At 70.3% G+C, this 57671-nt stretch carries 49 protein-coding genes and 1 tRNA gene (2 of these 50 only partly in view); 26 read left to right on the top strand and 24 right to left on the bottom strand.

Features of this window, described 5'->3' with window-relative positions:
• The 3 genes from ACH34W_RS38450 to ACH34W_RS38440 form a co-directional block, all read right to left on the bottom strand.
• Window positions 1-870: the 5' portion of a ribose-phosphate diphosphokinase gene (locus ACH34W_RS38450; protein ID WP_395966098.1), read on the bottom strand. The gene continues 111 nt to the left of window position 1, outside the view; only the first 870 of its 981 coding nucleotides appear in the window; the start codon lies at window positions 868-870; its stop codon lies beyond the left edge, outside the window.
• A gap of 181 nt (window positions 871-1051) precedes the next feature.
• On the bottom strand, window positions 1052-2566 hold the full coding sequence (gene glmU / locus ACH34W_RS38445; protein WP_395966097.1) for a bifunctional UDP-N-acetylglucosamine diphosphorylase/glucosamine-1-phosphate N-acetyltransferase GlmU: 1515 nt from the start codon (window positions 2564-2566) through the stop codon (window positions 1052-1054).
• Between the two features lie 187 nt (window positions 2567-2753).
• A tRNA-Gln gene (locus ACH34W_RS38440) sits at window positions 2754-2828 on the bottom strand.
• A gap of 507 nt (window positions 2829-3335) precedes the next feature.
• On the opposite strand from ACH34W_RS38440, the gene ACH34W_RS38435 reads away from it, so the two are divergent.
• From ACH34W_RS38435 to ACH34W_RS38425, 3 genes are all read left to right on the top strand, one after another.
• The gene (locus ACH34W_RS38435) at window positions 3336-4292 is read left to right on the top strand and encodes an acyl-CoA desaturase (protein WP_395966096.1); all 957 of its coding nucleotides are present in this window, start codon (window positions 3336-3338) and stop codon (window positions 4290-4292) included.
• 17 nt (window positions 4293-4309) lie between these two features.
• Window positions 4310-5137, top strand: a complete 828-nt coding sequence (locus ACH34W_RS38430; RefSeq protein WP_395966095.1) for a TetR/AcrR family transcriptional regulator — start codon at window positions 4310-4312, stop codon at window positions 5135-5137.
• 115 nt (window positions 5138-5252) lie between these two features.
• Window positions 5253-5489 (top strand): hypothetical protein, encoded by a 237-nt coding sequence (locus tag ACH34W_RS38425; RefSeq protein ID WP_395966094.1) that lies wholly within the window; start codon window positions 5253-5255, stop codon window positions 5487-5489.
• A gap of 201 nt (window positions 5490-5690) precedes the next feature.
• Here the strand turns inward: ACH34W_RS38425 and ACH34W_RS38420 are convergent, their stop codons facing one another.
• A complete protein-coding gene (locus ACH34W_RS38420; protein ID WP_395966093.1) occupies window positions 5691-6476 on the bottom strand; it encodes a trans-aconitate 2-methyltransferase in 786 nt (261 codons plus the stop codon).
• Between the two features lie 76 nt (window positions 6477-6552).
• Here ACH34W_RS38420 and ACH34W_RS38415 point away from each other — a divergent pair, with 76 nt between their 5' ends.
• Window positions 6553-7053 (top strand): MarR family winged helix-turn-helix transcriptional regulator, encoded by a 501-nt coding sequence (locus tag ACH34W_RS38415; RefSeq protein ID WP_395966092.1) that lies wholly within the window; start codon window positions 6553-6555, stop codon window positions 7051-7053.
• Between the two features lies 1 nt (window position 7054).
• On the opposite strand, the gene ACH34W_RS38410 is transcribed toward ACH34W_RS38415, so the two are convergent.
• The 7 genes from ACH34W_RS38410 to ACH34W_RS38380 form a co-directional block, all read right to left on the bottom strand.
• Window positions 7055-8848 (bottom strand): ABC-F family ATP-binding cassette domain-containing protein, encoded by a 1794-nt coding sequence (locus tag ACH34W_RS38410; protein WP_395966091.1) that lies wholly within the window; start codon window positions 8846-8848, stop codon window positions 7055-7057.
• 168 nt (window positions 8849-9016) lie between these two features.
• A complete protein-coding gene (locus ACH34W_RS38405) occupies window positions 9017-9286 on the bottom strand; it encodes a hypothetical protein (RefSeq protein ID WP_395966090.1) in 270 nt (89 codons plus the stop codon).
• A gap of 97 nt (window positions 9287-9383) precedes the next feature.
• The gene (locus ACH34W_RS38400) at window positions 9384-9887 is read right to left on the bottom strand and encodes a hypothetical protein (protein WP_395966089.1); all 504 of its coding nucleotides are present in this window, start codon (window positions 9885-9887) and stop codon (window positions 9384-9386) included.
• A gap of 79 nt (window positions 9888-9966) precedes the next feature.
• A complete protein-coding gene (locus ACH34W_RS38395; protein ID WP_395966111.1) occupies window positions 9967-10887 on the bottom strand; it encodes a 4-(cytidine 5'-diphospho)-2-C-methyl-D-erythritol kinase in 921 nt (306 codons plus the stop codon).
• Window positions 10888-10967: 80 nt separating this feature from the next.
• Entirely contained in the window at window positions 10968-12035 is a 1068-nt protein-coding gene (locus ACH34W_RS38390; RefSeq protein WP_395966110.1) for a glycoside hydrolase family 26 protein, read from the bottom strand.
• Entirely contained in the window at window positions 11995-13146 is a 1152-nt protein-coding gene (locus ACH34W_RS38385) for a ribosomal RNA small subunit methyltransferase A (RefSeq protein WP_395966088.1), read from the bottom strand. The genes ACH34W_RS38390 and ACH34W_RS38385 overlap by 41 nt, the downstream gene beginning before the upstream one ends.
• Window positions 13147-13188: 42 nt before the next feature.
• A complete protein-coding gene (locus ACH34W_RS38380) occupies window positions 13189-13992 on the bottom strand; it encodes a transglycosylase family protein (protein WP_395966087.1) in 804 nt (267 codons plus the stop codon).
• A 233-nt stretch (window positions 13993-14225) separates the two neighbouring features.
• Here ACH34W_RS38380 and ACH34W_RS38375 point away from each other — a divergent pair, with 233 nt between their 5' ends.
• Window positions 14226-15020: a VOC family protein gene (locus ACH34W_RS38375; protein WP_395966086.1), complete on the top strand. Its 795-nt coding sequence runs from the start codon at window positions 14226-14228 to the stop codon at window positions 15018-15020.
• A gap of 44 nt (window positions 15021-15064) precedes the next feature.
• On the opposite strand, the gene ACH34W_RS38370 is transcribed toward ACH34W_RS38375, so the two are convergent.
• Window positions 15065-16033: an SMP-30/gluconolactonase/LRE family protein gene (locus tag ACH34W_RS38370; protein WP_395966085.1), complete on the bottom strand. Its 969-nt coding sequence runs from the start codon at window positions 16031-16033 to the stop codon at window positions 15065-15067.
• 113 nt (window positions 16034-16146) lie between these two features.
• On the opposite strand from ACH34W_RS38370, the gene ACH34W_RS38365 reads away from it, so the two are divergent.
• Window positions 16147-16599 (top strand): MarR family winged helix-turn-helix transcriptional regulator, encoded by a 453-nt coding sequence (locus tag ACH34W_RS38365; RefSeq protein ID WP_395966084.1) that lies wholly within the window; start codon window positions 16147-16149, stop codon window positions 16597-16599.
• A 94-nt stretch (window positions 16600-16693) separates the two neighbouring features.
• Here ACH34W_RS38365 and ACH34W_RS38360 read toward each other — a convergent pair whose 3' ends face one another.
• A complete protein-coding gene (locus tag ACH34W_RS38360) occupies window positions 16694-17518 on the bottom strand; it encodes a TatD family hydrolase (protein ID WP_395966083.1) in 825 nt (274 codons plus the stop codon).
• Window positions 17515-19308: a methionine--tRNA ligase gene (metG, locus tag ACH34W_RS38355; RefSeq protein ID WP_395966082.1), complete on the bottom strand. Its 1794-nt coding sequence runs from the start codon at window positions 19306-19308 to the stop codon at window positions 17515-17517. Before metG ends, ACH34W_RS38360 begins: the two co-directional genes overlap by 4 nt.
• Window positions 19309-19423: 115 nt before the next feature.
• Between metG and ACH34W_RS38350 the strand changes: the two genes are divergently transcribed.
• On the top strand, window positions 19424-21016 hold the full coding sequence (locus tag ACH34W_RS38350; protein ID WP_395966081.1) for an ArnT family glycosyltransferase: 1593 nt from the start codon (window positions 19424-19426) through the stop codon (window positions 21014-21016).
• Window positions 21017-21050: 34 nt separating this feature from the next.
• On the opposite strand, the gene ACH34W_RS38345 is transcribed toward ACH34W_RS38350, so the two are convergent.
• The 3 genes from ACH34W_RS38345 to ACH34W_RS38335 form a co-directional block, all read right to left on the bottom strand.
• A complete protein-coding gene (locus tag ACH34W_RS38345) occupies window positions 21051-22883 on the bottom strand; it encodes a hypothetical protein (protein WP_395966080.1) in 1833 nt (610 codons plus the stop codon).
• A 69-nt stretch (window positions 22884-22952) separates the two neighbouring features.
• A complete protein-coding gene (locus ACH34W_RS38340) occupies window positions 22953-24266 on the bottom strand; it encodes a glycosyltransferase family 87 protein (protein WP_395966079.1) in 1314 nt (437 codons plus the stop codon).
• A gap of 8 nt (window positions 24267-24274) precedes the next feature.
• Entirely contained in the window at window positions 24275-25579 is a 1305-nt protein-coding gene (locus ACH34W_RS38335) for a glycosyltransferase family 2 protein (protein WP_395966078.1), read from the bottom strand.
• Between the two features lie 246 nt (window positions 25580-25825).
• Between ACH34W_RS38335 and ACH34W_RS38330 the strand changes: the two genes are divergently transcribed.
• From ACH34W_RS38330 to ACH34W_RS38320, 3 genes are read left to right on the top strand one after another with little or no spacing between them, the layout of a single operon-like run.
• A complete protein-coding gene (locus ACH34W_RS38330) occupies window positions 25826-27364 on the top strand; it encodes a phospholipid carrier-dependent glycosyltransferase (protein WP_395966077.1) in 1539 nt (512 codons plus the stop codon).
• Window positions 27365-27373: 9 nt separating this feature from the next.
• Complete coding sequence (locus tag ACH34W_RS38325) at window positions 27374-29035, top strand: hypothetical protein (protein WP_395966076.1); 1662 nt, start codon at window positions 27374-27376, stop codon at window positions 29033-29035.
• Window positions 29036-29049: 14 nt separating this feature from the next.
• Window positions 29050-30546 carry a phospholipid carrier-dependent glycosyltransferase gene (locus tag ACH34W_RS38320; protein WP_395966075.1) on the top strand — a complete coding sequence of 499 codons (1497 nt, stop codon included), beginning with the start codon at window positions 29050-29052 and terminating at the stop codon, window positions 30544-30546.
• Here ACH34W_RS38320 and ACH34W_RS38315 read toward each other — a convergent pair.
• Window positions 30505-30834 (bottom strand): hypothetical protein, encoded by a 330-nt coding sequence (locus tag ACH34W_RS38315; protein ID WP_395966074.1) that lies wholly within the window; start codon window positions 30832-30834, stop codon window positions 30505-30507. The two genes, ACH34W_RS38320 and ACH34W_RS38315, sit on opposite strands and share 42 nt — an antisense overlap.
• A 59-nt stretch (window positions 30835-30893) precedes the next feature.
• Window positions 30894-31784 carry a 16S rRNA (cytidine(1402)-2'-O)-methyltransferase gene (gene rsmI / locus ACH34W_RS38310; protein ID WP_395966073.1) on the bottom strand — a complete coding sequence of 297 codons (891 nt, stop codon included), beginning with the start codon at window positions 31782-31784 and terminating at the stop codon, window positions 30894-30896.
• A gap of 455 nt (window positions 31785-32239) precedes the next feature.
• Here rsmI and ACH34W_RS38305 point away from each other — a divergent pair, with 455 nt between their 5' ends.
• The gene (locus tag ACH34W_RS38305; protein ID WP_395966072.1) at window positions 32240-33889 is read left to right on the top strand and encodes a dolichyl-phosphate-mannose--protein mannosyltransferase; all 1650 of its coding nucleotides are present in this window, start codon (window positions 32240-32242) and stop codon (window positions 33887-33889) included.
• A 6-nt stretch (window positions 33890-33895) separates the two neighbouring features.
• Here ACH34W_RS38305 and ACH34W_RS38300 read toward each other — a convergent pair whose 3' ends face one another.
• On the bottom strand, window positions 33896-35104 hold the full coding sequence (locus ACH34W_RS38300; protein ID WP_395966071.1) for an MFS transporter: 1209 nt from the start codon (window positions 35102-35104) through the stop codon (window positions 33896-33898).
• 78 nt (window positions 35105-35182) lie between these two features.
• On the opposite strand from ACH34W_RS38300, the gene ACH34W_RS38295 reads away from it, so the two are divergent.
• Together ACH34W_RS38295 and ACH34W_RS38290 are read left to right on the top strand one after the other, a co-directional pair.
• Window positions 35183-36202 (top strand): LacI family DNA-binding transcriptional regulator, encoded by a 1020-nt coding sequence (locus tag ACH34W_RS38295; RefSeq protein WP_395966070.1) that lies wholly within the window; start codon window positions 35183-35185, stop codon window positions 36200-36202.
• Between the two features lie 25 nt (window positions 36203-36227).
• Window positions 36228-37271 (top strand): magnesium transporter CorA family protein, encoded by a 1044-nt coding sequence (locus tag ACH34W_RS38290; protein WP_395966069.1) that lies wholly within the window; start codon window positions 36228-36230, stop codon window positions 37269-37271.
• 43 nt (window positions 37272-37314) lie between these two features.
• Here ACH34W_RS38290 and ACH34W_RS38285 read toward each other — a convergent pair whose 3' ends face one another.
• The gene (locus ACH34W_RS38285; RefSeq protein WP_395966068.1) at window positions 37315-38964 is read right to left on the bottom strand and encodes a penicillin-binding transpeptidase domain-containing protein; all 1650 of its coding nucleotides are present in this window, start codon (window positions 38962-38964) and stop codon (window positions 37315-37317) included.
• 111 nt (window positions 38965-39075) lie between these two features.
• Between ACH34W_RS38285 and ACH34W_RS38280 the strand changes: the two genes are divergently transcribed.
• The 10 genes from ACH34W_RS38280 (at window position 39076) to ACH34W_RS38235 (ending at window position 52377) form a co-directional block, all read left to right on the top strand.
• Entirely contained in the window at window positions 39076-40032 is a 957-nt protein-coding gene (locus ACH34W_RS38280) for a LysR family transcriptional regulator (protein ID WP_395966067.1), read from the top strand.
• Window positions 40029-40946, top strand: a complete 918-nt coding sequence (locus ACH34W_RS38275) for a serine hydrolase (protein WP_395966066.1) — start codon at window positions 40029-40031, stop codon at window positions 40944-40946. The genes ACH34W_RS38280 and ACH34W_RS38275 overlap by 4 nt, the downstream gene beginning before the upstream one ends.
• A gap of 80 nt (window positions 40947-41026) precedes the next feature.
• Window positions 41027-42613, top strand: coding sequence for a serine/threonine-protein kinase (locus ACH34W_RS38270; RefSeq protein WP_395966065.1), 1587 nt, complete (start codon window positions 41027-41029; stop codon window positions 42611-42613).
• Window positions 42610-44187 (top strand): serine/threonine-protein kinase, encoded by a 1578-nt coding sequence (locus ACH34W_RS38265; RefSeq protein WP_395966064.1) that lies wholly within the window; start codon window positions 42610-42612, stop codon window positions 44185-44187. The genes ACH34W_RS38270 and ACH34W_RS38265 overlap by 4 nt, the downstream gene beginning before the upstream one ends.
• A 22-nt stretch (window positions 44188-44209) precedes the next feature.
• Complete coding sequence (locus tag ACH34W_RS38260; protein WP_395966063.1) at window positions 44210-45142, top strand: hypothetical protein; 933 nt, start codon at window positions 44210-44212, stop codon at window positions 45140-45142.
• Between the two features lie 111 nt (window positions 45143-45253).
• Window positions 45254-47917: an AAA family ATPase gene (locus tag ACH34W_RS38255; protein ID WP_395966062.1), complete on the top strand. Its 2664-nt coding sequence runs from the start codon at window positions 45254-45256 to the stop codon at window positions 47915-47917.
• Between the two features lie 24 nt (window positions 47918-47941).
• Entirely contained in the window at window positions 47942-49624 is a 1683-nt protein-coding gene (locus ACH34W_RS38250) for a toprim domain-containing protein (RefSeq protein WP_395966061.1), read from the top strand.
• A 398-nt stretch (window positions 49625-50022) separates the two neighbouring features.
• The gene (locus tag ACH34W_RS38245; protein ID WP_395966060.1) at window positions 50023-50853 is read left to right on the top strand and encodes a phosphatase PAP2 family protein; all 831 of its coding nucleotides are present in this window, start codon (window positions 50023-50025) and stop codon (window positions 50851-50853) included.
• Entirely contained in the window at window positions 50759-51064 is a 306-nt protein-coding gene (locus ACH34W_RS38240) for a PGPGW domain-containing protein (RefSeq protein ID WP_395966059.1), read from the top strand. Before ACH34W_RS38245 ends, ACH34W_RS38240 begins: the two co-directional genes overlap by 95 nt.
• Window positions 51065-51120: 56 nt before the next feature.
• Complete coding sequence (locus tag ACH34W_RS38235; protein ID WP_395966058.1) at window positions 51121-52377, top strand: ADP-ribosylglycohydrolase family protein; 1257 nt, start codon at window positions 51121-51123, stop codon at window positions 52375-52377.
• 6 nt (window positions 52378-52383) lie between these two features.
• On the opposite strand, the gene ACH34W_RS38230 is transcribed toward ACH34W_RS38235, so the two are convergent.
• Window positions 52384-52986, bottom strand: coding sequence for a TetR/AcrR family transcriptional regulator (locus tag ACH34W_RS38230; RefSeq protein WP_395966057.1), 603 nt, complete (start codon window positions 52984-52986; stop codon window positions 52384-52386).
• A gap of 165 nt (window positions 52987-53151) precedes the next feature.
• Between ACH34W_RS38230 and ACH34W_RS38225 the strand changes: the two genes are divergently transcribed.
• The 3 genes from ACH34W_RS38225 (at window position 53152) to ACH34W_RS38215 (ending at window position 56514) form a co-directional block, all read left to right on the top strand.
• Entirely contained in the window at window positions 53152-54171 is a 1020-nt protein-coding gene (locus ACH34W_RS38225; RefSeq protein WP_395966056.1) for a saccharopine dehydrogenase NADP-binding domain-containing protein, read from the top strand.
• Window positions 54171-55022 (top strand): NAD(P)H-binding protein, encoded by an 852-nt coding sequence (locus ACH34W_RS38220; RefSeq protein WP_395966055.1) that lies wholly within the window; start codon window positions 54171-54173, stop codon window positions 55020-55022. The genes ACH34W_RS38225 and ACH34W_RS38220 overlap by 1 nt, the downstream gene beginning before the upstream one ends.
• 154 nt (window positions 55023-55176) lie before the next feature.
• Entirely contained in the window at window positions 55177-56514 is a 1338-nt protein-coding gene (locus ACH34W_RS38215) for a sensor histidine kinase (RefSeq protein ID WP_395966054.1), read from the top strand.
• Window positions 56515-56531: 17 nt separating this feature from the next.
• On the opposite strand, the gene ACH34W_RS38210 is transcribed toward ACH34W_RS38215, so the two are convergent.
• Window positions 56532-57347 carry a class I SAM-dependent methyltransferase gene (locus ACH34W_RS38210; protein ID WP_395966053.1) on the bottom strand — a complete coding sequence of 272 codons (816 nt, stop codon included), beginning with the start codon at window positions 57345-57347 and terminating at the stop codon, window positions 56532-56534.
• Between the two features lie 92 nt (window positions 57348-57439).
• On the bottom strand, window positions 57440-57671 hold the final stretch of the coding sequence (locus ACH34W_RS38205; RefSeq protein WP_395966052.1) for an RNA polymerase sigma factor. The gene runs 1022 nt beyond the window's last position; 232 of the gene's 1254 nt are visible here — the last part of the coding sequence; the start codon falls outside the window, past its right edge; its stop codon occupies window positions 57440-57442.

The raw sequence follows: 57671 nt of genomic DNA, 5'->3' as shown, positions 1-57671 counted from the left end.
GTCCTCCGGGATCGGCAGGGTGTCGGTGAGGACGACCTCGGAGATCCGGGAGTTCTTGAGGCGGTCGACGGCGGGGCCGGAGAGCACGCCGTGCGTCGCGGCGACGACGACCTTGGTGGCGCCCTGGTCGAAGAGCGCGTCGGCGGCCTTCACGATCGTGCCGCCCGTGTCGATCATGTCGTCCACGATGACGCAGGTACGGCCCCGGACCTCACCGACGACGTCGAAGACCTTGACCTCGTTGGCCACGTCGGGGTCGCGCTTCTTGTGGATGATCGCCATGGGCACGCCGCCGAGGCGGTCGGACCAGCGTTCGGTGACCCGCACCCGGCCTGCGTCGGGCGCGACCATGGTGACCTGGGTCAGGTCGAGCCGCTTCTCGAAGTGGTCGGCCAGGATGTCCAGCGCGAACAGATGGTCCACCGGACCGTCGAAGAAGCCCTGGATCTGCGCGGTGTGCAGGTCGACCGTGATGAGCCGGTCGGCGCCCGCGGTCTTGAACAGGTCGGCCATGAGCCGGGCCGAGATGGGCTCGCGGCCTCGGTGCTTCTTGTCCTGCCGGGCATACCCGAAGAACGGCGCCACGACGGTGATCCGCTTGGCCGACGCGCGCTTGAGCGCGTCCACCATGATCAGCTGCTCCATGATCCATTGGTTGATGGGAGCGGTATGGCTCTGGATCACGAAGGCGTCGGAGCCACGGACCGACTCCAGGAACCGCACGAACGTCTCACCGTTCGCGAAGTCGTAGGCCGACGTGGGCGTGAGTTCGACGTCGAGATTGTCGGCTACTTCCTTGGACAGGTCCGGGTGCGCCCGGCCGGAGAAGAGCATCAGCTTCTTCTGGCCGCTCGCCTTGATCCCACTCACCTCTGACAACTCCCCCTCAACGGAACTGTGCACTTCGTGGGGGTTGACCCCAGTCCCCGCAGGCCGAAGAAAAGCTGTAGCCGACCTGCAGTGGTCTCTATGCCCCGGAGGGAGTCCTCCGAGCGTTTTTCCCGGAAGGATCACTCCCAGGTTTACCGGGGGCAGCCGCCCCCGGAGCTCGTCATCCGGCGTCGTCGACCTTGTCGTCGCCCTTGCCATCGGCCTTGTCGTCGGCCTGCTCATTCGCCTTGGCCTTGGCCTTGGCCGCCGCTTCGGCGAATCGGGTGCCGGCGCGCTTGCGCTCGACCCACTCTTCGATGTTGCGCTGCTTTCCGCGGGCGACCGCGATCGCCCCGGGCGGCACGTCGTTGGTGATGGTCGAGCCGGCCGCCGTGAAACCGCCGTCCTCGACCGTGACCGGGGCGACGAGCACGGAGTTGCTGCCCACGAAGGCGTGCTCGCCGATCTCGGTGTGGAACTTGTTGACGCCGTCGTAGTTAGCGAAGATCGTTCCGGCGCCGATGTTGGCCCCGGCTCCGATCGTGGCATCTCCCACATAGGTGAGGTGGGGGACCTTGCCGCCCTCGCCCACCTCGGCGTTCTTGGTCTCGACGTACGCGCCGACCTTGGCCTTGCGCGCCAGCCTGGTGCCGGGCCGCAGGTAGGCGAACGGGCCGACCGAGACCTCGGGCCCGATCTCGGCGCCGTCGCAGACCGCGTTGATCACGCGTGCCCCGGCGCCCACGCTGGTGTCGGTCAGCGTGCAGCCCGGCCCGACCTCCGCGCCCTCGTCCAGATGCGTCCGCCCGTGCAGCTGCGTGCCGGGGTGGACGACGGCGTCCGCGTCGGCGGTCACCGTCACATCGATCCAGGTGCTCTGCGGGTCGACGACCGTCACGCCCGCGCGCATGTGCGCCTCGAGGATCCGGTCGTTCAGCTGCCGGCGCGCCTGCGCCAGCTGGACCTTGTCGTTCACGCCCTGGGTCTCCACCCAGTCCGCGGCCCGGTAGGCGCCGGCCCGGTGGCCGTCGCCGCGCAGGATGGCCACAACGTCGGTGAGGTATTCCTCGCCCTTGGCGTTGTCGGTCGTCACCCGCTTGAGGGCGTCGCCCAGCAGGACACCGTCGAAGGCGTACATGCCGACGTTGATCTCGCGGATGGCCCGCTGCTCGTCATCGGCGTCCTTGTGCTCCACGATCGCCGTGACCGCGCCGTCCTCGCCCTCCCGGAGTATCCGGCCGTACCCGGTGGCGTCGGGCATCTCGGTGGTGAGGATCGTCACCGCGTTGCCCTCGTTCTCATGGGCCTGGACGAGGCGTCCGAGAGTCTCGCCGCGCAGCAGCGGGTGGTCGCCGTTCGTGACGACGACGGTCCCGCGGAGCTCGCCGACCTGCTCTAGGACCATCCGGACGGCATGGCCGGTGCCGCCCTGCCGTTCCTGCACGACCGCCTCGGCGGCCGGCATGTTCTCCTCCAGGTGGGCGACCACCTGCTCCCGCCGGTGCCCCACCACCACGATGGTGCGCTCGGGCTCGAGCTCCCCGGCGGCGGCCAGGACGTGGCCGAGCATGGTGCGGCCGCACAGCTCGTGCAGGACCTTGGAAGTGCGGGATTTCATCCGGGTGCCCTCGCCTGCGGCGAGGACGATGACGGCGGCCGGGCGGCTCGCCCAGCTCCCTGCACGGCCGACACTCACAGGGGAGTCTCCTCGGCGTCGCGGACTGGATCGGTCACGGGCGAGGCTCGGTGTCCGAAAATCCCGGTGTCCAGCCTGCTGTCTACCTGCTGCGATGAAGGGACGGCAGGCTGTAACTCGCCCGACACCCGAAGGATACCGCCCAGCCCCGCCTTGTCACCCACCAGGCAGCGTCCGGCGACCAGGATGGCTCCGGCGCAAGGACTCGAACCTTGTCTGAGGGCACCAAAAACCCTTGTGCTGCCAATTACACCACGCCGGATCGAAGACGACAGATCAGCCGCATGGTCGATCTGTCGGGCCTAACAATACCGAGCCGACGACGCAGCCTTCACCTCTATTGCCCGCAGCAAGCCTCGGTCTGCAGCCACGCGCCGGTCACGCGCCGGTCATGCACCCCGCCCAGCCTCCCCAAGGGGGCCTCGTGATCGTTTCGGGCGGTTGTTTAGGACAGCCTCAATCGAGCAGGTTCCACAAGAAAGAACACCTGGCCTCATGCGAAGTGAGTACAGCGAACGATTAACAAGGCTGGAGCGTTGATGCTGGAAGAAGCATCGCGCGGAGGCTTCGACGTGCCAATCAAGGGCGTCGTGCGGCAGATCACACAGGGCTGGCTCCCAGCGAGGTGACACGCGCCTGACTCGCAAGTGAGCTTTGAGCCTCCTGGGACCGAATCCCACTGATTTTACGTTCTGACCCTGTCAAACCTACGGAAGCGTAGGTTACGCTAGCGTAGGTAAGCCTCATCCGCAGGAAGAAGTGGTGACACATGACTACAGCCCCCGTCCTTGAACCCTCGACGAGTCGGCCCTCGCGCCCGGAGATCGAGCCCGAGCCGACCAGCGTTTCCGAGCGGGTCCTCGTCGGGGTCTTCACTGGTGTCCCGTTCATCGCCCTCATCGCCGCGATCCCGCTGGCCTGGGGACGGATCCTCGGATGGACCGACATCGCTCTCATGGCGGTGTTCTACTTCGTCTCCGCCGGCGGCATCACGGTCGGCTACCACCGCTACTTCACGCACGGCTCGTTCAAGGCCAACCGCGGCCTGAAGATCTTCATGGCGATCGCGGGCAGCCTGGCCATGGAGGGCCCGGTCATCACCTGGGTCGCCGACCACCGCCGCCACCACAAGCACTCCGACAAGGAGTTCGACCCGCACTCGCCGTGGCGTTTCGGCAACGATTGGAAGGCCCTGACCAAGGGCCTCGTCTGGGCCCACTACGGCTGGCTCTTCGACGGCAACCGCACCTCCAAGGAGCGGTTCGCCAAGGACCTCCTGAACGACAAGGACATCGTCCGCATCCACAAGTGGTTCCCCGGCCTGGTCGCGGTCTCGTTCTTCCTTCCCACCCTCCTCGGCGGCCTGCTCACCATGTCCTGGCAGGGCGCCCTGACCGCGCTGTTCTGGGCCGGCCTGGTCCGCATCACCCTCGTGCACCACGTCACGTGGTCGATCAACTCGATCTGCCACACGTTCGGCAAGGAGCACTTCGAGGTGCGTGACAAGTCCCGCAACGTCTGGTGGCTGGCGATCCCGTCGCTCGGCGAGTCCTGGCACAACCTGCACCACTCCGACCCGACCTGCGCGCGGCACGGCGTGCTGAAGGGCCAGGTCGACATCAGCGCCCGGGTCATCTGGACCTTCGAGAAGATGGGCTGGGCGCACGATGTCCGCTGGCCGAATTCCGAGCGTCTTGCGAGCAAGCGTACGAACGTGCCCGCGTGAGCGTCACAATTGATTCCATGACTGAACCGGCCCCGCCACGATCGCGCAGGAAGCGCATGACCGGCAAGGAACGACGCGAGCAGCTGCTGAACATCGGCCGCACGCTGTTCGCCGAGCGGGGGTTGGACGGCACCTCGGTGGAGGAGATCGCCGCCGCGGCAGGTGTCTCCAAGCCCGTGGTGTACGAGCACTTCGGCGGCAAGGAAGGGCTGTACGCCGTCGTCGTCGATCGCGAGTTCGAGCGGCTCCTCGGCCTGATCACCGAGGCGCTCGGCTCCGCGGTCCACTACCGCGGCAAGCTCGAAAAGGCGGCTCTGGCGCTCCTCGAGTACATCGAGGAGAACCCCGACGGCTTCCGCATCATCGTCCGCGACTCGCACGGCGGCACGGGCACGGGCAGCTTCGCGAGCCTCCTCTCCGAGATCGCCGGCGAGGTGGAGCACGTCATGGCGCACGAGCTCGACCGCCATGACTATGACGAGAAGTTCGCGCCCATGTACGCCCAGATGCTGGTCGGCATGGTCGCCCTCACCGGCCAGTGGTGGCTGGACGTGCGCAAGCCGAAGCGGGAAGAGGTCGCCGCCCACATGGTGAACCTCGCCTGGAACGGCCTGTCCGGGCTGGAGCCCCGCCCGTCCCTCGACCCCAGGCGCCGCCGCAAAGAGCTCGAACGCATGAAGTCACGCGCCGCCAAGGAGGCCGCCAAGGAGGAAAAGGCCGCCGCCAAGGAGGCCGCGAAGGAAGAGAAGGCCGCCGCCAAGGCCCAGCGGAAGGGACGCTCGTCCGACGACGACCTTCCCGAACAGATCGACGAGCCGATCTCCGAGCCTATCCACAGAGCGTGACGGCCCATCGGCAAACTGTCACCCCCTTCTCCTAGCCTCGGTCTCACCCCCCGAGAAGGAGGAAGCCGATGGACCCGTCAACGCCCTGCGCCTTAGCCCCTCCGAGCGCGGCCCCATGATCGCCCGCCGCGACCCCGAGGCCGGCCAGGACTCCCCGGCCGACGACTGCGCCCTGGACCTCCTCTGCGATCTCGACGAGTCGCTCTGGATCTACGAGGACGCCCGCCGCGCGGATCCCAACGCCTTCCGCAACGCGATCCGCCAGTCCGACCACGTCAACGAGCTGCGCCGCGTCCTCTACCGTCTCCACCACACCCTCGTCGAGTGGGAAGCCGAAACCCTCGCCACGTGAGCTGGTGGCCACGTGAGCCGGTGGGCGTCTGGAGTTCTTCCGGGCGGCCACCGGCCGGGGTCACCGGCTCGGGTCGCGAGACCGGGTATTGGGGAGCGTGGCCTTGATGGATGCCGCCCGCTGCGCGAGAGGGCACACCGCAGGGGAACGATTGGCTTCTCTCGTGCGGCGGGCGGCACCCCGTCCATGGGCCCCCCGCGTCTATGGCCCCCCGCTGGCGACGACGAAGATGCGGCGGAAGGGGAAGACGGTGCCGTACGGGGCCAGCGGATACGCCTCGCGGAGGCGCGCTCCGTATTCGGCGAGGAACTCGGCGGTCTCGGCCGGGTCGAGCCTCGTGAGGATGGGGCGGAGGGCGGTGCCCTTGACCCATTCGAGGACCGGGTCGTCGCCCTGGAGGAGCTGGGCGTAGGTGGTCTCCCAGGCGTCGACCGTGCAGCCGTGGCGGGACAGGAGGTCGAGGTAGCCAGACGGGTCCAGGACTGGATGCCGCCGGAGCGCGTCGCCCAGTTTGGCCCGCCAGCGCGGGGACGTGCAGATCTCGCGGAGGAGGGCGTGGCTGGGGGCGTCGAAGTTGCCGGGCACCTGGAAGGCCAGCCGACCGCCGGGGGCCAGCGCCTCGATCCAGCGCGGCAGCAGGTCCTTGTGCGTCGGGACCCACTGCAGGACGGCGTTGGAGATGATCAGATCGACCGGGCGTTCGGGTCGCCAGGTGGCGACGTCACCTACGGAAAAGGTGAGTTTGCCGGGGATGCCCTGAGCCGCGGCGATCATTTCGGGCGAGCTGTCGAGCGCCTCGATTTTTGCGTCGGGCCAGCGGCGGAGGAGGGAGGCGGTCAGCTCGCCGCTTCCGCAGCCGAGGTCGACGATGTGGCCGGGGGCCGCCAGGTCGACCCGGGCGAGCAACTCGGCGAACGGCCGTGCGCGTTCGTCACCGAAGACCCCGTACTGCGCGGGGTCCCAGATGGCACCTACTTGTCTCGACATCAAGAGACATCATGACCCGGCTCTATCTTGATGTCAAGAAAGTCTTCTCGATATCAAGACAGGTAGGCTGTCGCGCATGCAGGATGAGGTCGATCGGCTGGTCGAGGCATGGCACACGGAGCGGCCGGACCTCGATGTCCAGCCCCTGCACGTGCTCAGCCGGATCTCCAGGCTCGCCAGGCATCTTGACCGTGCCCGGCGCGCGGTGTTCGTCGCCCATGATCTGGAGCCGTGGGAGTTCGACGTGCTGACCGCGCTGCGCCGGGCCGGGACGCCCTACGAGCTCAGCCCCGGCCGGTTGCTGCGCGCGACCCTGGTGACGTCCGGCACCATGACCAACCGGATCGACCGGCTGGCCGCGGCCGGGCTGGTGGAACGGCACCCGGACCCCGGCGACAAGCGCGGCGTGCTGGTGCGGCTCACCGAGGCCGGCCAGACCCGGGTGGACGCGGCGTTCGCCGATCTCCTGCGGCGCGAGCACGACATCCTCGACGGCCTCAGTCCCGCCGAACGCGAGTCCCTCGCCGGGTTGTTGCGAACCCTGCTCGTCCCCTTCGACAGTCCCGACGGTCTCTGAGTCAGCCCAGGTCATCGGCCAGGAGGAGCCACTCCTCCTCGACCTGCGCCGCCTCGTTCTGGATGTCCTTGAGCTGCGCGTTGAGCTCCTGAAGCTTCTCGTAGTCGGTGGCATGCTCGGCCAAGCGCCCGTGCAGCTCCGCCTCCTGCTTGCCCAGCTTCTCCAGCCGGCGTTCGAGCTTGTCGAGCTCCTTGCGGGCCTTCCAGTCCTGGCCGCCGCCCTTGCCCTGCTTGGCCGCCGAGGCCGCTGCCTGAGCCGTCTGCGCCTTCGACTGCGACTGCGATGCCGCCTGGCCGGGTTTGACGGCGGTACCGCTACGACGGCGGTCCAGGTACTCGTCCACACCACCCGGGAGCATCGAGACGCGGCCGTCGCCCAGGAGTGCGGCGACGCGGTCCGTGACCCGCTCCAGGAAGTACCGGTCGTGGCTGACCACGATGAGAGTGCCCGGCCAGCCGTCGAGGAGGTCCTCAAGCTCGGTGAGCGTCTCGATGTCGAGGTCGTTGGTCGGCTCGTCCAGCAGGAAGACGTTCGGCTCCGCCATGAGGAGCCGGAGCACCTGCAGGCGCCGCCGTTCGCCGCCCGACAGATCACCGACGGGCGTCCACTGGCGATCGCTGCGGAAGCCGAGGCGTTCGAGCAGCTGGCTCGCGGTCCAGTCGCGCTTGCCGACGGTGATCCGGCCGCGGATCTCCTCCACCGACTCCAGGACGCGGCGGGACGGGTCGAGGTCTTCGAGGTTCTGCGACAGATGTGCCAGCTGGACGGTCTTCCCGCGGACGACCTTGCCGGCGGACGGGGTGACGTCGCCGTCGAGGAGGCGGAGGAGGGTGCTCTTGCCGCTGCCGTTCACGCCGACGAGCCCGATCCGGTCGCCGGGGCCGAGCTGCCAGGTGAGGTTCTCGAAGATGTGCCGGTCGCCGAGCTGGACGTCCACGTTCTCCAGGTCGAACACCGTCTTGCCGAGCCGCGCCGTGGCGAAGCGCGTCAGCTCGACCGGGTCGCGGAGGGGCGGCTCGTCGGCGATCAGCGCCTGCGCGGCGTCCACCCGGAACTTGGGCTTGGACGTGCGGGCCTGCGGGCCGCGTCGCAGCCAGGCCAGCTCCTTGCGGAGCAGGTTCTGCCGCTTGGCCTCGGTGGCGGCGGCGATGCGGGAACGCTCGGCCTTGGCCAGCACGTACGCGGAGTAGCCGCCCTCGTACCGCTCGACCCCGCCGTCGACGACCTCCCACGTGCGGTCCGTCACCTCGTCGAGGAACCACCGGTCGTGGGTGACGACGAGCAGGGCGACCCTGCGCTCCTTCAGGTGCCGCGCCAGCCAGTCGATGGCCTCGAGGTCGAGGTGGTTGGTGGGCTCGTCGAGGATCAGCAGATCGGACTCGGGGACGAGCAGCCGGGCCAGCGCGATCCGGCGCCGCTCGCCGCCGGACATCCCGGCCAGCGGCGCGTCCAGGTCGAGGTCGGTGAGGAGCCCGCCGAGGATGTCGCGGATCCGGGTCTCACCGGCCCACTCGTGCTCGGGCCGGTCACCGAGGACGATCGAACGCACGGTCGCCCCGTCGGGGAACTCGTCCCGCTGGGTCAGATAACCGAGCCGCAGCCCGCTGGTGTGGGTCACGCGGCCGCTGTCGGGCTCGGTCGAGCGGGCGAGGATGGACACCAGCGTGCTCTTGCCGCCGCCGTTCCGGCCGACGACGCCGATGCGGTCGCCGCCGTCCAGCCCGAGGGACACCGAATCGAGCAGCGGGGCAGGCCCGTAGGCCTTGCTGACATTCTCAACATTGATGAGGTTCACGACGCCATCAAGGCTAGGGCATGTCTCAAGCCATCTGCCCTAGTGCCCACCGGCCGCGCCGCGTACGAACGGCCCCACCACCGGGGTCAGCCCCACCATCGGGGTCAGCCCCGCCACCCGGGTCGTGATCACTCCCCCGGTGCCGGTGAGGCCGTTCTGCCAGCGTGGTCAGCCGCCGCCACCACCGCAGCCTCCGCCGCCTCCGCCCCCTCCGCTTCCGCCTCCGCCGCAGGACGAACTCCCGCCGCCGCAGGAGTGGTGACCGCCCGAGTCACCGCCACCCGCGCCGAAGTAACCGCCACCCGCGCCGGCTGAGCCTCCGCTTCGGTGCCGGCCGTTGGCGCCGGTGCCTCTGCCGCTGCGGTCTTTCATCAGGGCCAGGCCGATGACCACCAGCGCGACCAGCGCGCCCACCACGAACACAACGAAGCCAGTCAACAGCGGCCTCCCTCCGGCACGGCGGCCCGCCCGCCGCGTCAGTGCCCATAGGACGCACGTGCGGTCGAGGCGGTTCAGCACCGGAGGCCGGCGGATCTCAGTCGCTGGAGGAACTGCCCCCGCTCGAACCGCCGCCATCCGAGCTCGAAGAAGACGAGCCCCCGCTGTCGTAGCTTGACGAGCTCGACGAGCCGCCGCTGTCGTAGCTGGAGGCGCCGCCGTACGGGTCGCTGCTCCCCGGTGACGGGTACTGGCCGCCTTGGTGGTGCGAGGCGTCGTACGGGTTACCTGCGCCGTACGGGCTCGTCCCATATCCAGGCTGCCCATATTCAGGCTGCGGGTGCCCATATCCAGGCTGGCCATATCCCGGCTGCGGGTGCCCATACCCGGGCTGCGTCGAGGCGTAGCCGGACTGCGGATATCCCTGACCCAGCTGTGGCTGGCCATAGCCCTGCTGTAGGGGGCCATGGCCGGGCGGGCCGTAGGGCAGGCCCTGGCCGGAGTTGCGATTGGAGGACTTGACGACGGCGATCACCACGCCCACCCCAGCGATGATCACGACGAGTACGGCAAGTATGACCAGCACCGCGGCGTAAGCCATGGGGTCCACCTCACTGTCAGGGGGCTGTCGGGGATTCCTTCATAACCGGTGCGCGGCCGTCGCGACCGAGGCTCGGGGGTCAGATGACGGTGGCTCCGGGGGCGGGGCCGCTGGCTCGTACGACGGACTTGGCCACGCTCTCGCCGGTCAGGATGTCCGACAGCTCAGCCGCGTGCTCCACGTTCTCGGCAAGGAAGGCGCATGTGGGGCCGGATCCGGACACCAGAGAGCCGATCGCGCCGGCATCTCGGCCGGCGGTGAGGGTACGGCGCAGCGAGGGGCGCAGGACCAGCGCGGCGGCCTGGAGATCGTTGCTCAGGGCGGCGCCGAGGGCCTTGGCGTCGCCGGTGGCGAGAGCGGTCATCAACTCCTCGGACACCTCCGGCCAGGGCGCCTCCTCGCCCTGCGCGTCACGCAGGCGGTCGCACTCGGCGTAGACGGCCGGGGTGGACAGGCCACCGTCGGCGGTCGCGAAGACCCAGTGGAACGTGCCGCGGGCGAGCGCGGGGGTCAGCTGCTCTCCTCTGCCGATCCCGATCGCCGTCCCGCCGAGCAGCGCGAACGGCACGTCACTGCCGAGGTCGGCACCGAGCTCCATGAGGTCGTCGCGGCTCAGCAAGGGTTCGTCCGGCGAGTCCCACAGGCGCGCGCAGGCGAGCAGGGCGGCCGCGGCGTCGGCACTGCCGCCCGCCATGCCACCGGCGACCGGGATGGCCTTGCGGATGCGGATCGCCACCGCGGGCTCCACACCGAGCCGGTCGGCGACGAGCAGGGCCGCGCGGGCGGCCAGGTTGTCGCCGTCGGTCGGCACGCCGCCGACCGCCACCCGGGAGCCGGGCGCGGTCTCCACGGTCAGCGCGAGCTCGTCCGACGGGACGGCCGTCACCTCGTCGAAGAGCGAGACGGCGTGGAAGACGTTGACGAGGTCGTGGTACCCGTCGTCGCGAAGCGGCCCCACACTGAGCTGGAGGTTGACCTTCGCAGGTACGCGCACGGTCACAGCTGTCACGAGACCGAAGCGTACGGGACCGACGCCGAATGGCCGAAACAGGGCCGCCACCAGGGTCGTCCGGCGACCGCTCAGCCGCCGCTCGTGACCGGGAGGTTGCGGGGGTTGAAGTAGGGGGTGGTGGCGAACTCGCGCAGCGCCGAGACGGCGGCGCGGTCGCCGGTCACCTCGAACTTGCGGCGCCTGTCGCGCGGCTCCAGGGCCTGCTCGTTCGAGTTGAAGTAGACCACGGCCTTGATCTGCGGGTTCTGCAGGGTCTGCGCTGCCTTGCGGAGCCACTCCGCGCGGCGGGTGCCGTACGACTGCGGCACGCCGAACTCCGCGACCATGACGGGCTTGGGATGTTCCCTGGCCCACTCCATGAACATCTTCAGCGTCTCGGACATGTCCCGGTACTCGAAGTCGCCGCCGGGCTGGGCGTCCACGCAGATCCAGTCGACCTGGTCGTCGCCCGGGTAGAACGGCGGCGCGGCACGCGAGGTGAAGCCGCGGGCCGTGGGGCACCAGACCCAGGCGACGTTGTCGACCTTCTCTCGCTTGAAGATCGCGCGCAGATGTTTCCAAGCCGCGACGAAGTCCCCCGCTGAGTGGATCTTGGTGTTGCGCAGGCTCGCCTTGTCCATGTCACGCTGCCAGCGCAGAAAGATCGGCTTGCCGGTGGCCTTGATCGCCCGGGCCCGCTCGCGGATGAGCGCGTCGTGCTTGCCGGTCACGATCTCGCGGGTGTCCGCGCCCGACCAGGTGAGCAGCATGGTCCGGGCGCCGCCCTCGAGCAGGGCGGTGTCGACCTTGCGGGGGAACTCGGTCTTCCAGCCGATGTAGCTCTGCACGATGTCCACCCGGCGGCCGAGATCGCGCTCGAAGCCGGTCAGCGCGGTCATGCCGTCCTTGGCCTCAAGCTCGCCCGGCTCCGGGGAGCCCGAGGCGGAGCCGCTGGTGGAAGGCGAGGCCTTGGCGGACGGGCTCTTGGTCTGCGTGGCGTACGCGGGCCCGAGGAGCGGCGGGACCCAGGCACCGAAGTAGGCGCCCTGAGCCGGCGGCGTCGGGGCCACCCCGGCCCTCGCCGTCACCGTGATCTCCGGCGTCGCGGCGGTGTCGTTACTGCAACCTGCCCCGACTAGGGCGCCCACCACGGCCATCGTGCCCAGCGCCGCCACCGCGGGCATCATCGCCTTCGTCGCGGGCACCGTCACCTTGGTCGCCCGCGAGCGCGCCTTCACCATGCTCCTCCGCCTCATTCTGATCCTTAGCGCCCCCAGGACCATACTGGGCAAGGCAGGCGAATGCGGCCACGTCCAGAGTCTCGCCGCGGGTTCGGGGGTCGATCCCGGCGGCACGCAGCGCCCGTTCGGCCTCGGCCGCGGAGCCCGCCCAGCCCGCCAGCGCGGCACGCAGTGTCTTCCGGCGCTGGGCGAACGCGGCGTCGACCACGGCGAACACCTCTTCCCGGCTCGCCGCAGTGACCGGGGGCTCCCGGCGCGTGAACGCCACAAGGCCCGAATCCACGTTCGGCGCCGGCCAGAACACAGCGCGCCCGACCGGTCCGGCCCGCCGCGCGTCGCCGTACCACGCCAGCTTCACCGACGGCACGCCATAGATCTTGCTGCCGGGCGCCGCGACCATCCGGTCGGCGACCTCCGCCTGCACCATCACCAGAACGCGTCGCAGCGACGGCACCTCGGCCAACAGATGCAGAACGACCGGAACCGCAACGTTGTAGGGCAGATTGGCCACCAGCGCCGTCGGCTCCGGCCCCGGCAACACCACCGTCTCACCCCGGGCGGAGCCCCGCCCGCCCCGCTTGGGCCCTGCGGCCCCGGAAGCCCCGGCAGCCCGGGCAGCCCGGGCGGTCTCGGCAGCCTCGGCGGCCTGGGCGGCCTGGGCGGCCCCGGACGCGGTTGTGATCCGGAGGGCATCGGCCTGGACCGCTTCCAGGCGGGCGGCGAGTTCGGGGGCCCGCCGGGCGACGGTCTCGGGGAGTGCCTCGGCCAGCACCGGGTCGATCTCGACGGCGGTCACGCGGCGTACTTCCGGGAGGAGCGCCAGAGTGAGCGACCCCAGGCCGGGGCCCACCTCGATCACCACGTCTTCCGGCGTCAGGTCCGCGGCGCGGACGATCCGGCGGACGGTGTTGGCGTCGATGACGAAGTTCTGCCCGAGCGTCTTGGTCGGCCTGATGCCCAGTCGTCCGGCCAGCTCCCGCACGTCCGCTGGCCCGAGCAGCGCGCCGGTGTCCCTTGTGTCCCCCACCTGATCAGTCTCTCAGGTATGCGTGACCGATGAAGGGCCCCTCTAGCTGAAGAGGAACTTGCCACAGTGGGGCCACTGCCCCTGCCAGCGACCGTTCACCTTGTTGTAGAGCATCTGAGCCCGGTAGGTCTGCTCGGCCGGGGTCGCGTTGCTCGGCAGTCCCGTGCCGCCGACGGAACCCCAGGTCGCCAGCGAGAACTGGTAGAGCCCGTAGTAGCCGCCCGCGGAGTTGACCGCCTTGGGGTTGCCGCCAGACTCGCACTTGGCGAGGCCTGCCCAGTTGAGCCGCGCCGCGGATCCGGCGGAGGCCGACTGCGGGCCGACTGCCACGATCTCGGCCACCGGCTTGCGCTTGACCTTCTGGTCGATGATGGTCTTGACCTTCTTGCCGCGCCGCTTGATCCAGGCCGTCTGGACGACCTTGATGCCCGGCTTGCCCTTGCGCAGGACCTTCTGGCTCCACGGCGGCAGCTTGGAGCTCTTCTTCTTGACCGTGGGCGGCGGCGTCTTCACGGTCTTGGTGACCGGCGCCGACAACAACCGCAGCACCTTGATCATCTTGGTGGTGGTGGCGGGCGCCGTCAGCGGAGGCTTGACCAGGTTGTGCTTCCCGAGCTGCACCTGGGCCTGGGTGAGCACCTCCTGGACCGTGGCACCCGTCGTCATCGTCTCAGTGCGCTTCCCGTCGACGACGAGGACGACCTTGCGCGGTGTCGGGGCACTGACCTTGGGCGCATCGGCGACGGGCGCCGTCGGCTGGGCCTTCGCGCCACCGCCGCCACCGCATCCGGCAGCGAGCAGCGCCGCGGCGACCAGCAGGGAAATCGCGGGGGGTGTGGAACGCACCTTTGTCCTCCAGGACCGCCAGCAGGGCCCGGGGGGTGCCCTTGCTCACCGGCCAGACCTTAATGGCTTCCCAAGCGGCACACCAGCCACTTGGGAAGCTCAGTCCGGCACTTCGCGCCGAACGGGAGCGTTTCGGTCGCGTGTGAGCGGTGAAGGCGAGCCGGTACGACTGCGATGACTTTAGGGCTTGCCCTGGGTCTACATCGGTGGAACATCGCGACCTTGGAGGACATGTGGATCTGCCAATTGGGAGCATTTTGCTGGCGAGCACTGAGCCTGGCCGCCTGCGCGCCTGGTATGAGCAAGCCTTCGACATGAAGGCGGATGGGGACGGCTTCCTGAACTTCGGTGGGGTGGGCGTGCTCATCGACGGGCGGGACGACGTGGCCGGACGGGCGGCAGAGCCGGCGCGGGTGATCCTCAACCTGCATGTGAAGGACGCTCAGGCGCTGGCCGAGCGGCTCGACGGGCTGGGCGTGACCTGGATCGCCGAGCTGGAGTACCGGGAGACGGGAGGCGCGTGGTTCGCGACGCTGGCCGACCCGGACGGCAACATCCTGCAGCTCATCGAGCTAGGCCCGGACTACTGGCGGCTCAAGCGCGAGCGGCTGGGCCACGGGCACACCGGGCTGCTCGGCGCCGCCGCCGTGGCGACACGCCTGCCCGCGCAGGATCTGGAACGTGCGCGGCGTTTCTACGCCGAGAAGCTGGGGCTGGAGGTCGCGGAGGAACGTCCTGGCGGCCTGCTCTACAACCTGCGGCAGGGTAGCTTCGTGCTCTTTCAGAGCACCGGGCAGTCGGCCGGAGAGTTCACACAGATGGCCTTCACTGTCGACGACCTCGACGCCGTCGTCGCCCAGCTGCGGGAACGTGGCGTGGAGTTCGAGGAGGTCGACATTCCCGGATTCAAGACCGTCGACGGGATCGTGGAGGTCGAGGGCAACTACCCGTCCAAGGGCACTCGTGAGCGTGGCTGCTGGTTCCGTGACAGTGAGGGAAATCTCATCGGGGTCGGCCAGTCGATCTAGCGACGAGGGCCGCGGATGACATCCGCGGCCCTCGCCATGAACGGTCAGACGCCGCGCACCGCCGCGATGGTGAACGGCACTTCGGGGACCCCCGGGCCCAGCGGGCCGCCCTTGTCGAACTGCGAGCGGACCACGTACAGAACGCCATGCCGGCGGACGAGCGTGGTCGGGAACTGCAGTGCCTTGTCGGCCACCCGGCGTTCGAGGCGGGCCGCGGAGCCGTCGGCGTTCAGCCGCCACCGGCTGACCGCGTTAGCGGTGTTCTGGACCACCCACAGCCGGCCGTGCTGGATCTCCATTCCGTCGGCGTGGAACATGTCGCCGCCGCTGAGGCTCACCTTGCGGATGGCTCCCGAGACCGTGTCGAGACGGTAGAGGTCGCCGCCCGTCATGTCGACGGTGAGCAGGTACCGGCCACGCTGGTCGCCGACGATCCCGTTCAGGGTGAACGCGTCGGGCGCGTGCGGCTCCAGGGCCCCGTTCAGGTCGAAGTGCGGGGTCAACGTGGCCCGTCCGCCCCGGGCGACCTGCCGCGGGGTGACCCTGTAGACCACGGCGCGGATGCTGTCGGTCAGATAGGCGCTCCCGTCGGGGCTGATGGCGACGTCGTTGACGAACCTCGCCCCCGTGCCGGGAACGTCGAAACGGGCCAGCAGGCGGCGGCTCCGGGTGTCGTACACCGTGACGCCGGCCGTCGAGTCGGTCACCCACAGCCGCCCGGCCCGGTCGACCTTCAGACCGTTGGCGGTGTGCCGCCCGTCCGCCCCGGCGGGCAGGAAGACCTCCGCGACCCGGCGGCCCGGCGCCGTCCGGTAGATCGTGCCGTCGGCGTACGAACCGGCGTACAGGGACCCGCTGCGCGGGTCGGTGGCGATGCCCTCCGGATAGACCTTCGTGCCGGGCAACTCGTACGCGGTGGAGATCCGGACCCGGGACGCCGCCTGCGCGGCGGGTGCCGCCGGCAGGGACGCCGCTATGAGAGCGGTGACCGCGAGTGCGATGAATCGGCGCATGGGAGTCTCATCTCCATCGATCGATAGCTACTTCCCTTAGAACGCATACGAACGATAATTAGAACTCTAACTCTCGTCAAGAGCCTAACCAACGAGCCGGTTATCATGCGGAGATGACGTCGATGCCGGTCCCCGAGCGCCTGGGCGCCTACCTGAAGCGCGCCGAGCAGGCGCTCAACGCGACCAAGAACTCGGTGTTGAAGCCGGCCGGCCTGACGGTTCCGCAGTACGCGGCGCTGCTCTCGCTGTCGGAGAACCCCGGCATCTCGGCCGCCGGCCTGGCCCGGCTGTGCGCGGTCACGCCGCCGACCATGAACACCGTGCTCAAGAACCTCCAGGAACGCGGCCTGGTCGAACGCACGCCGCACGAGTGGCACCGCAACGTCCTGGAGACCCGGCTCACCGCCAAGGGCGAGAAGACCCTGGCCGACGCCGACGCCCGCGCGGTCAAGGTCGAGCGCGGGCTCTCCGCCGAGTTCACCGAGGCCGAACGCGAGACGCTGATCGCCCTCCTGGGCCGCTGCGTCGACTTCCTGGAGTCCGCCCGCCACCCCGACCAGGAGTAGGCAAGAGACCCGAGGTGGGTAAGGGACGCAGGGTAGGTAAAAGACCAGGAGCAGGCAAGGTCACCGGCGCCGAGGCCGCCCTGATGCAGCCGGGTTACCAGGGGCCGAAGACGCGTTCTCCGGTGGTGGCGATCGCGGTGCAGAGGTCGGCGACCTCGACGCCCTTGACTTCGGCCATGAAGCGCACGGTGTGCGGGATCAGGTACGAGGCGTTGGGCTTGCCGCGGTGCGGGATCGGAGTGAGGAACGGGGCGTCGGTCTCGACGAGGACGAGGTCCAGCGGCGCGACGCGGAGGGCGTCGCGCAGCGGCTCGGCGTTCTTGAACGTGACGTTGCCCGCGAAGCTCATCACGTAGCCGAGCTCGGCGCAGACCTTGGCCATCTCGCCATCACCGGAGAAGCAGTGGAAGACCACCGTCTCCGGGGCGCCCTCCTCGCGGAGGATCCGCAGCACGTCGTCGTGGGCCTCGCGGTCGTGGATGACCAGGGCCTTGCCGGTGCGCTTGGCGATCTCGATATGGGCGCGGAACGAGCGATGCTGATCGTCCTTGGGCGCCCAGTCGCGGTAGTAGTCCAGACCGGTCTCGCCGATCGCCCGGACCTCCGGCTGCTCGGCGAGCCGGGCGATGTCCTCGATCACGGCGTCGTCGATGTCCGTGGCCTCGTTGGGATGGATGGCCACGGCGGCGTGGACCGCGTCGTGCTCGGTGGCGGTCTCGGCGGCCCAGCGGGACGAGGGCAGGTCACAGCCGATCGTGACGATCCGCGTGATGCCCGCCGCCCGCGCGGCGGCCACCTGCTCGACCACGGGCGTCTCGACGATGTCGAGATGGCAGTGGCTGTCGAGGACGTCGACCGGGAGGCGGTCCGGCAGCGGCGGCAGCGCCCTGGCGGCCAGCCCGCCCCCCTCCTCCGTCATTCGCCCTCCAGCCGGGCCAGTTCCTCGTCGACGATGGACTCGTCGAGCTTCTTGAACAGCGGGGTCGGCTTGACCAGCGGCACGCCCGGCTGGATCGGCTGCGACTCCCAGCGCGCCTTGGTGTCGTAGTCGCCGGTCAGGATCGGGTAGTCGGGGCCGCCGGGCTCCGAGACCACCTCCAGGCGCGGCTTGCCGCTCCACTCGCCCTCGCCGCCGAGCATCTCGAAGACCTTCTGCGACGACTCCGGCAGGAACGGGGTGAGCAGCGACTTGGCGTCGTCCACGACCTGCAGGGCGACGTGCAGCACGGTGCCCTTGCGCGCCGGGTCGTCCTTGATCTTCCAGGGCTCCTGGGCGGACAGGTAGCCGTTGGCCTCGCGGACGACGTCGAACGCCTCGGTGACCGCGTTCTTGAACCGCGACCGGCCCAGCTCCGCCCCCACCGCGGCGAACCCCGCCTTCGACCGTTCGAGCAGCGCGCGGTCGGCGTCGGTCAGGTCGACCGCCGCGGGGATCGCCCCGAACTCCTTGGCCGCCATGTTGATCGACCGGTTGACGAGGTTGCCCCACTGGGCGACCAGCTCGTTGTTGTTGCGCTCGCGGAAGTGCTGCCAGGTGAAGTCGGTGTCCTGGTTTTCGGGGCCGGCGACCGCGATGTAGTAGCGCAGCGCGTCGACGTCGTACCGCTCCAGGAAGTCCTTCACGTAGATGACGACCTGGCGGGACGAGGAGAACTTGCGGCCCTCCATGGTCAGGAACTCCGACGACACGACCTCGTCGGGCACCGTGAGCCTGCCGAGCGAGCCGGGCGTGCCGCCCTTGTCGCCCTCGCCGCTGTAGCCGAGCAACATCGCCGGCCAGATCTCGGCGTGGAAGACGATGTTGTCTTTGCCCATGAAGTAGTACGAGAGGGCCTCGGGATCCTGCCACCACGCGCGCCACGCCTCGGGGTCGCCGGACCGGCGGGCCCACTCGACTGAGGCGGAGAAGTAGCCGATCACCGCGTCGAACCACACGTACAACTTCTTGGCCGGGTTGTCGCGCCAGCCGTCGAGCGGGATCGGGACGCCCCAGTCGAGGTCGCGGCTGATCGCGCGGGGCTGCATGTCGTCCAGGAGATTGAGCGCGAACTTGAGCACGTTGGGCCGCCAGTCGCCCTGCTTGGAACGCAGGTAACGGCCCAGCACCTCGGTGAACGCGGGCAGGTCGAGCATGAAGTGCTCGGTCTCGACGAACTTCGGCGTCTCGCCGTTGATCCGGCTGACCGGATTGATCAGGTCGATCGGATCGAGCTGGTTGCCGCAGTTGTCGCACTGGTCGCCGCGCGCGCCGTCGTAGCCGCAGATCGGGCAGGTGCCCTCGATGTAGCGGTCCGGCAGCGTCCGGCCGGTGGACGGCGAGATCGCGCCCATCGTGGTCTTGGCGAAGACGTAGCCGTTGTCGTAGAGGCCCTTGAAGAGCTCCTGCACGATCGCGTAGTGGTTGAGCGTCGTGGTGCGGGTGAACAGGTCGTAGGTCATGCCCAGCCCGAGGAGGTCCTCGGCGATCACACGGTTGTAGCGGTCGGCCAGCTCGCGGGCGGTCACGCCCTCGTAGTCGGCCTTGACCTGGATCGGCGTGCCGTGCTCGTCGGTGCCGCTGACCATCAGGACCTTGTTGCCCGCCATCCGCTGGTAGCGGCTGAACATGTCGGCGGGCAGCGCGAATCCGGAGACGTGCCCGATGTGGCGGGGCCCGTTGGCGTACGGCCAGGCGGGCGCGGTCAGGATGTGTCGGCTCGACGAGGACATGCGCCCAAGGGTAGTCGTGCGCACGTCCAGGCCCGAACCGATATGGAGCCCGGCCATTGCCGGGCCCGGCCGCGACTGCACGCGCGGGGCTCCTTGTCGCGTAAATTCAGTGCTCATGGCCGCCGTCCCCGTTCACGAACCAGCCACCACGTCGTCAGGCGGGACGACCGAGGAGGCCCCCCGGCCCGGGCCTGCCCTGTTCCGCCGCCGTGTCGTCTGGTTGTCGGCCCTGGTGGCCGTCGCCACGGTTGTCGCGCAGTACGTGATCATGCCTCCGCCGCTGTACTTCGACCCGTACTACGTCTGGGAGGCGGCCCGGCGCTGGCCCGACGTCCCCTTGGACCAGTGGCCCTTCAACGAGGTCCCCCATCAGGTGACCCGGCTGGGCCTGGTCCTGCCAGCGCGAGTGATCCAGGATCTGCTCGGCCCTGGTCAGGTCGCCTATTTCACCATCGCGGCCCTCGGCGGCTGTGTCTTCTTCGTGGGGTGCTATCTGGCCGTACGATCGCTGTTCGGCGATGTGGCCGGTGTGGCGTCGGTCCTGGTGCTGCTCGTCCATCCCTTCTTCACCGGCACCAACCCGTACGGCCACGAGCTCACCTGGTCGCTGGGGGTGATGCTGCCGGACATGCCAGGGGCCGGGCTGTTCGCGGCCGGGATGGCGGCGCTGGTGGTCGCCTCGCGGCGCGCGGGAAGCGCCCAGACGCGCCTCCTGCTGGCCGCGGGCGTGTGCTTCGGATCGGCGTTCCTGGTCAGGGAGTTTCTCGCGCTCCTCTTCCCTGCCATTCCGATCTTCCTCTACCTGCTGCGGGTCACCTGGCGGCGGAACGTCGTCATCGCCCTGCCCATGATCGGGATCCTGATCGCCAGCCTGATCCACAACGCGATCGTATGGGGCGGCCCGCTGGCGGGCCTGGTGTCGGCCGCGACCCACGGCGGCAAGTCCTACGACGTCGTCACGCGCATGCTGGCCCTCAACTCCTTCGGGCGGGCCATGAGCGACTGGTCGCCGCTGGGATGGCTCTTCATCGCCGCGCTGGCCCTCAACATCGTGGGATGGGCGATCACCAGGGACCGGCGGCTGGCGCTGACGCTGACATGGTTCCTCACCCTGGCCGTGCCGCTCACATTGCGAGCCGGGGTGATCGACCCGGACGAAATCTCGATCCGCGCCTGGCTGCCGCGCTACTGGTTCGCGGTCCTGCCCGCCCTCCTGGCGGGCGGGTTCGGCTCCCTGATCCTCCTCTGGCGCGCGCTTCCCGCGCGGTGGGCCACGCACCGGCGCCCGCGCGCCCTGATGGCCGCCCTCGTCGCCGTGATCGTTTCGGTCTACGTTGTGCAGGCCGTACGCGAGGTCCCCGAACTGCCCCGCGACAAGGCATGGGGAGAACTGCGGGGCTGGCTCAAGGGCCGCGACGACATCCCGACGATCTGGGCTGACCGGCGGCTGGCGCAGACGATGACGTTCTACACCCGCTCCCTCTGGGGCACCCCGCAGTGGCATGGTGACATCGAGGACTTCCCGCACACCGCGGGCACGCTCCCCTCCGGCGCGTACCAGGCGCCCATGTTGTACACGCGATGGCGTGGGCAGGAGTCACAGATCGCTGGAGGGGCGCGGCCGAGTCAGGAGACGGGCTGGCAGTTGCTCTGGCGATCCTCCGACGGAGTCCTCGAACTCTGGGACTACCAGGCGCCTCCCGCTTGAGGCCGCCGGCCGACGCCGCCCGCGGGTCCGGCCGTCAGTCCCGGGACCAGGCGACCCAGTCGCCCAGACCGGTCCGGCGGGTACCGGCGATCCGCCAGCCGGCGGGTGCGCCCGGCCACGTGGAGGCGGCCGTGGTCCCGCTCTTCCAGCCGAGGAGGACCAGGTCGGCGTCGGCCGGTGGTTTCTGACGCCGACTGTCGAAGATCTCGGGCTCGTCCCACCAGACCCAGTGCAGTTGCAGGAGCCGGGCAGACCATGGGACGTTCCAATCGATGGCCACAGCCGGACGTTCCTCCGATGGGAGGAGCCCCGGGACGCGCGCGTCGGCGACCGTGTCCGCGTCCAGCGGTCGCGAGATGCGCGACGTCACCGTCGTGTCCGCGGCGACGTTGACGGCGACGAGCAGCCCGGCCACCAGTCCCGTCCGGTACAGGGATCTTCGCGGCCATTGGGAGGCCACCAGGAACAGGCCGAGCAGGGTTAGGCCGGCGAACGTGGCGCGCCACAGCCGGAACTCCGTCCAGTTCCAGGTCAGGAAGGAGGTCTCCGGGAAGTCGAAGAGCGTGAAGGTGTAGGTGTTCAGCCGATCACCGGCATACACCTGGACCACGGCCGCCAGAAGCATCGTCGAAGTCGCCGCCGCCGCCGTCGCGGCCACCGCGGCGCGGCGGGTCGCCCCCAGCAGGAAGGCCGCCCCCACCGCGAAGAGCACCGGCGTGACGCCTGCCAGATAGCGGCTGTAGACGTAGTTGCCGATGCGATGCTCGTCCGGCAGCGCCGCCGAGGTCGCCAGAGCGATGCCGGCCACGATCGCCAGGACCGCGAGGGCAAGCGCCCGCAGTCGCGCGGGCGTGTCTCGTCGCAGGACCACGGCGATCACCACGACCACGCCGACTCCCGCCACGCCCCCGGTCGCCACCGACTGGTACCAGATCTGCCCGGTGCCGGTCCCGAGGGTCCAGCCCCAGCCGTCGAGGCTGGTGAGCCGGTTCACCAGATTGTCTCCAAGACGGTTGTCCCCGTTGGGATACATCTGGGCCAGATAACTCCGGTTGAGGAGGACTCCCAGGGCGACGCCGGCGGTCAGCGCCGCCGCGGCCAAGCCGATCGATCGCCAAGGTCGCCAGCGCCGGATCAACGCGGCGGCCAGCAGGCCCGCCTGCACCACCACGAGGATCAATCCTCTGCTGTGGCAGGTATAGGCGTAGGCGACGACGAGCGCGGCCGCCACCCCGTAGCCCGCCACCCGCGCCGGTGCGGCCGCGCTGGTCAGCCATGAGTGCGAGAGCAACAGCCAGCCGAGCACGAGCACCGGCAGCACCGCGTCCGTCAGCACGAAATCCGAGTAGAAGACCACCGCCGGCAGGAGCGCGGTCGCCGTGGCGAGGGCGTACGACCGGCGCTTGGAGACGCTCATCCGACGCAGCAGCAGGTACACCAAGGGGAACACCAGGGCGTTGATCAGCGCGTTGGTCCCGAGCGCGATCCGGTAGACGGTCTCGGGTTCGTCGGCCAGCCAGTGCGCGGGGGCGAGCAACAGCGGATACCCGCTGCGATACTCGGTGTTGTACGACATGTCCACGCCGGGGCCGCCAGTGAGCAGCCGTGCCGTGAACAGATAGCCCGTCTCGTCGGGATTCGCGACGGGAACGGTCTGTCCCGAGCCCGCCCACAGGCGGACCGCCACCTGGACGGCCCAGCCGAGCAGGAGCAGGCCCCAGTGCCGCCCGCGCGCCGCATCCGGGACCTGGCGGCGGTCCACCCCACCGGCACGAGCCTCGTCGCGGGTGGGAACGGTCGCCTCCGGCACCCTGATCTCCGGTTTCCCGGAGATCAGGGCCCTGCGGAGGCCTGCCGGATCGTCCATCGGCCACCAGGGTGGCACATCCCCGCCCATACCTGAGCCCTGAGCAGGGGTCACTCAGCAATCTCTCAGTTAGTTCCGTGATCCTGGTCCGGTCAGCCGGCCGGCGAACCGGCCAGGGGCGGGCTCCCCGGTGATCACGGGCCGCGTCGGCTCCCACCGCCGAGCCCATGGCACCGCCACAACGATCGCGGCGATGACCACCAGGCCGCTCATGTAGTAGTACGGCCTGACCTCGCCCCAGTTCTTGAGCAGTGTCATCACAAGGTAGCCCGCGCCCGCGTACACGCTGATCGTGAGGCTCATCAGCCAGGTCCAGCGGGTAGGGCGGGCGGTGGCGAACGGCATGGCCCACTCCAGGTACTGCACGCCGTGCGATGCGGTGACCACCTGGAACGCCGAGGCGCTGACCATGGCCACGTCCGCCGGGTGGGCCCGGCGCCACCACCAGACCGCCGCCGCAATCGCCGCCAGCGTCAGCAGGGAGCCGATGCTGCCCAGCGTCGCGCTGAACGGGTCGTGCAGGAGCTCACCGGTCTCGATCGGGTGTAGCCACAACACGACCGAACTCCAGCCGAACGTGCCGATGATCGGGTGGTAGCCGATCATCACGCCCAGGACCTCGGGCAGCTTCCCGACCGGGGTCCCGACGGTGAGGGGCATGGTCACCAGCAGCGCCACCAGGACTCCGCCCGCGGCGGCGACCAGCCGGAGCCGGTGCCGCCAGCCGGGCAGGGCCATCAACAGCGCGGGCAGGAACAGCGCGGGCCACGTCTTGACCGAGATCGCGAGCGCGATGAGGATCCCGGCCAGCACCACTCGCCGGGTGGACGGGCCGTCCGCCCCCCGGCAACGCAAGATCAGCACGAACGCGCCGAGCGCGAAGAGCAGGCACAGCGGTTCCATCTGGCCGTGCACAGCCGAGACCAGCACGGTCAGCGGGTTGACGGCGTAGAGCAGGCGGGCGGTGCGCTTGAACGCGGGCGCGGCCAGCAGCCCGACCAGGACCACCACGCCCAGGTCGAAGAGGATCGGCCCGATCCGGCTGACCACCATCCAGGGCACGTCGAACTGCCGCTCGACGAACACGTTGGCGGCCAGGAACAGCGCGTAGGTAGGCAGGTAGTTCCAGCCCGTCTCCGGCGAGTTCAGGATCGGGTCGCGGTGTTCGAGCGCGTTGACACCGGCCCGGTGGAAGTCGATATGGAGGTCGTACGGCTTGAAGTCACCCGCGACCACCAGCATCAGGACCCGCAGGCCCAGGCCGAGGGCCAGTGTCGCCTTCAGCGGCGGGCTCCAGCCGCGCCACCAGGCGGCCACGAGGAGGACGGCGCAGAGCGCGAAGACCGCGAGCCGTACCGTCAGCTCCCAAGGATCAGTGGTCATGGCCGTCGTCAGGTGCGGTCGCGTCCGGCCTGCTCGGCGGCGATCTCCACGCTCGCCGCCGAGCCGGCGCCGACCCGGTCGACCGCCTCGATCTTGCCCTCGGCCTTGCCGCGGGCCCGCATGGCGTCCTGCACGGTCGCGTCGTCGGCGGCGGCCTCGGTCGCGGGGTGCGAGGAGCGGCGGATGTTGAGGATCGAGAGGAAGAAGGTGCCGAGCAACGCCTGGAAGCTCATCATCAGCGCGGTGGCCGACGGGACGACGAGGCGCAGCGACTCGCGCGGGTCGAGCTCACCGAAGCTGCGGACCTGCCAGTGCACCAGCGAGGCCACCAGGCCCGCCAGGCCCAGCGCGGCCAGCACGCCGGAGATCACCAGGCCGCGTTCCAGCGACCACGACTTGAGGAAGCTGCCGACCCGTGCCGTCTTGGGCAGGAAGCCTTCCGCGACGCCGTAGGCCTTGGTGAGCAAGGCGAACAACACCGCCTGGAAGCCGATCACCAGCATCGCCGAGACGCCGACGAGGGTGTCGACGTCGAACGCGATCTCGCCGACCGTCACCGGGCCGAAGGACAGTGCGATCCCCGCGAGCAGGCCGAGCGTCATAAGGACGAGGCCCGGGATGAAGAAGAGCCAGCGCGGGCTGTAGAGCAGGAGGAACCGCAGATGCCGCCAGCCGTCCCGCCAGGTGTTGAGGTGCGGGGGTCGCGACCGGCCGTCCACCGCCAGGGTGGTCGGCACCTCGGTGACCTTGTAGCCGAAGAGTGTGAACTTCACCACCAGCTCGCTGGCGAACTCCATGCCGCTGGACTGAAGGCCCAGCGACAGTGCCACGTCGCGGCGGAAACCGCGCAGGCCGCAGTGGAAGTCACCGATCTTGCTCTTGAAGAACAGCCGGCCGACGAAGCTCAGCACCGGGTTGCCCAGGTACTTGTGCAGCGCGGGCATCGCGCCGGGGGCGATGCCGCCCTTGAAGCGGTTGCCCATGACCAGGTCGGCGCCCGCCCGCAGCTCCTCGACGAACGGCGCGAGGGCCGTGAAGTCGTAGCTGTCGTCGGCGTCGCCCATGATCACGTACTTGCCGCGGGCGGCGCGGATGCCGCCCATCAGGGCGTTGCCGTATCCCTTGCGGTCGACATGGACGACCCGGGCGCCGGCGGCCTCGGCCAGCGCCTGGCTGCCGTCGGTGCTGCCGTTGTCGGCGACGATGACCTCACCGTCGATACCGTTCTCCTTGAGGCACTCAACCGCCTTGCGGACGCAAGTCTCGACGGTCTCGGCTTCATTGAGACACGGCATCACTACGGTCAGTTCCATGTCGACTCCTTATTGTCCCCTCGGATACGGGATCTGGGGATTTCGACTAATCTTGGCACGGCGCGCGGACGGACTCAGGGCCAATGAGGGTACCCGTATCACCTGTTCTGGCCCGCGATATACCGCGAGTAACGACGAATCCCGTCATCTTGTTGTCAAGACGCAACTCGAAGACGAGCGCGACCCGGTCTGCGGACGACAGGCTGAGTAACATGCTACGGGTTTCCCGGGGGAGGTATTGGCGCCTTGACATTCGCCGCTGATGCCGACGCGCACGCCTCGGGCGCGACGGACCTGCTCGACACGCCTGAGCAGGCCGAAGACCTCGTCATCGACGATCCCCCCAAGGGCGACGGGCGTGACACCGCCGATGCCGCGTGGCGGCGATGGCTCCCCGCGGCGGGCGCGCGGGTCAAGCCGTTCCTCTCCGGGCACTGGCCCTTCTTGATCATCTTGGCCGCCGGACTGTCACTGCGTGTGATCACGATGCTCGGCTACCGCTGGGCGATGTGGTTCAACGACGCGTTCCAGTACGTGCAGACCGCGATCGAACCCGAGCCCCATATCGTCAGGCCCAACGGCTACGTCTTCTTCCTGCAGGCGCTGGAGCCCTTCCACTCGTTCGCGCTGATCACGACGGTGCAGCACCTGATGGGGCTGGGCATCGCGATCATGATCTACGCGCTGCTGCGGCGGCGCCTGGGCGCGGCCCGGTGGGTCGCCACGCTCGCCGCCGCCCCCGTCGTGCTGGACGCGTACCAGATCCAGCTCGAACACATGATCCTCTCGGATGTGCCGTTCACCTTCCTGATGACGGGCATGGTGACGCTCATCCTGTGGTGGCGGGACATCACCATCGTCCGCGGCGCCGCGCTGGGCGCGCTGCTGGCTCTCACCGTGCTGACCCGGTCGGTCGGCCTGGCCCTGGTCATGGTCGTGCTGGTCTATCTGGTGATCCGCCGGGTCCGCTGGACGACGCTGGCGGTCACCGTGATCGCCTGCGCGCTCCCGCTGATGGGCTACGCGGCCTGGTTCAAGTCCGAGCACGGGAAGTTCGGGCTGAGCAACAGCAGCGGCCCGTTCCTGTACGCGCGGGTGATGAAGTTCGCGGACTGCCACAAGATCAAGAACCTGCCGGTCGAGGAGATGCCGCTCTGCACGCAGGTCCCGACCGCAGACCGCCCGTCGTCGCAGTTCTATGTGTGGGGTGACGCCTCACCGCTGCTGCGTCTTCCCGGCGACATGTTCAACAACGACAAGAGCGCCGAAGCGGGCCGGTTCGCGCGCCGTGCGATCCTCACCCAACCGGGCGACTATCTGCAGGCCGTCGTCTATGATGTCGCGCGGGTCTTCTTTTGGAACCGAACGGTCTTCCCGGACAGGTTCACCTATGAGCTGTACCAATTCCGAACGACCGCCGATCCAGTGCCGAACTGGGCCGAGCCGTTCACCAACGCCTATGAGCATGGCGCGGCCGATACCCGCGTGACCGAGCCGTTCGCCGGCGTCATGCGCTTTTACCAGAAGTACTTCTACCTCCGCGGCACGCTGCTGGGCGCCATCCTGCTGGTCGCCGTGGCGGGCCTGATCCGGCGGCGCGACTGGTTCAGCCGGGCGCTGCTGCCACTCGGCGCGGTGGCCGGGCTGCTGGTCACCCCCGCCGCCAGCGCCGAGTTCGACTACCGCTACGTGGTACCCGCGATCCCGATGGCGTGCCTGGCCGCCGCGCTCGCCTGGCTCCCCGACCGCGATCGGCGGGCCTGGCGCGAGTCGGCGAAGGGCTGAGCCACCACGATGCAACCCTCCAAGTCACCGTCTTCACAGCACCGGTCCGCCCAGGTCGAGTCCGCCCTGCTCCCGCAGGCGCGGCCGCCGCGGATCCCGCTGACCACGCGGTTGCGGATGTCCGCGCGGGCGCGGCTATCGATCACCGGCCGGGCGGTGGTGGCACGGCTCGCGACGGCACTCGAACCGCCGCTGGGCCCCCGACTCCGGGCCACGTTCCGGCGGCATCCGGTCTTCGCGGTCCTGCTGGCCGTCGCCGCGCTGATCCGTGTCATCGCGATGATCGGCTACCAGCCGGCGTTGTTCTTCAACGACAGCTACGACTACATCCACGTGGCGATGCAGCCCCACCCGCATCCGCTGCGGCCCGACGGCTACGCCTTCCTGCTGCTGATCCTGCGGCCGTTCCACGGCTTCGCGCTGGTCACCGCCGTCCAGCACCTCATGGGCCTGGCCATGGGCGTCATGATCTACGCGCTGGCCCGGCGGCGGTTCCGGCTGCCCGGCTGGGGTGCGGCGCTGGCCGCCGCGCCGGTGCTGCTCGACGCGTACCAGATCCAGCTCGAACATCTGATCCTCTCCGACACGACGTTCAGCTTCCTGACCGTCAGCGCGGTCTGCCTGCTGCTCTGGCACGACCAGCTCACCTGGCGGCTGTCCACGGCGCTCGGGTTGCTCGTCGGGTTCTCATGGCTGACCCGCTCGGTCGGCCTGCTGGTGCTGCTCGGCGTGGTCGCGTTCATGGTGATCAGGCGGACGGACCGGCGCATGATCATGGTCATGCTGGCCGCCGCGCTGCTGCCGGTCGTCGCGTACATGGGCTGGTACAAGATCGACCACGGCAAGTTCGCGATGACCGAGAGCAACGGGATCTTCCTGTACGCGCGGGTCTACAAGTTCGCCGACTGCCACCGGATCAAGAATCTGCCAGTCGAGGAGATGCCGCTCTGCACCGAGCTGGTCAACCGGCTGCCCAACTCCCAGGACGGCATCTGGAACGCGGGCTCGCCGCTGGCGCGCTACACGGGCAAGAAGTTCAGCCCGGAGACCAACGACACCGCCAACGACTTCTCCAAACGAGTGATCATGGCGCAGCCGGGCGACTACGCCCGCGTCGTGGCCAAGGACTTCCTGCGTGTCTTCGCCTGGGAACGCACGGTCTTCCCTGATCGCGCGACCTACCAGCAGTACGAGTTCGGCACGAAGACCAGCGACCTGCCCAAGTGGATGCAGGGCGGCACGGTGGACGAGGCGGTCCGCTACGAGGGCGGCCGCGTCCGCCCGCGCGCCGTGGAGCCGTTCGCCGGGTTCCTCCGCGCCTACCAGGACGTCTTCTACCTGCGTGGCAGCATGGTCGGTGTGATTTTGCTCATCGGTCTCGCCGGCATCGGCGCGATGTGGCGGCGGCTGGGCGGAGCCGCACTGCTGCCCTGGACGCTGGCGACCGGCCTGTTGCTGGCGCCTGCCGCGACGGCCGAGTTCGACTACCGCTATGTGCTGCCCGCGGTCCCCCTGGCATGCCTGGCCGCAGCGATCGCCTGCTCGCCCGATGCCCGGGATCGGCTGCGCGGCCTCCGCCGACCGCGCCTGTCGGCTCCGCCACTCGGCCCCGTGGACCCCCAACCGGACGACACCGGCGGCGAACGGCCCGGCCGGGTGCTCGTTCCATGACCCGTGCTCATCCCATGACCCGTGCCGGTGCCATGGTCCGGCGGCTCCGGCTCGGTCGGCTGGCGGGCCACCGGCTGTTCCTCGCCGTTCTCGGTGTGGGCGCCGTGCTGCGCGTGATCACGATGGTGGGCTACTCACCCGCCCTGTGGTTCAACGACAGCTTCGACTACGTGCGGATCGCGCTGGACCCGTTCCCGCACCCGATCCGCCCGGTCGGCTACGGGATCTTCCTTTGGCTGTTCAAGCCGTTCCACAGCTTCACGCTCGTGGTGACCCTGCAACATCTCATGGGCCTCGGCATCGGCGTAACGATCTACGCGCTGCTACGGCGGTACGGGTTGCCCGGCTGGGCTGCGGCGCTGGCCGGCGCGCCGGTGCTGCTCGACGCGTACCAGATCCAGCTGGAGCATCTCCCGCTGTCGGACACGTTGTTCGCGTTCCTGATCATCAGCGCGATCGCCGTGCTGCTGTGGCCGCGGGAGCGGCGGGCGCCGTCGCTCTGGTGGTGTGCTCTGGCCGGGCTGCTGCTCTCACTGGCGACGCTGACCCGGACGATCGGGCTGCCCGTCCTGCTCGTGGCGCTGGGCGTCCTGGTCCTGTGGCGGGTCGGCTGGCGCCGGATCGGCGCGGTGGCGGTCGCCGGGCTCGTGCCGCTGGTGGCGTACGCGGCGTGGTTCCAGGCCGAGAACGGGCAGTTCGCGATGACGCGAACTGACGGTGTCTTCCTGTGGGGGCGGACGGCCGCGTTCGCCGAATGCTCGAAGATCAAGCCGCCGCCCGAGCTGGCCTCGTTCTGCCCACGGGGAGAGCCCGGCGAGCGCCGAGCCTCGTCGAGCCAGGTCTGGGCGCAGGGCTCGCCTACGGGATTCAAGTACGGCGCAGTCTTCGAGCCGGGTACGAACGACCGGGCGTTCTCGTTCGCGCTGGAGGCGATCAAGGCCCAGCCGCTGGACTACGTGGGGACTGTGGCCTACGACGTGTTCGTCCGGACGTTCTATCTGAGCCGTGATCCGTACCCGTCGCAGTACGTCGCCGACCTCTACAAGTTCCCCGAGCAGCCGCAGCCGATGCAGGGCTGGCCGGTGTACGGCGGCGGCAACCCGACCTCCGTGTCCGCCGAGTACGAACACGGCTCGGCGATCACGCACACGAACAAGCCGTTCGCCTCGTTCATGCGCGGCTACCAGCAGGTGGCTGCCCTGCCCGGGATCGTGCTGGGCGGCATCCTGCTACTCCCTGTCGCCGTCTGGGCGCGCAGGCGCCGCCCGCGGCCCGGCCGTGGCGGCCCGGACGGCGGGTCGCGGGTCCTGCTGCCCTGGTTCGCGGCCGTGGCGCTGCTGGTCGTGCCTCCGCTCACCACGGACTTCGACTACCGGTATGTGCTGGTCGCGGTGCCGCTGGCAGGCCTCGCCGCCGGGCTGGCCTTCGCCACCGGCCGTCCGGGATCCGCGGAGCCGTCCGAAGCCCCGCTACCAGGCGTGCAGACGCCGGAGCCGGAACACCAGCTCTAGATCGTCACCGCGGCGAGCCTCCGGGACCTCCGACTGCTTGCCCAACGGTGCCGAGAGCGCCTTGACGTTCTGGCTCTCGCAGTTGGGGCACACGTGATCGGTCCAGGGCGTCGTGCAGCGATGGCCGTCATGCTCGTACACCACCGCCTCTCCGCCGTGCCCATCGGCGGTATGCCGGACCTCGAACTGCTCTTCCCACGTGGTGAAGCAGCTCAGACACTCGTAGACCCAGCTCTCGTGGCTCGACCATGCGTCGCGCACGGCCCCCACCCCCTCGGTGACTGCCACATCGCGCTTCTCACCTTCCAGTGTCATCCCGCACGACCAGGCAGCACAACAGCGGACGGTCACAGATTCCTGGCAGCCACCACGGCGTCGTAGACGATGCGCTTGGGCACGCCGTTCTCCTTGGCCACATCCCCGATGGCCTGCTTGCGCGGGGTGCCGGCGGCCTCCCGCGCGGCGACCGCCGCGGCCAGATCGGCCGGCTCGGACAGCCCCTCGGGCTCCGGGGCACCGCCGACCACCAGAGTGATCTCGCCTTTGACGTTCTCGTCCGCCCAGTCGGCCAGCTCGCCCAGCGGGCCGCGCCGTATCTCCTCGTAGGTCTTGGTGAGCTCGCGGCAGACCGCGGCGGGCCGGTCCGCGCCGAAGGCCTCCGCCATCGCCGCCAGCGTGGCGGCCAGCCGGCGCGGCGACTCGAAGAAGACCATGGTGCGCGGCTCGTCGGCGAGCGCCGCCAGCCGGCGGCTCCGGTCGCCCGGTTTGCGCGGCGGGAAACCCTCGAAGCAGAACCGGTCGGTGGGCAGCCCGGAGACGACCAGCGCGGTGGTCACGGCGGACGGGCCCGGCAGGACGGAGACCGGCACGCCCTCAGCAACGGCCGCCACGACCAGGCGGTAGCCGGGATCGGACACGCCCGGCAGTCCGGCGTCGGTGATCACCAGCACGTCCCGGCCGGCCAGGAGCTCGCCGAGCAGCTCCTCGGCGCGGGCCCGCTCGTTCTGGTCGTAGTACGAGACCACCCGGGCCCGCACCTCGATGCCGAGGTCGGCGGCCAGCCGCCGCAGCCGCCGGGTGTCCTCGGCCGCGATGATCTCCGCCTCGGACAGGGCGGCGCGCAGCCGCGCCGAGGCGTCGTCAGGGCGGCCGATCGGGGCCCCTCCGAGCAGCAGGGTCCCGGTTCCGTCGTGTGTCGCGTCGCCCGTCACCACCCCATTCTCCCGCCGTCCCAGCATGCCTGGGCCCGCGCTCCGCCGGACCGATCAGGCATCGTCTCAGGCATCGTCCGTGGCCGGTGGCCCGACGCGTTCCGGATACCGTTCCTCAGCACTGAGCAGGAGTGGATCCCGCGCAATGGCACGCCCCGAACGGTCTTGGGCGCACTGGTCCCCGGCGTTCACATCCCGGGCGGCGACATGCATCGCGTGCATGGTCCGTTCCGGGCGGGCCGGTTCCCTCACGACCTGGCTCACGAGCCCGGCCAGAGGCGACGGGGAGGCCCCAGACCATCGCTCTGGTGGAAAGGGGGCCCCGCACGCCGACACCGGAACTCAGCGCCCCAGATCGCATACGCAACGCACTGAGATGCTCACGTTTTGTCAAATGTTCGTACGCATGCTCACCCAAGTTGTCGCGTCTACCCTCAAACACACTCAACCGCCAGCCGTTGGAACCCCCCTACGATGGCTGGATGGCGATGACGGATTACGCCCAGCCTTTCGCCGGTCAGGCAGACACGCTCGACGAGCGGCTCCAGGGGCGCCGGGCCGGCACCCTGCGCGAGTGGCTCGCCCCGCCGATCCCGGGCAGTGCCCTGATCGGGTGGCTGGGGCCGCTGCTGGTGACCGCGTTCGCCGGCTTCCTGCGGTTCGACCGGCTGGCCAACCCGCACGCGGTGGTCTTCGACGAGACCTACTACGCCAAGGACTCGCTGGCCCTGCTGAAATTCGGCTGGGAGCACAGCACCGTCAAGGACGCCGACAAGCTGCTGCTCGCGAACCAGAACGCCGACATCTGGGCCGATGGTCCCTCGTTCGTGGCCCATCCGCCCGCGGGCAAGTGGATGATCGCCCTCGGCGAGTGGATGTTCGGCGCGACGCCGTTCGGCTGGCGGTTCATGCCCGCGCTCGTCGGCACGCTTTCGGTGTTGATCCTGTGCCGGGTGGCGCGCCGGATGACCGGTTCGACTCTGCTGGGCTGCGCCGCCGGGCTGCTGCTGGCGCTGGACGGGCTGATGTTCGTGACCAGCCGCGCCGCGCTGCTCGACGTCTTCGTGATGTTCTGGGTCCTGGCCGCGTTCGCCTGCCTGGTCGCCGACCGGGATGTCTCCAGACGCCGCCTCGCGGACGCCGTCGAACGGGCCCACGGCGCGCCTGCAGGTGCGTTCGGGCCGTTCCTCATGCACTGGTGGCGGATCCCGGCGGGCCTCTGCCTCGGCATGGCGCTCGCGACCAAGTGGACCGGCGTCTACTACATCGCCGCCTTCGGGATCATGGTCGTGCTGTGGGACTACGGCGCCCGCCGCGCCGCCCGCGTCGAGCGGCCGTTCACCGGCGCGCTGGCGCTGGAGGCGGGACCGGCGTTCCTGCAGCTGGTCGTCATCGCCGTGATCACCTACCTGGCCTCCTGGTGGGGCTGGATCTTCCGGCCGGGCGGCTGGGGACGCGGCGAGGTCGCGGGTTTCGCGCCGTGGCGGCCGGTCGAGGCGATGCCGAACCTGTGGAAGTACCACCGGGAGATGTGGAATTTCCACACTGGCCTGGATGCCAAGCATCCCTACCAGTCGTGGCCCTGGGACTGGCCGATCCTGCATCGGCCGGTGGCGTTCTTCTACAACGAGCCCAAGGGGCAGTGTGGCGCCGCCAAATGCTCGCGCGAGATCCTCGGCATCGGCACGCCGGTGTTGTGGTGGGGAGCCTTGATCGCCCTCGTCATCTGCGTGGGCCTCTGGGCGGTGCTGCGCGACTGGCGTGCCGGGGCCATCCTGCTGGGCGTGGTGGCGGGCTGGGTGCCGTGGTTCGTGCCCGCCTTCTCCAACCGGACGATGTTCCTCTTCTACGCCACCCCGGTGATCCCGTTCATGGTCCTGGCGGTGGTGCTGGTGCTGGGCTACCTGATCGGTCCCGCGCGAGAACGCGAGCCTGAACGCGCGCCCGGGCCCGTGCCTGAGCCGGACGCCGCCGCCGTGGTGGGGACCCGCCGCATCGTCGGCTCCGCAGCCGCCGGTGCCTTCGTGCTGCTCGTCCTGGTCAACTTCGCGTACTTCTATCCGATCCTGGCCGCGAAGGTGATCACGTACGACCAGTGGAAGGACCGAATCTGGTTCGGCTCCTGGATCTGACGCGCGTCACGCCTCCACCGCGACAGGCACCGGCGCCGGGTGAGCCGGGGCGGGGCGGAGGGTGCGCGTGCCCAGGAGGCAGACCAGCAGGGCGAGGACGCCTCCGGCACCGGCTCCGGCGAACGCGCCCGGAACGCCTGCAAGGTCCTGGCCGACTCCCGAGACCGCCGCGCCGAGCGAACTGCCCGCGCCCACTGCGGCGACCACCCAGGCGAACGCCTCGGTGACCGTGCCCGTCGGCGCCAGCCGGTCCACCAGGGAGAAGCTGCACGCCAGCACGGGCGCGAGGAAGATCCCGCTGAGGAACGCGAGGATCGTCATGACGGGCAAGCCGGGGGCCCACATCAGCGGCAGGTAGCCGGCAGCGAGGGCGGCGAGGAGCCAGGGCAGGCGGCGGTGCGCCTCGCCCGGCCACGGCCGTACGCCGTAGACCAGGCCGCCTGCGAGAGCCCCGGCGGACATGGCGGCCAGCAGCAGGCCCGAGGCCTGGTCGTTGTCCATCCGTTCGGCGTACGCCACCACGGCGACCGCGTACACCCCCAGCGCCACACCCGCGAACGTGAGCGAGAGCAGCAGGACGCGCAAGCCGGGCGAACGCAGCGGGCCCGCCCAGTCGGCGGCGCGAGGCTCACCGCGCCACTCTCGGGAGGGACGCGACGTGGTGATGACCAGCGTCCCGGCGATCCCGATCGCACCGGTGAGGACGAGCGCCGTCTCGGTGGACAACGCGGCGGCAGCCACGACCAGCAGCGGGCCGACCGTGAAGAGGATCTCCTGCGCGGCCGCGTCCAGCGCGTACGCGGCATGCACCTGGGCCGGACCGGGCAGCACCGCGGGCCAGAGCGCCCGCAGCCCGGCCTCCAACGGCGGCGTGGCGAACCCCGCGAGGACCACCGCCCCGATCGCGACCGGCAGCGGATCAGCGCCGACCACGGCGAGCAGGGTGAATCCTGCCGCCGACGCCAAGGCGGACAACAGCAGGACGCGTGGCTGGCCGAGCCTGTCCATGGCACGGCCAAGCACGGGCTGGCCCGCCGCTGTGGCCAGGCCCAGCACTGCCCCGAGGGCCCCGGCGAGCGGGTAGCCACCGCCTTCGGCCCGTACGTGCAGCACCACCGCCAGCATGCCCATGCCGTTGGGCAGGCGTCCCAGCAAGGTGCCGCCGAGCAGCCGCCCCGCGTAGGGCAGACGCAGGAATTCGCCGTAGGCGCGCATCCGCTCTCCGAAGTCATACGTATTACTTGTCCAGTCATACGTACCACTAAGGAGGTGGTTCCCTCTACCCTGAATCCCGTGTCGGCTACCGGACGCCCAACGAGCAGGGACGTTGCGCACGAGGCCGGGGTCTCGCAGTCCACGGTGTCCCTGGTGCTCGGCGGGAAAGCGGCGGGGCGGGTCTCCCCCGCCACTGCCCAGGCGGTGCGGGACGCCGCCGAACGGCTCGGCTACCGCCCCAATCTGGCGGCGCGCAACCTGCGGCTCGGCTCCACCCGGACCGTGCTTCTGATCGTTCCCACTCTGACCGCCCCGTTCTTCGGCGAGGTCTACCGCGGGGCCGCGCGGGTCGCCGCCGAGCACGGCTTCGGGATCGTGGCCTATCCGTGGCCCGACGACGCGGGCCCCGCCGACAGCCCGTTCGCCGCGCCGCACGAGGCGATCGACGGCATCCTCGCGTCCTCGCTGGCCACCGACGTGGCGAGCGAGTTCCGCGACACGCCGGTCGTGATGCTCGACAGCGACCCGGCGGGCGACGGCACAGACCGCCCGGTGCCCACGGTGGTCTTCGACGTCGCCGACGGCATGCGGGCCGTCGCGGCACATCTGGCAGAGCTCGGCCACCGCCGGATCGGGCACGTCGCGGCGTCGATCGACCAGTGGACGTTCCACGCCCGTGGCGAGGCGCTCGCCACGGCCGTCAAGGCGCTGCCGGGCGGCTCCTACACCCGTGCGAGCGGCGCCCTGGACGTGGGCTCGGCGCGCGACGCGGCAGGCGTGCTCCTCGACGGCCCGGATCGGCCGACAGCCCTGGTCTGCGACGACGACCTCATCGCCGCCGGCGCCTATAAGGCCGCCCGGGCACGCGGCCTGGACGTTCCGGGCGATCTGTCGGTCACGGGTTTCGACGACGTCCAGCTGGCCACCGCTCTGGAGCCGGAGCTGACCACCGTGCGGCTGCCCGCCGAGGGCCTCGGCGCCGAAGGCATGACCGCCTTGCTCGCGCTGCTCAAGGGCGGCGACCCGCATCCGAGTTCCCTCCCCGGCGAGCTGGTCGTCCGCGGCTCGACCGCCCGTCCCCGGCGTCAGGTTAGGTAGCGCGTGCCAAGGCTAGATAGATCTCATGGCTGAGACCCCGTCCGAGGTCGATACGGCGGACGCCGGCAACCGGATCGGCGTCCGGCCACCGCGCACCCGAGCCTGGCGGGCCGGGAAGGTCGAGGCGGAGGGTTTCCCTGTCGCCGAGATCAGCGACTACCTCGGCAAGCCCGACCATGTCGTCTGGCTCGATCTGTGCGGGCCGGACCACGAGGGCCTCCAGCGCGTCGCCGACGAGCTCGGCCTGGACCCGATCGCGGTCGAGGACGCGGTCTCCCGGCATGAACGGACCAAGCTGGACCGGTACGGCGAATACGCGTTCCTCAACGTCTACTCGGCCGAGTGCTCCGCCGAAGGGAATCTCGTCCTGCACGAGGTGTCGGCGTTCGTGACCGACCGGGCCCTGGTCACGGTCCGGCAGGACACCGGGTTCGACATCGACGCGCTCATCCGGCGCTGGGACGACACGCCCGCCATAGAGCGGCCCGAGCTCACCGCGCACGGCGTGCCCTACCTGCTCTACAACCTGCTGGACATGGTCGTGGACGCCCAGCTGGACGCCGTCCAGATGCTCGACGACGAGGCCGACCAGCTGGGCGAACTGATCTTCGACGACACCTATCCGGTCCGCGACGTCCAGCGGCGCAGCTTCGACCTCCGCCGCAACCTGGCGAGCCTCCGCAGGGTCGCGCTGCCGATGCGCGAGCTCGTGAACACCCTGCTGCGCCGGGACCTGGCGATCGTCGAGACCCAGCTCGTCCCCTACTACCAGGACGTCTACGACCATGCGATGCGGGTCGCGGAGTTCACCGACAGCCTGCGCGACATGGTCGGCAACCTGCTGGACACGCGCATCTCGCTGCAGGGCAACCGCCTGAACGAGGTGATGAAGAAGGTCACCAGCTGGGCGGCCATCATCGCGGTCCCGACGGCGATCACCGGCTTTTACGGGATGAACGTGCCGTACCCCGGATTCGGCGCGCACTGGGGATTCGTCGTGGGCACGGCGGTCATGATCATCTGCAGCGTGACGCTCTACATCGTCTTCAAGCGTCGCGACTGGCTCTGACACAGGTCACAGGTTCACGGGTCATAGATCACAGATTCACAGGTCACAGGCCGCGCAGGAACTTGGCCGCGATGGGGGCGGCGGCTCCGGCGCCGGTGCCGCCGTTCTCGACGATCACGGCGAACGCGACGTCGCCCCGGTAGCCGATGAACCAGGCGTGGGTGGGCGGCTCGGCGCCGGACCCGAACTCGGCGGTCCCGGTCTTGCCGGCGGTCCCGGCGGGGAAGCTGACGTCCGCCGCCGTGCCCTCCTTGACCACCGCGGGCATGAGCGTGCGCAAGGCGCGCCGCACTCCCGGCTCCAGCGGGTGCGGCTGCTCGGGCTTGCGCCCGCCCGCGTCCACCGCCTGCGACGCCAGCGCGGTGTCGACCAGGCGGGGCGACCGCCAGGTGCCGCTCGCCGCAGCCGCCGCGACGCTCGCCATGTTGAGCGGGCTGGTCAGCACCTCGCCCTGCCCGAACGAGGCGGACGCGAACGCGGTGTCGTCCTTGGCCGGGGGGAACGAGGCCCGGACGGCGGGCAGCCCTGCGATGATCGGCACGTTGAAGCCGAACTGGTCCGCCACCTGCGTCAGTCGCTTCTGGCCCAGCTTGTCGACCGCGAGCCGCGCGAACGTGGTGTTGCACGAGTGCGCGAACGCGTCGCGGAACGAGACCGCGCCGAAGTCCTCGTTCTTGTAGTTTTTGAACTGGCGGCCTCCGACGTTGGTCGTCGCCGGGCAGGGCACGCGGCTCCGGGCGTCCAGGCCGCCCGCCACCAGCGCGGCGGCGGTGACCACCTTGAACGTGGAGCCCGGCGGGTAACGCCCCATCAGCGCCCGGTTGTAGCCGCCCGGCTTGTTGGCGACCGCGAGGATCTCGCCGGTGGACGGGCGCAACGCGACCATCGAGGCGGGCTTGCCGACGTCGGCGAGCGCGTCACCGGCGGCCTTCTGCACCTTCGGGTCCAGGGTCGTGGCCACCGGCTGCCCGTCCTTGCCCCCGAACCGCTGCAACGTCTTCACGGCCTTCCCGTCGGCCCCGACGACCTGCACGGTCAGCGCGGGTGTCCCGGCCAGTCGCCGCTCGTACTGCCGCTGGAGCCCGTCGGTGCCTACCGGGTCGCCCGTACGGTACGGGGCGCCCAGCTTCTTGGCGGCGTCGGCCGTCGCCGGCCCCACCGGTCCGGCGAGTTGCTGGACGGAGCCCGACGAGGACTCCACCAGGCTGCTGCCGTCGGCGGCCGTGATCCCCGCACGGGTCGGCCAGGTGCGGGCGGCCTTGAGCCGCTGCCCCTGTGTGAGAGTCGGGTAGATGACCTGCGGCGACCAGGCCACCCGCCATTCGCCGTCCCGTTTGGTGAACGGGAGCATGCCGACGTACGACCAGTCCCGGTTTCCAGCGAGGGTCAGTGTGGCCTTGTAGGAGCTGCCCGCCTCGTCCCCCTTCGGCTTGCCGACCGAGGCCGGCTCGTACTTCTGCCGCACCACGCCGAGGTCCTCACGCACCTGCGCGAAACGTTTGTCGAAGTCGGCAGGCGGGTCGGCGGTGAGGGCGCGCATCGTGGCGACGTCACCCCGTTCCCAGGCGGCGAGGTAGTCCTTCGCGGTGTCCCCCGGTCCATCGTCGCCCGTCAGGAGCCACCAGGCGGCTCCCCCTCCCAGCAGCACGGCGAAGGCCGCCACCAGGGCGATGACCACACGCGATCGGCGCATCCACACTCCTCCTCGACGTTGCTACGCCCGACAGGACACCACCTGACCAGCCAGAAGTCCAAGATGGGTATCGATTTCGGTGGGATATGAAGATTGATATAGTTCCTGGTCGTGAACCTGGTCGGGCACCTGAACTGCTTCGTCGTCGTCGCCGAAGAACTCCACTTCGGCCGGGCGGCGGAGCGGCTCGGCATGGCCCAGCCCCCGCTCAGCCAGCGGATCCAGCGGCTGGAGAAGGAGCTCGGCGTGCGGCTCTTCGACCGGTCCAGCCGCCGCGTGGAGCTCACCGCCGCCGGCCGGCTTCTGCTCGACGAGGCGCGTGAGATCCTCACCCGCGTGGAACGTGTGCACTCCCTCGCCGAAAGGGCCAGGCTAGGCGAGATCGGCACGGTGCGCGCGGGTCTCCCGCCCGATCTGGGCGGCGCCGTGGTCGCCGCGCTGATCTCCGCGTTCCGCGACCGGTGCCCTGACCTGCGCCTGGACCTGCGCGAGATCGGCACGGCCGAGCAGGTGCGCGCCCTCACCGAGGGCGCCCTCGACGTCGGCGTCATCCGGCACCCGTGCGACGCGCGCGACCTCGGGATCGGCCCGATGCTGAGCCAGCAGGTCGGCGTGCTGGTGCCCGCCGCCGGCCCGCTCGCGGCCGGCGCCGACCTCCATCTCGCCGACCTCACCGGTTACGAGCTGGTCGTCCCGCCCCGGGAGGACGCCCCCGGGACCTACGACGAGCTCATCGCGGGCTGCCGTCGGAACGGCTACGATCCGCCGGTGGTCCACGAGGCGAGGCATCCGCAGTTCGCGCTCGGCCTCGTGCTCGCCGGCACCGCGGTGGCGCTCGCGGCCCGTGCCGAAGAGACGGCCGACGTCACCTGGCGCCCGTTCATCGGCGCGCCCCTGATGTGGCGGACGTCCTGCGCCTGGCAGCCGGGCACCGGCGACCAGCACGCCGTCAAGGAGTTCGCCTCCGTCGCCACCGCCGTGCTGAAGCGCGAGGCGGGCATGGCGCCGCTCGGCCCCGGCCCCGTGCGGCGGGTCGTCCCGCGTCCCGCGTCGGGATTCCTGGCATGACCCCCGTCGACAACCGCTCCGCCAGCCGCCCGGAGGCGAAGGCGCGGATCGAGGCGGCGTTCCGGGACGCGGGGGTCACCGGCTTCCTGCACGCCGCCGACCTGGACACCGGCCGCGAGATCGGCGTCCGGGCGGACGAGCCGGTCGTGCTGGCCTCGGTCTTCAAGGTGCCGCTGCTGGTCGCGTTCTACAGGCAGGCGGCCGCCGGGCTCCTGGATCCGCGCGAGCAGGTCACCCTGCGCCCGCGGACGCGCGGCGACGGACCCACCGGCATCTCGGTGATGCACGACGAGGTACGGATGTCGCTACGCGACCTGGCCTGCCTCATGATCACGGTGAGCGACAACACCGCCGCCGACACGATCATGGACCGGGTCGGCCTCGGCATGGTCAACGCCACCGTCGCCGACCTTGGCCTGCGCCGTACCCATGTCGCAGGCAACGGCATCGACCTCTTCGAGACGATGCTCCAGGACGGCGGCGTGGAGAGCCTCGGCGAGTTGTGGGGGCTCCTCGACAAGCCCGGCATGCTCGACCGCCTGCGGGTCCTCGACCCTCGGGCCACGAGTCACAGCACGCCACGCGAGATGGCCCGGCTGATGGGCCTGATCTGGGAGGACGAGGCCGCCCCGCCGGACGAGAGCGCCGAGATGCGGCGGTTGTTCGGCCTGCAGGTGTGGCCGCACCGGCTGTCGTCCGGCTTCCCCTACGACGACGTGCGGGTGAGCGGCAAGACCGGCACGCTGCCCACGATCCGCAACGAGATCGGCGTCGTCGAGTACCCGGACGGCGGACGCTACGCGGTGGCCGTCTTCACCCGTTCGCTCCTGCCGATCGCGGTACTCCCCCAGGCGGACGCGGTCATCGGCACCTCCGCCCGCCTGGCCGTCGAGGCCCTCCGCCGCCCGGCCTGATCCGAAGCCGAGGACGCGGGTATCGGTCGGTCCCATCTGGGTGGTCTCGGTATCGTGTGGGCGCTTGGAGGGATTCACGCATGTCTGAACTCGTGTTGGCCGGCCGGTACCGCCTCGTTTCGCGGCTCGGCAGCGGCGGCATGGGAACGGTGTGGGCCGCCGTGGACGAGGTGCTCCGGCGCGATGTGGCGGTCAAGGAGATCCAGCTGCCCGAAGGTCTGTCCGCGGACGACCGCCGGGTCATGGGCGAGCGGGCGCAGCGCGAGGCCCGGGCGGCAGCACTGATCGACCATCCGAACGTGATCACTGTGCACGACGTGGTCATCGAGGACGGGCGGCCGTGGATCGTCATGGAGCTGGTCCAGGGCGTCTCGCTCCATCAGGTGATCCGGGAGAGCGGGCCGCGGCCTCCGGCGGAGGCGGCCCGGATCGGCCTGCGGCTGCTGGACGCCCTGGACGCGGCGCACAAGCGCGGCGTACTGCATCGGGACGTCAAGCCGAGCAACGTGCTGCTCGCCGGGGACCGGGTGGTGCTCACCGACTTCGGGATCGCCGACATCGAGACCGACTCGTCGCTGACCAGGACCGGGGCGCTGGTCGGGTCGCCCGGTTACATCGCACCCGAACGGCTGCGGGAGGAGGCGGCCGGGCCCGAGTCCGACCTGTGGTCGCTGGGTGCGACGTTGTACGCGGCGGTCGAGGGCCGCGCGCCGTTCGAACGCGAGACCTCGATGGCCGTGCTCGGGGCCGTTCTCACCGAAGAACCAAGGCCGCCGAGCCGCTCGGGTTCGCTGGCGCCGCTGCTCTGGTATCTCCTCAACAAGAATCCGGCGGCGCGGTTGTCGGTCGAGGAGACGCGCCAGGTGCTGCAGAACGTTGCGCAGGGACGGCCTTCGGGCCTGCGGGACCCAGCGCCACCTGCGGCTCCGTCACCCCAGGTGCCACCGCCCATGGTTCCACCACCTCCGGGACCCCGAAACCGGGGGAAGACAGGCTTCATCCTGGCAGGGGTTGGAGCGGTCGCCCTGGTTGCGGTGGTCGCGACGTCAGCGGTCGCGTTCTCCCAGAACGACGGGGAGGGAGGCGGCAGCGCGACCGGCCAGCCGACCAAGTCGGTCACGCCGACGAGCACACCAACGGCCACGCCAAAGACAGTGCCAACAGCGGCAAAGCTCGATCTGTGCACAGTGCTGACGGCTGAGCAGTTGGGGCGGTTGCTGCCGAACGGCTCACCCCAGCGCCAGCAGGAGAAGGGCGTGCTGGGTTGTGCCTGGGGCGTGCAGCGCCGTGGCCTGTCCGTCGAGTTGGAGCCGCGCTACGAGCGCGATGTCAAGCCGGAGACACCTGCGGACGCGCATCTGACGTTCGTGAGCGACAAGAGGAATGACACGAAGCCCACGACGCACGTGTGGGGCTGGCCCGAGTTCGGCTTCACCGGCGGACGTGGGCGCACGACTCCCGCGCAGAACGTCCCCGGTCTCGGTGACGAGGCATATTCGTTCGAGACCCGGGGCGTGGACAAGCCCATGGACAAGGCCACCGTCGTCTTCCGGCTCAAGACGCACGTCGTACACGTCGAGTACGCCTATTTCCGGGGAGCGGGTGGCCCGGGTGACGCGCTGCAGGCCGCGCGGTGGGCGGCGCAGGCGCTGGCCAGGCAGGCATGACCGGCGAACGGGTGTTGTCCGGGCGCTATCGCCTGGTGCGGCGGCTGGGCCAGGGCGCCATGGGCGTGGTCTGGCAGGCCCGGGACGAGGCTCTCGGCCGGGACGTCGCCGTCAAGGAACTCCTCCTGCCGACCGGCCTCACCCCGGAGCGGCAGGCGATGGCGGCTCAGCGAGCCATGCGCGAGGCGCGTGCGGCGGCCCTCCTCAAGCATCCGTCGATCGTCACGGTGCACGATGTGGTCGACGAGAACGGGCGTCCGTGCATCGTCATGGACCTGCTGCCCGGCCGTTCGCTCGACGCCGTGCTGTCCGGCGACGGGCCGCTGCCGCCGGAACGCGCCGCCCAGATCGGCCTGGACGTGCTGGGCGCGCTCCGGACGGCACACGAACGCGGCGTCCTCCACCGCGACGTCAAGCCCGCCAACATCTTCCTCCGGGACGACGGCCGCGCCGTGCTCACCGACTTCGGGATCGCCTCGCTCGCGGGCGACACCACGCTGACCGAGACCGGCGCGCTGATCGGCTCGCCCGCCTACATGGCACCCGAACGGGTCCGGCACGAGAACAGCGGCCCCGAGTCCGACCTGTGGTCGCTGGGCGTGACGCTGTACGTGCTGGTCGAAGGGCGCACCCCGTTCGGCCGTACCACCGTCATGGGCACGCTCGGGGCGGTGCTCACCGAGCCCGTCGAACCACCGCTCAAGGCGGGGCCGCTGGCGCCGGTACTGATGGCGCTGCTGGCCAAGGATCCGGCCGTACGGCTGAACGCGCAGGGCACGGAGCAATGGCTCGGCGCCGTGGTCGCAGGCCGGCCCCTGCCGGCGACCCAGCCCGTACGGCTGCCCCCGGGACCACCGGCCGCCGCCGGTCTCCTCGAACGGCCGACCGAGCCCGCCGGCACCGGGCGGCGCGGCAAAGCTCCGATCGCCGGAGCGGCCGCCGCCGCGATCGCGGCCCTCGCGGTCGTCCTAGCGATCGTGTTGTGGCCGACCGGCTCCGGAGAGAAACCTCGTCCGAACGCGAGCGGCTCCTCGGCCGGTCCACCTCGTTCGGCTGCGCCACCCGCGGCGGCTGCCCCTGCGAAGCTGCCTTCCGTCTGCACGCTCCTCACACCCGCGCAAGCGGAGCAACTGGTCCCCGGCTTCACCGTCCGGCCCGCGGCCTCGACCGACCAGTCATCGAAGAGGCCCAACAAGAGCTGCGTCTGGACCCCGTCCGTGGCCGGAGGGGCGCCGGGCGGCGACGAGCTCAACGTGAAGGTCGAGGGCGAGGCTCCCGGGGCCGCCGCTGGGTCCGCGCAGGCCCGCTTCGCCGATACGCGCGACACCTATGCACCGCGCAACGGCAGCCCCGACCCGGGACGGCCGTTCAACGACCTCAAGGGTCTGGGCGACGAGGCGTTCGTCCTGGTCGAACCGGCCACAACCCCCAAGTCGACGGTGTATTTCCGGTCCGGGAGCCTCATCGTGGAGGTCCGGTACGGGTCCGAGCGGGGCCGCACGCCCGACCAGGTGCGCGAGCAGGCGATCAAGGCGGCGCGCTTGCTGGCTGCGTCGATCAAGCGCGTGTCCTGACGAGCAGGAAGGGATTGCACCCGTGCAGGAGCAGGAGCGGTCGCCGTGGAGCGACCCGGCGTACGCACCGGCGCACGTTCCGCCGCACGACCCGGCGCACGTTCCGCCGCACGACCCGCCACCGCGGCGCCGGTTCATGATCCTGGCGGTGGTGGCGGCGGTCGTGCTGCTGGGCGGCACCGTCATCGCCGTGGCGATGACCGCCACGGAACGCACGAAAAAGACCACGGAGCCGGGCGACACGGGTGCCGCCGGACCCGGACCGGGCGTCCCCTCGGTCTTGATGCCGCCGACCGCCGTGCCCAGCTGGCCCGCCGAGATGGGCGGCGTGCAGCCCGACCCGCGGATGACGACGCCCACCGGGCCCGAGTTCAGGCAGATCGAGGACGCCTGCGCGCTGTTCCCGAAGCCCGTCCTGAGCCGCCACGTTCCGGCCGCGACAGGACGGCCGGGCCGGGGCACGGAGGAGTGGACCTGCGCCTGGAAGTCCACCCAGGACGGCGGCAAGGACCGCAAGACCCGCGTCACCCGCGAGCTGACGGCGACGATCACGATCAAGCAGTCCGTGGGGCAACGGTCGGCGACCTACAACGCCGCAAAGAAGATCGCCCAGGAACGCTGGTGGGCCCAGCACCCCGACCAGAGCCCGGCCGGGGCCTTGCACCGTGGACCCGTCCGCTACCGGGATCTTCCCGGTCTGGGCGACGAGGCGTTCGGCACGTACGCGGTCCAGGAGCTGGTCGGCGAGAGCGGTGTCGGGACCGTCGTCGTGCGCGTCCGCAATGCCGTCCTCGAGGTCACGTTCAAGGGCGGCACCAACGGGCTCGACGAGTTCGGCGACGAGCGCTTCGGCGAGCAGCAGGCCATGCCGGAGGCCGCGGCGCGCAGTGGCGCCCGCGAACTCGCCGGCGGCGCCACCGCCGCGCTCCTGGCGTGCACCACCTGCACCGGCTGACACGCCTGGCACAGCGGTCCCGCGAACACCTCCGGCACCAAATGACGGAGTGTCCATCCCCTCCGGAACCGTAGGCTGTTATCCGCTTTGATCGCCTAAAAGGGAGAACGTGTGCGGCTTCCGGAGCATCTGGAGCTACTGCTCACCGACGAGCCGGTCCTGGACGTCTACTCGCATGGCCCCTGGCGTGTGCCCACGGGACTGTTCGAGGAGATCAGCACGCGCATCGACGGGTTGGCGCGCGACCCGCGCGCGGCCGGGCTGACCACCGATGAGCACAAGCTGCTGACGCTGCCCGCCTCCCTGGTGATCGCGGAGATCTTCGGCATGCTGGCGTTCCTGCCCGGCGGTGGGGCGATCAAGGCCGGTTCGTGGTCCCAGCTGCCCGAGCGGCTGCTGCGCGAGCATCTGGTCAACCCGGGCCCGATCAGTACCCGGATGACGCGCTGGGACGCACCCGGCGGCCGGTGGCGGCCGCCGGTGGACTGGCTGATCGAGGCGCCCGACCGGCGGCTGGCAATCGACCTGGCGCGCGAGTGCCTGGACGTGCTGGAGGGCATCGAGCCGCTCGAACAGCGCCGGAAGGCCCTGGTCAGGCTGTACGACGACCCGCCGGTGCACGACGTGAACCTCCCCAAGATGGAGATGCGCGAGATCTGGCACTGGCACGCCGACGACGAGATCCTCGCAGCGGTGCCCGAGCTCATGGGTCCGGTGGGCTATCTGGAGTGGGTGTCCGCCGGGCTGCTCGCCGCGTACGAGCACCTGGTCAGCGTGGCGCCGCGGGACGAGACGGCCGAGACACACCTGATCCATCTGCTGCTGCAGGGCAGCATGGAGCACGTTCCGGCGGAGCTGACTCTGGCTCTCGGCGAGGACCGTTACGGCGAGCTCCAGGAACGGTTCGCCGCCGAAAAGCGCGGCTTCAAGCCCGGCGCGTGGCAGGAGAGGACCCGGGCCTGGCTGGTCCGCGCCCTGGTCGCGGGGGCGGCCGAGGGGTGCCGCGCGTGGCTGGACATGGCGATGCGCTTCGTCGCGACCGTGCAGGGGCTGCCGGGCGACCCGTGGTTTCCCAAGACCGAGTGGATCCCGGTGGGGCAGTTCCAGACCGACCTCCGCCGCCTGTACGCGCCGCGCCGCCGCGTCGTCAACCCGCTCACCGACACGCTCAAGGTCGAGGAGAGCGCACAGAAGGCCGAACCCGCCCGGCCCGACCTGGTCACCAAGCTGGTCGACCAGCCCGAGGTGACCGCCGTCCTGGCCGAGCTCACCAAGAACGGCGGCAAGGCCTCGGTCAAGACTCCCGTACGGCTGCTGCTCGTCGGGCCGGACGGCACGGGCAAGCGGGACGCGGCGCAGGAGCTCGGCAAGGCGCTGGCGCTGGGCCGGGATCCGCTCTGGCTCACCGGCAACCTGTTCGCCGGGCAGCGGCTGTCCGACGCGGTGGCGCGGTTGCAGGCCGACGCCCGGGACTGCACTGGGGAACGGCTGCTGATCATCGAGGGCCTGGACGAGATCATCACCGATCCGGGCAACGGCGAGGCCCTGGCCGAAGAGCTGCACCGGCTGCTGGCCGTGCACGAGGCGCTGAACGTCGTGGCGCTGTGCGACGCCACCGGCGACGAGCGGATCGGCGAGGTCAACCCGGTCCTGCCCCAGCGCTTCCGGGTGGCCCGGACCCGCCCGTTCACCGCCGAGGGGCACGCCGAGCTGTTCCGGCGCGCCCTGCGGGAACGCGGCGCCCGCGGCACCCGGCACGCCATCGCCGCCGCCGGTGAGCTCCTCGCCGCGACCCCGCCCGTACAGACCCTGCGGAACGCCCGGCTCGCCCCTCACCTGGCCGACCTCCTGATGCGTAAGGCCGAGGCCCGCGCGGACGGCGAGATCGTCATCGGCAAGGCGGACATCCCGCGTGTCCTGTACCTGTCCGGCGGCGCCGATGACCCACGAGCCGAGCTGCGCGAGCTGCCCGGCCTGGAGTCGGTCAAGCACGAGCTCGGCCTGGTGGTGGCCACCGCCCGTGCGACCCAGCTGCGCCGCGACTCCGGGCTCAAGGTCAGCACGCCGACGCGGCACATGGTGTTCACCGGCAATCCCGGCACGGGCAAGACCATGGTGGCCCGCCTGCTCGGCCAGATCTTCAAGCGGCTCGGCGTGCTCTCGTCCGGCCACCTCGTCGAGGCGTCCCGCGCGCATCTGGTCGGCGAGTACATCGGCCAGACCGCGCCCCGGACCCGACGCCTGGTCGAACGCGCACTCGGCGGCGTGCTCTTCATCGACGAGGCCTACACGCTCACCCAGTCGCCGTTGAAGAGCGACTACGGGCACGAGGCCATCGCCGAGCTGGTCAAGCTGATGGAGGACCACCGCGACGACCTGATCGTGATCGTCGCCGGGTACGAACAGCAGATGGCCGAGTTCCTGGCCGCCAACCCGGGGCTGGACTCGCGCTTCCCCAAGCAGCTGCACTTCCCCGACTACAGCGACGACGAGCTGGTCGCCGTCTTCGAACGGCTCGCCACGGCGGACGGCTTCCGCCTCGATCCCGGGACCACCGAGCTGCTCCGCTCGATGTTGTCCCGCGTTCCGCGCGGTCCCTCGTTCGGCAACGGACGGCTGATGCGCAACCTGCTCGACCTCTCCGTGGCCAACCAGGCCCAGCGCCTCGCCACCGTCCGCCGCAAGCCCAGCAAGCGAGGCCTCGTGACGCTCACCCCCGACGACCTGCCGCCCCTGTGGGAGCAGCCGGCAGAGCTGATCGGTCTATACCTCTAGCGGAGGCCGGGCGAGACTTGCCCTATGGGCTCTACGGGCTCAATGGGCTCTACGGGCGGCGACGCGGAGGCGCGACGGCTGCTGGCCGCACTGCGCGGGATCGCCGAGCAGGAGACCGCGCGGCTCCGCGACGGCACGCTGCCCTGGACGTGGTGGCTCGAACGTGCGGCGCGATACGGCAGGTACGGGTTCACCAACACGCTGCTGATCGCCGCCCAGTGGCGTGCCGCGAGCGACGTACGTTCGTACGAGGCGTGGCGCGCGGCCGGGCGGCAGGTGCGCAAGGGTGAGGCCGGGATCCGGATCATCACCGCCGACGGCAGGCTGCGTGCGGTCTTCGACGTGGCCCAGACCGACGGCCTTCCCCTCCAGGAGCAACCACCGGGAGTTCAGGGGCAACCTCCGGGAGACGGCCGGGAACAGCTCCACCGCATCGCCGCCAGCCTCGGCTACCAGGGCGACGAGGAGCCGGCCGGACTGGCCCATCAGCTGGCCCACGTGGTGCAGCGCGGTGACCATCCCGACCCGCCCGGCCTGGCTGGCCTGGCCGAGTGCCACGGCCTTCGCCGGGTGGAGGCCGACTCTGTCGCGTACCTCGTCCTGGTGCATCTGGGGCTCGAACCGCCGCGCCTGTCGTTCCCGCCGCTCGCCGGTTGGGCCGGGCCCGAGATCGGCGACCGCATCCTCGCCACGTGCCGGCGCCTCCAGCATCACGATCGTTCGACCGACGTCATGCGTGCGGCGCACCGTTTCTTCCGTAACTGCCTGGAGAGCTCCTGGGGTGCGGATTACCTGGCGGAACGCGGGTTTTCCCGTGCCGTGCAAAGACGCTGGCAGATCGGGTACGCGCCGGAGGGCGGGCAAGCTCTCAACGCACGCCTGCGTTCGTTGGGGCACGCTGACGACGCCATCGTGTCCGCCGGGTTGGCGCGGCGCAAACGTTCCGGTGCTCTTCTCGACAGGTTCCGGGACCGTGTGATGTTCGCCATTCGCGCTCCGGACGGAGCGGTGGCGGGTTTCATCGGCCGGCTCCCGGACGGCGCGGAGGGGCCGAAGTACCTCAACAGCCCTGACACTGAGCACTTCCACAAGGGTGAGCTGCTGTACGGCCTGCACGAGAGTCGCGACCGCCTGGCCCGGGGCGCCCGTCCCGTCGTCGTCGAAGGGCCGCTCGACGCGATCGCCGTCAACATCGCCGCCGCCCGTACCCACGCCGCCGTCGCGACCTGCGGTGTTACCGTCACCGCCGCCCAGGTCGGTGCCCTCTCCCAGATCATTGACCTGGACATCGCCGGGCTGGTCGTCGCCCTCGACGACGACGCAGCCGGGAGGGCGGGCAGCCTCCGTGCCTGGCACACGCTGATGGACGCCCGGGTCCGAGGCCCGATCGGCGCGGTGTCGTTCGGCCTTGGCCAAGACCCCGCCGGCCTCCTGCGCTCTCGAGGCCGAGCCGCCGTGCGTGAGGCCCTCCGTGCCGAAAAGGAACTCGGCCAACTTGTCCTGGACGCCGCCATAGAACGATCTGGGGGCGCGCTCGGTACTCACGAACAACGCCTGTCCGCCGTTCGCGCCGCCGTTCGGATCATCGCGAGCGCCGCGGTCCCGGTCGATGTCGCCCGGCAGGTGGCCCATGTGGCCGCCCGGACGGGTGTACGTCCCGGCACGGTCACCGAGGCCTTGACCGAGAGCATCAGCGACGTTCAGTGACGGACCGCCACTCATCGCACATGACGTACCGCTCGTCGTTTGCTCCGGCCGACCAGTGAACCTACTGCGCAGTACCCGGTTAGCTTCATCGAATTCCGCGGATGCGCCGGCAGGGCCAGTGGGGGCAGGAGCGGCCGGGGGCCGTTCCTTAAGCCTGGGGCGATCCGCTGAACGGGGCGGGGGAGGGTCGCGGCGCCCGGTCGGTGGCGCACACCGGCGCCGCGAATCCCTCGCACACGAATCTCTCGCACAGAGGGATGACCCGAGCGGGTAACCGGCCGGATGTGACGAGCGCCATATAAAACGGCCATTCCTTTTTTCCACGAACAGGTCAATGCTGTGGGAAAGGCAGGTACCGGACAAGAGCAGAGTGTTCTTCACAACGGGGTGAGGCCTCCATGCATTCCGCGTTCGCACCGACCCTCCCGATCCCCTGGCGACGCGCAGGCAAAGAGCTGCTTCTCATAGCCGTTCTCTTCACCGCCTACAAGCTCGGACGCGTGCTGGCCGCCGATCACGTCACCGCGGCCTTCCTGAACGCGGACCGCCTGTGGGAGCTGGAACGGACGCTGCGGCTGCCGAACGAGGCGCGGGTGCAGGACTGGATCCTGAACGAGCCACAGGCAGTCCGGGCGGCCAACGTCTACTACAAGTTCGCGCATTTCCCGGTCACGGCGGCGTTCCTCGTGTGGCTCTACCTGAAACGCCCGGCCCACTATCGCTGGTCGCGCAGGGTCCTCGTGGTGCTGACCGGCCTCGCGCTCGTGGTGCACTTCGCGGTGCCGCTCGCCCCGCCGCGCATGCTGGGCGGACTCGGCTTCGTCGACACGGGGGCGCGCTACGGACCGGCCGTCTACGGATCGCCCGAGAGCGACCAGCTGGCCAACCAGTTCGCGGCGATGCCCTCGCTGCACGTCGGCTGGGCGGTGCTGGTGGCCGCCGGGATCATCGTGGCCACCAGCGGCCGCTGGCGCTGGCTGATCGTCGCCCATCCCGTGATCACCACGTTCGTCGTGGTCGCCACGGCGAACCACTACTGGCTGGACGGGATCGTTGCGACGGCCGTGCTCGTTGTCACCATTGTGACCCTGCGGCCGCCGAAGCGGTCCGTGCCCGACGCCCACAGGAGGACACTTGACTTCCCTACCGGACGCCGAGCTGATGCCGGCGGAGAAGGAGCACCCGGAGACCGGATCACTGCGCCATCCCGGGATACGGCTGCTGCGTAAGGTCGTGGTCGGCGTCGCCGGCATCGCGCTCATGGTCGCGGGCGTCGCGATGCTGGTGTTGCCGGGTCCCGGCATCCTCGCGATCTTCGCCGGGCTGGCGCTGCTGGCCACCGAGTTCAAGACCGCCAAGCGGGCGAACGACTGGGCCCGCGCCCGTTTCCACGAGCAGTGGCAGAAGGTCCGCGGCCGGGTCGGCCGTAACAAGGACTGACCGGAACGGTGGACGCTCGCGCCCGGAGTGGGCGCCAGGTGCGAGAATGTCCGGCGATGACCATTGATCGTCTTGAGCGCGCGCTCGTCTCGCTGCAGGGTCTCGCGGTGGGTGACGCGCTCGGCTCCCAGTTCTTCGTGCCCGCCAACCGCCCCAAGCTCACATCCCGGTCGATGCCGCCCGCGCCGTGGCAGTGGACGGACGACACCGAGATGGCGAGCGCCCTCGTCCTGGAGTTGGCCTTCACCGAGGGCGACATCGATCAGGACCGGCTCGTCGGGCGCTTCGCGCATCACCATGACTTCGATCGCGGCTACGGGCCGTCCACCAACCGCTTCCTGCGTCTCGTCCGGGAGGGGGCGGACTGGCAGGAGCAGCTCGCGGACCTCTTCGACGGCCAGGGTTCCTGGGGCAATGGCGCGGCGATGCGGGTCGCGCCGCTCGGCGCGTACTACGCGGGCAGCCCGTACCGTGCCGCCCACCAGGCTGAACGGTCGGCCACCGTGACCCACACCCATCCCGAGGCGGTCGCCGGAGCGGTGGCGGTCGCCGTCGCCGCCGCGACGATCGCGTCCGGCCACCGCTCCCCCGGGCAGATCATCGACGCCGTCCTGGACCGGGTCGCCGAGAGCCGTGTACGCGACGGGATCGTCCGGGCCAGGCAGTTGCTCACGCTGAGCGACGCGCGTGCCGTGGCCGAGCAGCTGGGGAACGGACGCAACGTCAGCGCGCAGGACACGGTCCCGTTCACCCTCTGGGCCGCCGCCAAGCACGCCGGCGACTTCGAGGAGGCGATCTGGACGACCGCCGAGGTCGGCGGGGACGTCGACACCAACTGCGCGATCGTGGGCGGGATGGTCGCGGCCGGGATGGAGCCCGGCGCCCTGCCCGTCTGGTGGGTGCGGGGCACCGAGGACCTGCCCGAATGGCTCGTGTTCCCGCCGCTCACGAGACCGTCCACGGCAACGGCCCGCGACTGGAAGACCGAGCCGATGCGGCAGCCCGCGCCGCTGCCGCCGCCCGACCGGATCTGGGCGCCGTACGAGTGGGAGACGATCCGCCGGGGCGTCATCCCGGCGGAGATGGAGGAGAAGTGGTTCGCCTACGTCGAGGCTGACCGGCTCCATTTCCATCGCAGCTGGACCGGCTACAAGGTCTTCGAGGCCTTCTTCCAGCCCGTCGAGGATGGCTGGCAGATCACCGAGGCGCTGATCGAGCGCGACCGCGAGATCTACAAGAGCGAGGACGACACGCACGAGAGAGGCGTGCTGCACGGCATGATCGAACGTCTCCTCCTGGGCTACTGGGGCTGAGCCGGGCTATCCGGATGGAGCCAGCGCGAGCGCGCTCAGCAGACGCTCGGCCTCGGCCTCGACCGCGGGCTGTGCGGCGGCGGGGTCGCCCGACCGGGCGAGCAACATGCCCGCCTCGCAGAGCGCACCGAAGATCATCTGAGCGCGGGTCGCCAGATCGCCGTCGACGAGCCGCCCGTCGGCCGCCGCGGCGCGCATGCCCAGCGTCAACACCCGCAGGGTGTGGTCGTACTCGACCTCGCGGACCCCGTCCCAGCCGAGCACCGCGGGCCCGTCCAGCAACACGATCTGCCGGAACGCAGGATCGGTGCACCGTTCGAGGAACACCCGCACCCCGTGCCGCAACGCGGTCCAGGAGTCGGGCGCCGCCAGCGCCGCCCGTTCCAGTTCGGCGGCGATCTCCTCCTGCTCGCGCACGAACACCGCACGGAAGAGGTCGGCCTTGCCCTTGAAGTGGTGATAGGCCGCGCCCTTGGTGACGCCGGCCGCGGCGGCCACCGCGTCGATCGAGGTCGTGGCGTACCCCTCCGTTCCGAACAGCCGCCGAGCGGCAGTCGTCAACTGGCCCGTCGTCGCGTCGGAACGCTCGGCCTGACTCCGGCGTGCCATCTCGTCTCCCCTCTCGCCCGCGGCGCCCTCTCATCTTGGGCACCTCTCTCACCTGCAGTGTTCGAATGGTTTCGAACGGATTTCCACAACACCCTTGACGGTCATACTCAGAGTATGTAACTTCCGAAGCACGTTACATACTCCCAGTATGAAAGCGGGCCGGCCATGTCCACGCCGCTCATCGCCGTCTACGGAGCGTACGGTCACACCGGCCGCCTGGTGGCAGCGGAGCTCCACGCCCGGAACCAGAACGTCCTCCTCGCCGGACGCGACGCCGACGCACTCCAGGCCATGGGCAGCGAGCTCGGCTACCCCGTCCTCCGGGCACCGCTCGACGACCCGGCGGCCCTGCGCGAACTCGCCCAGCAGTCCGACGTGCTGATCCACTGCGCCGGCCCGTTCAAGGTGACGGGCGAGCCGGTCGCCACCGCCTGCGTCGAGACCGAATGCCACTACGTCGACCACGCGGTCGAGTCCCACCACGTCCGGCATCTCTTCGAGGACTTCCAGGACAGGGCGCAGGCCGCCGGGATCGCGATGGTGCCGGGCATGAGCTTCTACGGCGGCGTCGGCGACCTCCTGGCCGACGCCGTGGCCGAGGGCCTGTCCGACATCGACCGCGTGACCACGGCGTACGCGGTGAGCGGCTGGCGGATGACCACCGGCGCCAAGGACACCGCCGCGCAGTTGTTCGCCGAGACCGACCGCATCACCTACACCGGCGGGGAGTTCCACATCGGCTACGTGGAGCCCCGCAACGTCGTCTTCCCGTTCCCGCCGCCGCTCGGCCCGCGCACGATGATCGCCCCGTTCCCCTCCTGCGAGATCGTGATGATCCCGCGGCACGTGCCCGCCCGTACCGTCGAGGCCCTGCTCACCGCCGAGACGTTCACCGAAGAGCAGGTCTTCGTCAGCGAGCACGTCGGGATGACCGAGCGGGCGCGGAGCGAGTTCACCGTCGCCGCCCAGGTGATCGCCGCGCACGGCAGCCGCGCGGGACGGGTGACCGGCACCGATCTCTGGCGCGCCGGTGCCCTCGCCTCCGTCGAGGCCGCGCTCCGCCTGATGGAGGTGCCGAACAAGACCGGCGTGCTGAGCCCGGCCGAGGCCTTCCCCTCCGACGTGCTCCTCCGCACGCTCGAACGCCTTGGCGCGTTCACCCTGACCATCGAAGGGTGGGACTGATGATCCTCGTCACCGGCGCCGCAGGCGGCATGCAGGGCTCGACGGGGCGCCTCGTCACCCAGGCTCTGCTCGAACGCGGCCACCCCGTGCGCGCCTTCGTCCACACCGACGACGACCGTGCCGCCGAGCTGCGCAAGCTCGGCGCGGAGGTCGTCACCGGGGACCTGCGTGAGATCGCCGACGTCCTCCCGGCCCTCGCAGGGGTCCGCCGGGCGTTCTTCACCTATCCGGTGACCGAGGGCCTGCTGGACGCCACGGCCGCGTTCGCCGCGGCGGCCCGCGAGCACGGGGTGGAACGCGTGGTCGAGGTCTCGCAGCTCGCGGCCGAACCCGACGCGAACACCCACCGGATGCGCCAGCACTGGGTGGCGGAGCAGGTCTTCGACTGGGCGAACGTCGGCGCCGTCCATCTGCGCGGCGCGGTCTTCTTCGAAAACCTCGACATGCTGATCCGCCTCAGCGGCCGCAACGAGCTCGCCGCGCCCTTCGGCGGACCCGACACGCTGCTCCCCCTCATCGCGGGCGCCGACGTCGCGAGAGTCGCGGCCGGCCTCCTGGACGACCCCATCCCCGAAACCGACCCCATCTGCCGCCTCACCGGCGAAATGCTGACCGTCGCCGAAGCCGCAGCGGCCTTCGGCGTCCCCTACGTCGACGTGCCGCCCGACGACTGGGAACGGAGCGCCCTCGCCTCCTACGGAGACCCCGACACCGTCCGCCACCTGACGAAACTGTGGGAGATCTTCCGCTTCCTCGGCCCGAACGACCATCCCCTCTACCGCGTGACGGAGGCGATCGAGCAGTACGGCGGCCGTCCACCCACCACCCTGCGCGAGTACACCGCAAGCTGACTCCGGCACTGGCCGCCCCCCGCCCTGCCGCCCGCCCCAGCCGGGGGCCCGGTTTGTGACGAGGCACCACCGTCGTGGTCAACAGCGATCTAAGCTGATCTCCCTGCGGAATTTCGCCGGACATATCCGGCTTGTCGGAGCGAGGTCGTCGTCCATGCGCCTGCTGCCCCGGTCGATCCGCGGGAGAGACACCGTGATCTCCGCCGTGGTGGCCGTGCTGGTGCTGAGCGCGCTCGCCGCCGCAGCCGACATACTCCTCCGCAACATGCTCACCCAGGGGGCCCTCGAAGACGCGCAGTTCGTCGCCCGGCAGGCGAGCGCGGCGGTCCGCGAAGGCGCGCTGGACGACCCCATCCGGGAGGACGCCAACGGAGCCGCACTCGTGCAGCTCGTCTCCCCCGAGGGCCGGGTGCTGAAGGCCAGCGTGAAGGCGGCCGGGCAACCGCCGCTCGCCGACCTGCGGCCCCGTCCTCAGTCGCGTGTTCAGGCGGTGACCACCTGCCTGGACGACGACTGCTACGCCGTGTGGGCGATCCGGGTGACGACGGCGCCCGACTCCCCCACGGTGTACGGGGCGAGCAGGTTGCCCTGGGTGATGACGTCCGGTCTCCTCGAACTGCTGCTGGCCCTCACCGTGCTGGCGCTCGCGGCGCTGGTCGCCTGGACCACATGGCAGGTCGTCGGCCGGACGCTTCGGCCGGTCGAGGAGATCCGCCTGCAGCTGGCCGAGATCAGCGGCAGCGACCTGGCCCGGCGGGTACCCGAACCTCCCGGCGCCGACGAGATCGCCCACCTCGCCCGGACCGCGAACGAGACCCTGGACCGGCTGGAGAAGTCGGTCACCCGCCAGCGCCAGTTCGCCTCCGACGCGGCCCACGAACTGCGCACGCCGATCACCGGCCTCCGCGTCAACCTCGAAGACCTGGCGATGTACCCGGACGACACCGACATCCCCGCCGCCACCGAGGCCGCGTTGCGCGCCACCGACCGGCTGGAGTCGATCGTCGCCGACCTGCTGTTGCTCGCCCGGATCGGCACCGGCGCGGCCGTGCAGGAGGAGATCGATCTCGCCGAGCTCGTCCGGGCGGAGGTCTCCACCTGGACGGGCACCGCCGAGCTGCGCACCCCCCTGACCCCTGGCCTGACGGTCATGGGCGTCCGGCTCCAGCTGGCCCGGCTGCTCGGCAACCTGCTCGACAACGCCGAACGGCACACCAAGCAGACGATCGACGTCGGAGTGGGGCGCGACGACGAGGACTTCGGCGTGGCGTCGCTCATCGTCGCCGACGACGGCCCCGGCATCCCACGGGAGGACCGGGAACGGGTCTTCGACCGCTTCACCCGCCTGGACCCGGCCCGCAGCCGCGGCTCCGGCGGCGCCGGGCTCGGGCTCGCCATCGCCCGCGACATCGCGCTCGCCCACGGCGGCTCGCTCCGGATCGAAGACAGCCTCCAAGGCGCACGATTCGTCCTGCGCCTTCCCTTGCTGTGAGGACGTGCCTTCCGGGGTCAGGTCGTGGGCTGGCGGCCCCACGCGCTGACGATGGCCTCGGCGGCGTCCACGAAACGCGGATCGTCGAAGAGCGCGAGCGCGGCGTCGATCTCCTCGTCAGTGATCAGGTCACGGTCGACGAGGGCGGGCCGGAGCTGGTTGAGGAAGACCCGCCAGAACCGTTCGGCCACACCCCCGTCGCCGACGGTGAAGACTTCCAGCGCCAGGCCGAGATCGGCCAGTCCCGCGTCGGCCAGGATCGCGGGCTGCCGGCGCCGCGCCCATCCGACGTCCTCACCTTGGCTGCCGAGCAGGTCGACGACCGCCGTCATGGCCTTGCGCCAGGCCGGGTTGGGCGAGGTGGCCTTCGGGAAGTGCGCGATGTCCTCGAGGACGAGCCAGCCGCCCGGCGCCAGCCAGCTCACGAGGCGCTTCACGATCTCCTCGCGTTCGGGCAGGTGCATGAGCAGCGCGCGGGCGTGGATGAGGTCGAAGGAGCCGGCGGGGAAGTCGAGGAGCCGGAGGTCGCCCTCCTGGACGACCAGGTTCGGCGCCCAGCCGGCGTCCAGGTAGCGGACGTCGATGTCGACGGCCGTCACCGTTCCGGCGGGGAAGCGCCCGGCCATCCAGCGGGTCACCGACCCGGCGCCGGCACCCAGCTCCAGGCATCGCGCGGAATCGGGGAGGTCCTCGGCGCGCGCGCCGAGGACGCCTAGGGTGACCGGGTCGAGATGCTCCTCCAGCAACTGGAGCCGGATCAGCTCGGTCGGGATGTCGTGGCTCAGCACGCCGCTGCTATACCGGTCGGTGAGGTGGTCCTGTTGTTCGGTCATCTCGCGGTCTCCTCGATCAGCGCGCGCGGACACCCCACCGGGGTGAAGATCTCAAAATAGATCATCTGCACGCGTTCGAGACAAGAAGCGGATCAGCCGTCAGGCGGGTTCTTTCCGGCCAGGCCGGCGGCGCGGGTGTTGAGATAGCGCTCCTGCGGCAGGCTGGTCGCCCGGCGTGCGGCCTCCGCGTAGGCCGTCCGTGCCGCCTCGCGTTCACCCGCCATCTCCAGCAGATGCGCGCGGACCGCGAACAGCCGGTGATCGTTCGAGACGCGCTCGTCGGAGGCGAGCTCGGTGAGCAGGGCAAGCCCGGCCTGCGGGCCG

The sequence above is a fragment of the Actinomadura sp. 6N118 genome (assembly GCF_044326415.1).
Taxonomy (GTDB): Bacteria; Actinomycetota; Actinomycetes; order Streptosporangiales; family Streptosporangiaceae; genus Spirillospora.
The sequence above is the reverse complement of the archived record's forward strand: the minus strand, read 5'-3'. Positions and strand labels throughout refer to the sequence as shown.

Coding starts and splice junctions, on each gene's coding strand:
- ACH34W_RS38230 (WP_395966057.1), bottom strand. CDS start 52,986: ATGGCACGCCGGAGTCAGGCCGAGCGTTCCGACGCGACGACGGGCCAG.
- ACH34W_RS38265 (WP_395966064.1), top strand. CDS start 42,610: ATGACCGGCGAACGGGTGTTGTCCGGGCGCTATCGCCTGGTGCGGCGG.
- ACH34W_RS38425 (WP_395966094.1), top strand. CDS start 5,253: ATGATCGCCCGCCGCGACCCCGAGGCCGGCCAGGACTCCCCGGCCGAC.
- ACH34W_RS38235 (WP_395966058.1), top strand. CDS start 51,121: ATGACCATTGATCGTCTTGAGCGCGCGCTCGTCTCGCTGCAGGGTCTC.
- ACH34W_RS38210 (WP_395966053.1), bottom strand. CDS start 57,347: ATGACCGAACAACAGGACCACCTCACCGACCGGTATAGCAGCGGCGTG.
- ACH34W_RS38290 (WP_395966069.1), top strand. CDS start 36,228: ATGGCTGAGACCCCGTCCGAGGTCGATACGGCGGACGCCGGCAACCGG.
- ACH34W_RS38275 (WP_395966066.1), top strand. CDS start 40,029: ATGACCCCCGTCGACAACCGCTCCGCCAGCCGCCCGGAGGCGAAGGCG.
- ACH34W_RS38350 (WP_395966081.1), top strand. CDS start 19,424: ATGGCCGCCGTCCCCGTTCACGAACCAGCCACCACGTCGTCAGGCGGG.
- ACH34W_RS38245 (WP_395966060.1), top strand. CDS start 50,023: ATGCATTCCGCGTTCGCACCGACCCTCCCGATCCCCTGGCGACGCGCA.
- ACH34W_RS38335 (WP_395966078.1), bottom strand. CDS start 25,579: ATGGAACTGACCGTAGTGATGCCGTGTCTCAATGAAGCCGAGACCGTC.
- ACH34W_RS38300 (WP_395966071.1), bottom strand. CDS start 35,104: ATGCGCGCCTACGGCGAATTCCTGCGTCTGCCCTACGCGGGGCGGCTG.
- ACH34W_RS38225 (WP_395966056.1), top strand. CDS start 53,152: ATGTCCACGCCGCTCATCGCCGTCTACGGAGCGTACGGTCACACCGGC.
- ACH34W_RS38435 (WP_395966096.1), top strand. CDS start 3,336: ATGACTACAGCCCCCGTCCTTGAACCCTCGACGAGTCGGCCCTCGCGC.
- ACH34W_RS38320 (WP_395966075.1), top strand. CDS start 29,050: ATGACCCGTGCCGGTGCCATGGTCCGGCGGCTCCGGCTCGGTCGGCTG.
- ACH34W_RS38420 (WP_395966093.1), bottom strand. CDS start 6,476: ATGTCGAGACAAGTAGGTGCCATCTGGGACCCCGCGCAGTACGGGGTC.
- ACH34W_RS38215 (WP_395966054.1), top strand. CDS start 55,177: ATGCGCCTGCTGCCCCGGTCGATCCGCGGGAGAGACACCGTGATCTCC.
- ACH34W_RS38370 (WP_395966085.1), bottom strand. CDS start 16,033: ATGCGCCGATTCATCGCACTCGCGGTCACCGCTCTCATAGCGGCGTCC.
- ACH34W_RS38250 (WP_395966061.1), top strand. CDS start 47,942: ATGGGCTCTACGGGCTCAATGGGCTCTACGGGCGGCGACGCGGAGGCG.
- ACH34W_RS38345 (WP_395966080.1), bottom strand. CDS start 22,883: ATGGACGATCCGGCAGGCCTCCGCAGGGCCCTGATCTCCGGGAAACCG.
- ACH34W_RS38220 (WP_395966055.1), top strand. CDS start 54,171: ATGATCCTCGTCACCGGCGCCGCAGGCGGCATGCAGGGCTCGACGGGG.
- ACH34W_RS38365 (WP_395966084.1), top strand. CDS start 16,147: ATGACGTCGATGCCGGTCCCCGAGCGCCTGGGCGCCTACCTGAAGCGC.
- ACH34W_RS38360 (WP_395966083.1), bottom strand. CDS start 17,518: ATGACGGAGGAGGGGGGCGGGCTGGCCGCCAGGGCGCTGCCGCCGCTG.
- ACH34W_RS38325 (WP_395966076.1), top strand. CDS start 27,374: ATGCAACCCTCCAAGTCACCGTCTTCACAGCACCGGTCCGCCCAGGTC.
- ACH34W_RS38430 (WP_395966095.1), top strand. CDS start 4,310: ATGACTGAACCGGCCCCGCCACGATCGCGCAGGAAGCGCATGACCGGC.
- ACH34W_RS38415 (WP_395966092.1), top strand. CDS start 6,553: ATGCAGGATGAGGTCGATCGGCTGGTCGAGGCATGGCACACGGAGCGG.
- ACH34W_RS38390 (WP_395966110.1), bottom strand. CDS start 12,035: ATGGCCGTGGTGGGCGCCCTAGTCGGGGCAGGTTGCAGTAACGACACC.
- ACH34W_RS38285 (WP_395966068.1), bottom strand. CDS start 38,964: ATGCGCCGATCGCGTGTGGTCATCGCCCTGGTGGCGGCCTTCGCCGTG.
- ACH34W_RS38270 (WP_395966065.1), top strand. CDS start 41,027: ATGTCTGAACTCGTGTTGGCCGGCCGGTACCGCCTCGTTTCGCGGCTC.
- rsmI (WP_395966073.1), bottom strand. CDS start 31,784: ATGCTGGGACGGCGGGAGAATGGGGTGGTGACGGGCGACGCGACACAC.
- ACH34W_RS38400 (WP_395966089.1), bottom strand. CDS start 9,887: ATGGCTTACGCCGCGGTGCTGGTCATACTTGCCGTACTCGTCGTGATC.
- ACH34W_RS38340 (WP_395966079.1), bottom strand. CDS start 24,266: ATGACCACTGATCCTTGGGAGCTGACGGTACGGCTCGCGGTCTTCGCG.
- ACH34W_RS38305 (WP_395966072.1), top strand. CDS start 32,240: ATGGCGATGACGGATTACGCCCAGCCTTTCGCCGGTCAGGCAGACACG.
- metG (WP_395966082.1), bottom strand. CDS start 19,308: ATGTCCTCGTCGAGCCGACACATCCTGACCGCGCCCGCCTGGCCGTAC.